The organism is Shewanella waksmanii, from assembly GCF_043643685.1.
In the GTDB taxonomy this organism is placed as follows: domain Bacteria; phylum Pseudomonadota; class Gammaproteobacteria; order Enterobacterales; family Shewanellaceae; genus Shewanella; species Shewanella waksmanii_A.
On record NZ_JBHZSN010000002.1, the window covers coordinates 57,672 to 103,513 of the forward strand.

At 44.4% G+C, this 45,842-nt stretch carries 44 protein-coding genes (1 of these 44 only partly in view); 27 read left to right on the plus strand and 17 right to left on the minus strand.

The window, feature by feature from the left end; all coding sequences use genetic code 11:
• Together ACHUFW_RS03105 and ACHUFW_RS03110 are read right to left on the minus strand one after the other, a co-directional pair.
• On the minus strand, positions 1–580 hold the 5' portion of the coding sequence (locus tag ACHUFW_RS03105; RefSeq protein ID WP_394200543.1) for a 2OG-Fe(II) oxygenase. 113 nt of this gene lie to the left of the window's left edge; the window shows 580 of its 693 coding nt (coding positions 1–580); its start codon is at positions 578–580; the stop codon falls past the left edge of the window.
• 79 nt (positions 581–659) lie between these two features.
• Complete coding sequence (locus ACHUFW_RS03110) at positions 660–1,010, minus strand: putative quinol monooxygenase (RefSeq protein WP_394200544.1); 351 nt, start codon at positions 1,008–1,010, stop codon at positions 660–662.
• Between the two features lie 164 nt (positions 1,011–1,174).
• Here ACHUFW_RS03110 and ACHUFW_RS03115 point away from each other — a divergent pair, with 164 nt between their 5' ends.
• The 10 genes from ACHUFW_RS03115 (at position 1,175) to ACHUFW_RS03160 (ending at position 10,433) form a co-directional block, all read left to right on the plus strand.
• A complete protein-coding gene (locus ACHUFW_RS03115) occupies positions 1,175–1,588 on the plus strand; it encodes a cupin domain-containing protein (RefSeq protein WP_394200545.1) in 414 nt (137 codons plus the stop codon).
• Between the two features lie 654 nt (positions 1,589–2,242).
• Positions 2,243–3,607, plus strand: coding sequence for a Na(+)-translocating NADH-quinone reductase subunit A (locus ACHUFW_RS03120; RefSeq protein ID WP_394200546.1), 1,365 nt, complete (start codon positions 2,243–2,245; stop codon positions 3,605–3,607).
• Entirely contained in the window at positions 3,607–4,821 is a 1,215-nt protein-coding gene (locus tag ACHUFW_RS03125; RefSeq protein WP_394200547.1) for an NADH:ubiquinone reductase (Na(+)-transporting) subunit B, read from the plus strand. Before ACHUFW_RS03120 ends, ACHUFW_RS03125 begins: the two co-directional genes overlap by 1 nt.
• Positions 4,811–5,593, plus strand: a complete 783-nt coding sequence (locus tag ACHUFW_RS03130) for a Na(+)-translocating NADH-quinone reductase subunit C (protein WP_394200548.1) — start codon at positions 4,811–4,813, stop codon at positions 5,591–5,593. The genes ACHUFW_RS03125 and ACHUFW_RS03130 overlap by 11 nt, the downstream gene beginning before the upstream one ends.
• Positions 5,590–6,213, plus strand: a complete 624-nt coding sequence (locus tag ACHUFW_RS03135) for an NADH:ubiquinone reductase (Na(+)-transporting) subunit D (protein WP_394200549.1) — start codon at positions 5,590–5,592, stop codon at positions 6,211–6,213. The genes ACHUFW_RS03130 and ACHUFW_RS03135 overlap by 4 nt, the downstream gene beginning before the upstream one ends.
• Before the next feature lie 5 nt (positions 6,214–6,218).
• Positions 6,219–6,827 carry an NADH:ubiquinone reductase (Na(+)-transporting) subunit E gene (gene nqrE, locus ACHUFW_RS03140; protein ID WP_394200550.1) on the plus strand — a complete coding sequence of 203 codons (609 nt, stop codon included), beginning with the start codon at positions 6,219–6,221 and terminating at the stop codon, positions 6,825–6,827.
• Positions 6,828–6,839: 12 nt separating this feature from the next.
• On the plus strand, positions 6,840–8,057 hold the full coding sequence (gene nqrF, locus ACHUFW_RS03145; protein WP_394200551.1) for an NADH:ubiquinone reductase (Na(+)-transporting) subunit F: 1,218 nt from the start codon (positions 6,840–6,842) through the stop codon (positions 8,055–8,057).
• Between the two features lie 168 nt (positions 8,058–8,225).
• Entirely contained in the window at positions 8,226–8,414 is a 189-nt protein-coding gene (locus ACHUFW_RS03150; protein ID WP_394200552.1) for a hypothetical protein, read from the plus strand.
• Positions 8,415–8,568: 154 nt separating this feature from the next.
• Entirely contained in the window at positions 8,569–9,147 is a 579-nt protein-coding gene (locus ACHUFW_RS03155) for a lipid-binding SYLF domain-containing protein (protein WP_394200553.1), read from the plus strand.
• A gap of 194 nt (positions 9,148–9,341) precedes the next feature.
• Entirely contained in the window at positions 9,342–10,433 is a 1,092-nt protein-coding gene (locus ACHUFW_RS03160; RefSeq protein WP_394200554.1) for an AI-2E family transporter, read from the plus strand.
• Between the two features lie 60 nt (positions 10,434–10,493).
• On the opposite strand, the gene ACHUFW_RS03165 is transcribed toward ACHUFW_RS03160, so the two are convergent.
• Together ACHUFW_RS03165 and ACHUFW_RS03170 are read right to left on the minus strand one after the other, a co-directional pair.
• The gene (locus tag ACHUFW_RS03165; protein ID WP_394200555.1) at positions 10,494–10,964 is read right to left on the minus strand and encodes an OsmC family protein; all 471 of its coding nucleotides are present in this window, start codon (positions 10,962–10,964) and stop codon (positions 10,494–10,496) included.
• Between the two features lie 179 nt (positions 10,965–11,143).
• Entirely contained in the window at positions 11,144–11,593 is a 450-nt protein-coding gene (locus ACHUFW_RS03170) for a hypothetical protein (RefSeq protein WP_394200556.1), read from the minus strand.
• Between the two features lie 332 nt (positions 11,594–11,925).
• On the opposite strand from ACHUFW_RS03170, the gene hpf reads away from it, so the two are divergent.
• The gene (gene hpf / locus ACHUFW_RS03175; protein ID WP_394200557.1) at positions 11,926–12,282 is read left to right on the plus strand and encodes a ribosome hibernation-promoting factor, HPF/YfiA family; all 357 of its coding nucleotides are present in this window, start codon (positions 11,926–11,928) and stop codon (positions 12,280–12,282) included.
• 87 nt (positions 12,283–12,369) lie between these two features.
• Here hpf and ACHUFW_RS03180 read toward each other — a convergent pair whose 3' ends face one another.
• Positions 12,370–13,281 (minus strand): LysR family transcriptional regulator, encoded by a 912-nt coding sequence (locus ACHUFW_RS03180; RefSeq protein WP_394200558.1) that lies wholly within the window; start codon positions 13,279–13,281, stop codon positions 12,370–12,372.
• 108 nt (positions 13,282–13,389) lie between these two features.
• Between ACHUFW_RS03180 and ACHUFW_RS03185 the strand changes: the two genes are divergently transcribed.
• On the plus strand, positions 13,390–13,869 hold the full coding sequence (locus ACHUFW_RS03185) for an OsmC family protein (RefSeq protein WP_394200559.1): 480 nt from the start codon (positions 13,390–13,392) through the stop codon (positions 13,867–13,869).
• 64 nt (positions 13,870–13,933) lie between these two features.
• On the plus strand, positions 13,934–14,242 hold the full coding sequence (locus tag ACHUFW_RS03190; RefSeq protein ID WP_394200560.1) for a DUF1272 domain-containing protein: 309 nt from the start codon (positions 13,934–13,936) through the stop codon (positions 14,240–14,242).
• 38 nt (positions 14,243–14,280) lie between these two features.
• Here the strand turns inward: ACHUFW_RS03190 and ACHUFW_RS03195 are convergent, their stop codons facing one another.
• Both ACHUFW_RS03195 and ACHUFW_RS03200 read right to left on the minus strand, forming a co-directional pair.
• Positions 14,281–16,191, minus strand: coding sequence for a monovalent cation:proton antiporter-2 (CPA2) family protein (locus tag ACHUFW_RS03195; RefSeq protein WP_394200561.1), 1,911 nt, complete (start codon positions 16,189–16,191; stop codon positions 14,281–14,283).
• 10 nt (positions 16,192–16,201) lie between these two features.
• Complete coding sequence (locus tag ACHUFW_RS03200) at positions 16,202–16,831, minus strand: NAD(P)H-dependent oxidoreductase (protein WP_394200562.1); 630 nt, start codon at positions 16,829–16,831, stop codon at positions 16,202–16,204.
• A 183-nt stretch (positions 16,832–17,014) separates the two neighbouring features.
• Between ACHUFW_RS03200 and ACHUFW_RS03205 the strand changes: the two genes are divergently transcribed.
• The 4 genes from ACHUFW_RS03205 (at position 17,015) to ACHUFW_RS03220 (ending at position 19,889) form a co-directional block, all read left to right on the plus strand.
• Positions 17,015–17,950: a LysR family transcriptional regulator gene (locus tag ACHUFW_RS03205; RefSeq protein ID WP_394200563.1), complete on the plus strand. Its 936-nt coding sequence runs from the start codon at positions 17,015–17,017 to the stop codon at positions 17,948–17,950.
• A gap of 238 nt (positions 17,951–18,188) precedes the next feature.
• Positions 18,189–18,725, plus strand: a complete 537-nt coding sequence (locus ACHUFW_RS03210) for a hypothetical protein (protein WP_394200564.1) — start codon at positions 18,189–18,191, stop codon at positions 18,723–18,725.
• Positions 18,726–18,918: 193 nt separating this feature from the next.
• A complete protein-coding gene (locus ACHUFW_RS03215; RefSeq protein ID WP_394200565.1) occupies positions 18,919–19,434 on the plus strand; it encodes a hypothetical protein in 516 nt (171 codons plus the stop codon).
• A complete protein-coding gene (locus tag ACHUFW_RS03220; RefSeq protein WP_394200566.1) occupies positions 19,416–19,889 on the plus strand; it encodes an alpha/beta hydrolase in 474 nt (157 codons plus the stop codon). Before ACHUFW_RS03215 ends, ACHUFW_RS03220 begins: the two co-directional genes overlap by 19 nt.
• Positions 19,890–20,009: 120 nt before the next feature.
• On the opposite strand, the gene ACHUFW_RS03225 is transcribed toward ACHUFW_RS03220, so the two are convergent.
• On the minus strand, positions 20,010–20,342 hold the full coding sequence (locus ACHUFW_RS03225) for a hypothetical protein (RefSeq protein ID WP_394200567.1): 333 nt from the start codon (positions 20,340–20,342) through the stop codon (positions 20,010–20,012).
• 261 nt (positions 20,343–20,603) lie between these two features.
• The gene (locus ACHUFW_RS03230) at positions 20,604–22,838 is read right to left on the minus strand and encodes an acyl-CoA dehydrogenase (RefSeq protein ID WP_394200568.1); all 2,235 of its coding nucleotides are present in this window, start codon (positions 22,836–22,838) and stop codon (positions 20,604–20,606) included.
• Between the two features lie 544 nt (positions 22,839–23,382).
• Between ACHUFW_RS03230 and ACHUFW_RS03235 the strand changes: the two genes are divergently transcribed.
• The gene (locus tag ACHUFW_RS03235) at positions 23,383–25,602 is read left to right on the plus strand and encodes a TonB-dependent hemoglobin/transferrin/lactoferrin family receptor (RefSeq protein WP_394200569.1); all 2,220 of its coding nucleotides are present in this window, start codon (positions 23,383–23,385) and stop codon (positions 25,600–25,602) included.
• A gap of 65 nt (positions 25,603–25,667) precedes the next feature.
• Positions 25,668–27,056 carry a hypothetical protein gene (locus tag ACHUFW_RS03240; RefSeq protein WP_394200570.1) on the plus strand — a complete coding sequence of 463 codons (1,389 nt, stop codon included), beginning with the start codon at positions 25,668–25,670 and terminating at the stop codon, positions 27,054–27,056.
• Between the two features lie 59 nt (positions 27,057–27,115).
• Here ACHUFW_RS03240 and ACHUFW_RS03245 read toward each other — a convergent pair whose 3' ends face one another.
• The 3 genes from ACHUFW_RS03245 to ACHUFW_RS03255 form a co-directional block, all read right to left on the minus strand.
• Positions 27,116–27,688 carry a hypothetical protein gene (locus tag ACHUFW_RS03245; protein ID WP_394200571.1) on the minus strand — a complete coding sequence of 191 codons (573 nt, stop codon included), beginning with the start codon at positions 27,686–27,688 and terminating at the stop codon, positions 27,116–27,118.
• 17 nt (positions 27,689–27,705) lie between these two features.
• Positions 27,706–29,856 (minus strand): LruC domain-containing protein, encoded by a 2,151-nt coding sequence (locus tag ACHUFW_RS03250; RefSeq protein ID WP_394200572.1) that lies wholly within the window; start codon positions 29,854–29,856, stop codon positions 27,706–27,708.
• Positions 29,857–30,054: 198 nt separating this feature from the next.
• Complete coding sequence (locus ACHUFW_RS03255; RefSeq protein WP_394200573.1) at positions 30,055–30,696, minus strand: hypothetical protein; 642 nt, start codon at positions 30,694–30,696, stop codon at positions 30,055–30,057.
• A 260-nt stretch (positions 30,697–30,956) separates the two neighbouring features.
• On the opposite strand from ACHUFW_RS03255, the gene ACHUFW_RS03260 reads away from it, so the two are divergent.
• From ACHUFW_RS03260 to ACHUFW_RS03280, 5 genes are all read left to right on the plus strand, one after another.
• A complete protein-coding gene (locus ACHUFW_RS03260) occupies positions 30,957–31,619 on the plus strand; it encodes a hypothetical protein (protein ID WP_394200574.1) in 663 nt (220 codons plus the stop codon).
• A gap of 48 nt (positions 31,620–31,667) precedes the next feature.
• Positions 31,668–31,952, plus strand: coding sequence for a DUF333 domain-containing protein (locus ACHUFW_RS03265; protein WP_394200575.1), 285 nt, complete (start codon positions 31,668–31,670; stop codon positions 31,950–31,952).
• 225 nt (positions 31,953–32,177) lie between these two features.
• Positions 32,178–33,317, plus strand: a complete 1,140-nt coding sequence (gene bshA / locus ACHUFW_RS03270) for an N-acetyl-alpha-D-glucosaminyl L-malate synthase BshA (protein ID WP_394200576.1) — start codon at positions 32,178–32,180, stop codon at positions 33,315–33,317.
• A 67-nt stretch (positions 33,318–33,384) separates the two neighbouring features.
• Positions 33,385–35,580 (plus strand): cation:dicarboxylate symporter family transporter, encoded by a 2,196-nt coding sequence (locus ACHUFW_RS03275; protein WP_394200577.1) that lies wholly within the window; start codon positions 33,385–33,387, stop codon positions 35,578–35,580.
• Between the two features lie 35 nt (positions 35,581–35,615).
• Positions 35,616–36,461, plus strand: a complete 846-nt coding sequence (locus ACHUFW_RS03280; protein ID WP_394200578.1) for a hypothetical protein — start codon at positions 35,616–35,618, stop codon at positions 36,459–36,461.
• 57 nt (positions 36,462–36,518) lie between these two features.
• Here the strand turns inward: ACHUFW_RS03280 and ACHUFW_RS03285 are convergent, their stop codons facing one another.
• Both ACHUFW_RS03285 and ACHUFW_RS03290 read right to left on the minus strand, forming a co-directional pair.
• Complete coding sequence (locus ACHUFW_RS03285) at positions 36,519–37,538, minus strand: lipid A deacylase LpxR family protein (protein WP_394200579.1); 1,020 nt, start codon at positions 37,536–37,538, stop codon at positions 36,519–36,521.
• Between the two features lie 111 nt (positions 37,539–37,649).
• Entirely contained in the window at positions 37,650–38,144 is a 495-nt protein-coding gene (locus tag ACHUFW_RS03290) for a hypothetical protein (RefSeq protein WP_394200580.1), read from the minus strand.
• 547 nt (positions 38,145–38,691) lie between these two features.
• On the opposite strand from ACHUFW_RS03290, the gene ohr reads away from it, so the two are divergent.
• Positions 38,692–39,120 carry an organic hydroperoxide reductase Ohr gene (gene ohr / locus ACHUFW_RS03295; RefSeq protein ID WP_394200581.1) on the plus strand — a complete coding sequence of 143 codons (429 nt, stop codon included), beginning with the start codon at positions 38,692–38,694 and terminating at the stop codon, positions 39,118–39,120.
• On the plus strand, positions 39,117–39,539 hold the full coding sequence (locus ACHUFW_RS03300) for a DoxX family protein (RefSeq protein ID WP_394200582.1): 423 nt from the start codon (positions 39,117–39,119) through the stop codon (positions 39,537–39,539). Before ohr ends, ACHUFW_RS03300 begins: the two co-directional genes overlap by 4 nt.
• Before the next feature lie 652 nt (positions 39,540–40,191).
• Here ACHUFW_RS03300 and nrdD read toward each other — a convergent pair.
• Together nrdD and nrdG are read right to left on the minus strand one after the other, a co-directional pair.
• Positions 40,192–41,988, minus strand: coding sequence for an anaerobic ribonucleoside-triphosphate reductase (gene nrdD / locus ACHUFW_RS03305; protein WP_394200583.1), 1,797 nt, complete (start codon positions 41,986–41,988; stop codon positions 40,192–40,194).
• A complete protein-coding gene (gene nrdG / locus ACHUFW_RS03310) occupies positions 41,975–42,472 on the minus strand; it encodes an anaerobic ribonucleoside-triphosphate reductase activating protein (protein WP_394200584.1) in 498 nt (165 codons plus the stop codon). Before nrdG ends, nrdD begins: the two co-directional genes overlap by 14 nt.
• A gap of 316 nt (positions 42,473–42,788) precedes the next feature.
• Here nrdG and nrfA point away from each other — a divergent pair, with 316 nt between their 5' ends.
• Positions 42,789–44,177 (plus strand): ammonia-forming cytochrome c nitrite reductase, encoded by a 1,389-nt coding sequence (gene nrfA, locus ACHUFW_RS03315; protein ID WP_394200585.1) that lies wholly within the window; start codon positions 42,789–42,791, stop codon positions 44,175–44,177.
• 444 nt (positions 44,178–44,621) lie between these two features.
• On the opposite strand, the gene ACHUFW_RS03320 is transcribed toward nrfA, so the two are convergent.
• The coding region (locus tag ACHUFW_RS03320; RefSeq protein ID WP_394200586.1) for a chitinase at positions 44,622–45,842 on the minus strand (1,221 nt) is incomplete at its 5' end.

The following is a 45,842-nucleotide window of genomic DNA, read 5'->3' on the forward strand; positions in this document are numbered from 1 at the left end:
CAGGTGTCCATGCATCTCTAGGCGTACCATTTTGCTGATAAAATTGCAGTAAACCACCGCAGTCTGGATGCCAGTTTGGTGTAAAACCCAATACGTAGGCGAACAGACGCTTTTCATCTGGCACCATATCGCGATGGCGAGTAAGAAAGCTTCCACCTACATAGCGTGTCGCTTGCGCCGTTGCGAATTTAATATTGGGTTCGCCGGTCAAGGTGCGGATTTTGTTCAGTAACTCTTCGCTATTTAAATAGTCTAAGGTTTTCTTTAGTAAGTCCGGGCTTGTACTATCGACCTTATGGCGACCGTACAGAAAACCAACGCCCTTAGCAGCTTGCTGATAGACTTGTGACATAAAAGTTTGCCTTTGTTGTGGCGTCATCGCTTTTAGGTCCGCGTCCGACATCTCAGTACCTCGACCATTTGTGGTATAGGCATGGTTAAAGTGTGTCGATAACAGGCTTTGATAAAGGCTATCGGCAAGGCTTTTAGAAAAGAAGTTGTGAATACAGACTCGTTGGTCATGTTGATATTGAAGTTGTTGAGATTGCCAGTCAATTTCTGATGAATGGACTACCTGCATAATTGTTCCTTTAATTGGCGTAGATAAGTCACGAACCATAAAGCATGGTTAAGATTTCCCATGCTTTATGACATCACTTTTACTCGAATACTGGCACGTCGTAGTTGTAGCCTTCATCAGAATAGGCTGTCACGATAGCATCGGCTACTAGGCCATCTTCTGCGACCACTTGGCTATTGAAAAAATGCTGGATCTGTTGGCGACGGCCATGGGCTGCCCAGCTTTCACCATCAGTCCAAATTTCATTGAACACAATCGGGTATTCATTACGGGTTGCGCTTGGGTGGTCTATTTGACGGGTTAGAATGTATTGTAGACAGCCTTGCTCGCGCAGTGAGTCCGGCTCTAAGGCTTTTAATACTTCAAACAACTCAGCTTCTTTTCCAGGTTTTGGCTTAAATTGGGCTAGTACAAACACTCGAGATGACATAATTTACTCAACTTTTTCAACAAAAAAATCAGTGTATACCAATCGCTTGCTGGCGACTAGTTGAACCTAAAACCCGAATCTAATTTGAATGTAATTTTGCTTGTAACTTAGTTAATTTACTGCTGATATATTGCGTTTAAAGGGTGACCAATAAGGAGATGGATGTGCAGAAACCTTATCTTAGCATTGTACTCGCAGCGGCATTATCTATGGTGGATGTCAGTCACGCTGCACAGAGTCGGGATTTGATAAAAAGTACTAAAAGTTGGGATGGTCAACCTTTACCAGCTCAACATATCTTGCAACCAGAAGTGACGATTAAAGAGATTATTATTGCGCCAGGCGAGCGGTTACCTTTGCATATCCACCCAGTGATCAATGCAGGAATCTTGGCCAGCGGTGTACTGACGGTTCATAGTGGTGACAAGGTTAAGCAGATGGTTGCAGGTGATCCATTGATTGAGTTGGTGAACACTGAGCATTATGGCCAAAATAATGGCGATGAACCTGCAAAAATCATCGTGTTTTACATTGCCGAAAAAGGCGCTGATCTGACGGTGTTATCCAAGCATCGTTAGTTTCTTCACCTTATAACCTTTGAGTTAACAATAGCCGTAAACAATAACCTAGGATATTGAGTTATGGGTATTATACTAATCGGCATAAAGATGTGATTGCTCAAGCGAGAGTGTAGCACTTCTGAGACAAGGCAACGAATGAAGGGCATAGTTACTCTACGTTCAAGTTCGTTTACACAGTATCAGAAGCGCTAAACCTCGCCCTTTGGGAGCTTTTTTGGCTGCCTACTTCTTCGTTGAATAACTTCCCAATAGCACCACTATTACTTAAGTTATTCGTCTCGAACTAGTTTGCCTAAAATAGCTCTGAGTAGATCACTTTCTTATGCCGATTGGTATTACCGTGCGGCGTAAGTATTTGCTTAAAGGCGGGCGTCATCTTCTGGTTATATATTTCACTTAATCTGTGTTCTATCAGGTGATGATGCTTTTGGAGATAAAGGAATAAAGCAGGAAAAATCTCCGCTTAGGTTATAGTTATAAAACTACAATGTTAAATGGCGACTCGGCTTTGATGTGAACTGTTCAGCAAAAAATTGCCTTTTTTTGTTATAAAATTACATTTTGCTGTGAGAATGTGACATTTATTGCGGTAATTTAGCCGATTAGCAAGTAACATTACTTATCCAAAACGATTAACGGTTTTTGTTTGTTATGGCAGATAATTCAATTCAACTAAAAATCATCAAGAAAGGACTCGATGTTCCGATCGCTGGTGAACCTGTACAACAAATTAGCCCGTCGCCTCAGCCCTCACAAGTGGCCTTGTTAGGTGAAGAATATGTCGGATTGAAACCTACTATGATGGTTGAAGTCGGCGATAAAGTGGCTAAAGGTCAAGTGTTGTTCGAAGATAAAAAGTCACCTGGCGTGTGCTACACCGCACCTGCAAGTGGCACCATTAGTGCGATTAATCGCGGCGAGCGGCGTGTGCTTCAATCGGTGGTAATTGATTGTGATAATGCTGACAATCAAATTCGTTTTGATACGCCAGAGACCTTAGCTCAGTTAGATAGAGATACCGCACAGGCGTTATTAGTTAAAAGCGGGCTTTGGACTGCTTTAAGAACAAGGCCTTTCTCTCGTGTTCCGCAACTTGATGCCGAAGCGGCGGCTATTTTTGTCACCGCTATGGACACGAATCCGCTAGCGGCCAACCCGCGTATAATTATTGCTGAGCAGCAACAAGCCTTCAGTGATGGTCTAGCAGTGTTAACAAGCTTAACGCCGGGGCCTGTCTACCTTTGTACTGACGAAGGCGAGGCCTTACCCGGGCATGAACACCCAGGTGTAGAGGTGCGTTATTTCGGTGGTGTACATCCTGCAGGGTTAGTTGGGACTCACATTCACTTTACGTTATCGGCCAGTATTGAACGCCCTGTTTGGCATATCGGTTATCAAGACGTTATTGCATTTGGCAAACTTTTCACCACAGGTGAGCTTTATACTGACCGCGTGGTTGCGCTCGCAGGCCCCAGTGTACTTAAGCCACGCTTAGTGCGTACCCAACTTGGGGCGCAGTTAAGCCAGTTGGTTGCAGGTGAAGTCAAAGAGGGTCATCACCGAGTGGTGTCGGGGTCGGTGCTTTCTGGGCACACTGCGTTATCTACCCATGATTATCTTGGCCGGTTTCATCAGCAGGTCTGCGTGCTGGAAGAGGACGCACAACACCGTTTATTGCCATGGATCCACGGTGGTACCAATATTTTTTCGATTACCCGTGCAGTGGTATCACGATTTACTCGCAAAAAACGCTTATTCGATATGACCACTCATACAGGTGGCTCGGCTCGAGCAATGATGGCTTTTGGTCAGCTTGATCGCGTGATGCCGCTAGACATTTTACCGACCTTGTTGGTGAGGGATCTGGTGGTCAAAGACACCGATGAAGCGCAAGCATTAGGTGCCTTAGAGCTTGATGAAGAAGATTTAGCATTATGTACTTTTGTGTGCCCTGGAAAATATGATTTTGGAAAAGAACTTCGGGCTTGCCTCGACATTATTGAGAGGGAAGGCTAATGACTGATAAGCAAAAGAAGCATGATGCTCAAGAAGATTATTATGCACCAGGGCATGCCATAAAAGGCTATCTACGCTCGCTGGTAATTGCGAATGGTAGAGCAACCCAAGGTAAGGTTCATGTTCGCGATGCGATTGATGTTAAGCGAACCATGACCATAGTGGGTTTGTGTTTATTGCCGGCCATTTTATTTGGTGTTTATAACATTGGTTTGCAAGCACAATTGGCTGTAATTGCGGGCTCAAGTGTAACCGAGCTTTGGCAATTGGTTCCTTTTACTTGGCTGTTTGGTGGGCTAACCGAACAAAGTGGCGCGATTGCTAAGTTTGCATTTGGCCTCAGTTTGTATGTACCGATTTACTTCACGGCGCTGGTGGTCAGCCTGTTTTGGGAAATCGTATTTGCAAAAGTACGTCGCCAAGAGCTGCATGAAGGCTTTTTTGTCACTGCATTGCTATTTACCCTCATCATTCCGGTTTCTACACCATTGTGGATTGTGGCGATAGGTATCACTTTTGGTGTGATTGTTGCCAAAGAGATGTTTGGTGGTATGGGCTATAACTTCCTCAACCCAGCATTGGCGGGATATGCGTTTATCTTTTTTGCCTACCCAACTAAGGTCATGGAAACTAGCCAGTTTGTTGCTGTTGACGGTTTTAGTGGAGCAACTGCGTTAGGCCAAGCGGCAGCAGGCAAGTTAGTCTTTACTGACTATAGCTGGTACCAAGCCTTTAGCGATCCAAATTGGCTCAATGCATTTTTTGGTTTCACCGTCGGCACCATTGGTGAAACCAGTACTCTTGCACTATTGATAGGCGGCAGTTTTCTTATCGTAACCCGGTTAGCGGACTGGCGTATTGTCGCCGGTGTGATGGTGGGCATGATAGTCACCGCTGGGCTATTTAACTTCATTGGCTCAGAGAAAAATGCACTGTTTGCAATGCCTTGGACTTGGCATCTAGTGACTGGTGGTTTTGCCATTGCCATGATGTTTATGGCCACCGACCCGGTTACTACCTCCTATACCCGTCAAGGTAAAATCGCTTACGGACTCCTTATTGGTTTCATGACTGTACTCATTCGTGTCATGAACTTGAAAATGCCAGAAGGGATTATGTTAGCCATTTTATTTGCCAATTTATGGTCACCCATTCTTGATTACTTGGTGGCACGCGCCAACATGAAGCGGAGATTGAAACGCAATGGCCTTTAAAAAAGATACGGTCATGGGGACCATGATTTTCACCGTGACTTTGTGCTTATTATGTTCCTTTATGATCACTGGCACCGCAGAGTTATTGAAAGAGCGTAAGCTTGCGAAAAAGCGCGATGAAATTAAGCGATATGTGCTGATGGCATCGAATGTCGAGGTGGCTGATGGGCAAGATTTTCGCACTATTTTTGATCAACGAGTGACGCCTAAACTGATCAACTTGAATACCGGTGAAGCGGAGCAAATGGCAGTTACCGAGATCATGAACTTTGATGAAAAGATGGCGGCAATTAACCCTCAAACATCAGTTAAACCGAAAAAGGACACTGCGAGAATTAAAACCCGTGCTCAAGATGTACGCGTGTTTGAAGTTAAGGATGCACAAGGCAAGGTTGCCAGCATGGTATTGCCGGTTTATGGCAAAGGCTTGTGGTCGATGATTTACGGTTTTGTTGCGGTCGAGAAAGACTTAAATACCATAGAGAACGTGGTGTTCTACGAACATGGTGAAACACCGGGTATTGGTGATTTCTTAAATGATAAAGCCTGGACTGATACTTTTCAGGGTAAGCAACTGTTTGATGATAAAGGCAAGGTGGCTTTCTCTGTGGTGAAAGGTGGCGCTAAAGAAGGTGACGTACATGGTGTCGATGCCGTTAGTGGTGCAACTATGACTGGTCGCGGGGTTCAACGTGCGATTCAATTCTGGTTTGGCGCCGAAGGTTTCCAAGTCTTCTTCGACAAACTTAATGCATCGGAGGCGGGACAATGAGCAAGAATATGGCGTCAACTAAAGAGATTTTAGCTACTCCAATATTTGCCAATAACCCTGTTGCAATGCAGGTTCTAGGGGTTTGTTCAGCGCTAGCTGTGAGTAACTCAATGCAAACAGCATTGGTAATGACATTGGCGGTAACTTTTGTATTGGTATTTTCCAATCTGATTATTTCGACCATAAGGCATTTAATCCCCAATAGTGTGCGGATTATTGCGCAGATGACGGTCATTGCGTCATTGGTGATCATCGTTGATATGGTGCTACAGGATATCGCCTATGAGCTTTCAAGACAGCTGTCTGTCTTTGTTAGTTTGATTATCACTAACTGTATCATCATGGGGCGCGCCGAAGCATTTGCGATGAAGAATCAGCCGCATATTGCCGTGGTTGATGCGCTAGGAAACGCAATGGGTTACGGGGTGATTTTGTTAGGCGTTGCCTTTGTGCGTGAATTGCTAGGCAGCGGTACGCTGTTTGGTCATGAGATTTTGCAGACCATAGAGAATGGCGGATGGTACTTGGCTAATGAAATGTTCAAGTTGCCGCCGAGTGCGTTTTTCCTGATTGGCGTCATGATTTGGGCCATCAATGTCATTCAGCGTAAGCGAGGGTAATGATAATGGAACATTATATTAATCTGTTTGTTCAAGCCGCGCTTATTGACAACATGGCCCTGTCATTTTTTATGGGCATGTGTACCTTTTTGGCGGTATCGAAGAAAGTGTCCACCTCATTTGGTTTAGGTATTGCGGTGATTGTGGTGATGACCTTAGCCGTACCGCTAAATCAAGTGATCTACTCCAGTGTATTGGCGCCAGGGGCATTGGCTTGGGCTGGTTACCCTGAATTGGATTTAAGCTATCTGCAGCTTATTACCTTTATAGGCGTGATTGCGGCGCTGGTACAGATTTTGGAAATGGTATTAGATAAGTACATTCCCAGCCTGTATCAGAGTTTAGGTATCTTCTTGCCACTATTGACGGTGAACTGTGCGATTTTTGCCGGGGTTATCTTTATGGCTAACCGTGATTACACGCTAGCTGAATCTGCGGTATTTGCAGCCGGTTCTGGCTTAGGTTGGGCGATGGCCATTGTCATGCTTGCGGGCTTGAGGGAGCGAATGAAATTTCATGCTATCCCTGAAGGATTGCAAGGTATTGGTATTACGTTCATAACCACTGGCCTGATGGCTTTGGGCTTTATGGCATTTTCTGGCATTGCGATTTAAGAGGTAAATACGATGGAAATGGCAATTGGCATCGGCATGTTTACCTTAGTGGTTAGCTTGCTGGTGATAGTGATTTTAGTTGCAAAAAGTAAATTGGTTGCAACCGGTAATGTTAGAATTGGCATCAATGATGATGAGGAAAAAGCGGTTAGTACTCCGGTCGGAGACAAACTGCTGGGGGCTCTTGCAGGGCAAAATATCTTTATTCCTTCGGCGTGTGGCGGTGGCGGTACCTGTGGTCAATGTCGGGTAACGGTCAAATCTGGTGGTGGTGATATTTTGCCAACAGAACTGGACCACATCACCAAAAAAGAAGCTAAAGCGGGCTGCCGCTTAGCGTGCCAAGTGGCAGTTAAAACTGACATGGAACTGGAAGTTGAAGAGGAGATCTTTGGCGTTAAAAAATGGCAGTGTGAAGTTATCTCAAATAACAATACCGCGACGTTTATTAAAGAGTTGCTGTTGAAACTGCCAGAGGGTGAGGATGTTAAGTTTAAGGCTGGGGGCTATATTCAGATAGAAGCGCCTGCTCACGAAGTTAAGTATAGCGATTTTGATATTCCCGAAATGTATCGTGATGATTGGGAAAAATACCAGTTGTTCGATTTGGTTTCTAGCGTGGACGAAGAGGTGTTGCGGGCTTATTCAATGGCGAACTATCCCGATGAAAAAGGCCGGATCATGCTTAATGTCAGGATTGCTACACCGCCATCTGACAATGTGCCACCTGGAAAAATGTCATCGTATATTTTCAATTTAAAAGCGGGTGATAAGGTTACTATTTCCGGGCCTTTTGGTGAGTTCTTCGTTAAAGATACCGATGCAGAGATGGTATTTATTGGCGGTGGTGCAGGTATGGCACCGATGCGCTCACATATCTTTGATCAGTTAAAGAGCAAACACACCAAGCGCAAAATGAGCTTCTGGTATGGCGCACGCTCAAGTAGAGAGGTCTTTTATCAGCAAGACTTCGATACGCTTGCCGCTGAGAATGATAATTTTGTTTGGCATGTCGCGCTATCAGATCCGTTGCCTGAAGATAATTGGGATGGATATACGGGCTTTATTCATAATGTTCTGTATGAGAACTATTTAAAGCATCATAAAGCACCTGAAGATTGTGAATTTTATATGTGCGGCCCTCCGATAATGAATGCGGCGGTGATCACAATGTTGGAAAGTTTAGGGGTCGAAGAAGAGAATATTTTATTGGACGATTTTGGCGACTAGCTTATTATCTGACTTGCAAAAAACGCAGCCATGGGCTGCGTTTTTTTGTGCCTGATTGTTACCAGGCAAGAGAGGTTGTTGTACTGAGAACTAGCCAGTGGCGTGAAATGGTAAATCAATGCTGAAGTTATTCGATAGACTGCACCTATTGAGTGAATAGGAGAGTCTATGCAGACCATGATTTTGTTGGCGGTGTTTTCTATCACATGGGGCAGTGTAGGTTGGTCTGCATCAGTGATAGTGACTTTGCTACTTGGTGAGGCTTATGCGCTGTTGGCATCGGTAACAATTTTTAGTTGCTGGATAGGTAATGTAGTCAAAATATTAGACTTTTTTGGTCAAAAGCAACGCCTTTAACTGCAAATGCTGAAATTGCTTCTACACTTAATGTGCAGCGTAAGCAGAATGTTAGCGGTTGGCGCAAATTGGTAAGTTTTAACTTTTGTTGGCGATATAATAGCCAACATTGAAATAACGTAAATCGATGTTTTTTTTCTAACGAGGAAATTTAATGAAACTAGCAAAAGTATTGATGAGTGTAATGATCCCAACGATGCTATTTGGTTGTGCTACAGGTGATTCACCTGAGACAAAAAAAGCCCATGCTCGCGAGGAGACTCAAACAGCTTTGCAGGAGATTTATTCGGAACATAAAGGTGCACCCGCTGCAGTAAATAGTGCAGTAGGTTACGTGGTATGTACCGGCAGTAATAGTTATCTATTTGCCTTATCAACCGGCGGTGGAATTTGCGTACTGAATGAAAAAGGTAAGCTTTCTTACTATCGCTTTGCCACTGGTGGCGTTGGGGCAGGTATCGGCTTTAAGAAAGTCGCTTTTGTGCAAGCATTCCAAAATCAGGATGCACTGACCCGCTTTAAAGAATCAGGCTATGAAGGTCAGGCTCAAGCCGAGGCTAGCGCAGAATACGAAGGCAGCGGTGAACAAGCTTCAGCGAATCAGTCTGTTGATGTCTCAGGTGTGAAAACCTATCAAGTTAACCTAATGGGCGCAGCTGCACAGGCTACGGTTCAGGGTTACAAATACTGGGAGACAGACTTCTCAGAAGATTTTATTGAGAACGAAAAGTAGCGATTTTTTGATAGATAAATAGCGCTGATAAAGCGCTATTTTTTTGCGCCTATTTTGCGCCTATTTTGTATGGTGCAAAGTCAAAAAACTAAACAATAACAAGTTATAACAGCTTGATAACCTAGGGCGTATATTATAGCTTGGAGTTATTGATGCTGAACATCAATTAACTTTACTTATTTCAGGAGTGGAATATGGATCCCCGGCCACAAAAAACCTCAACCTTTAGCCATGATGCGATGGATGCCGCGATTAAAATCGGCTTACTGTTTGTGATTCTGATTTGGTGCTTTCAAATCGTACGACCTTTCATTATGCCCATCGTTTGGGGCGGGATTATTGCGATAGCCTTACACCCATTAGTGAATAAAATTTCTGAGAAATTGAATATGGGAGCTGGCCGAGCGAGTGCATTAGTCACGGTGGCAACACTGGCAGCTTTATTGGTGCCAACATTTATGTTTTCAGGGGCATTGTTTTCAGGCACACAAGAATTTATCAGCGAAATACAAGAAGGCACGTTAGTGATTCCGCCACCCAAAGACAGTGTTGCTGAGCTACCGCTGGTGGGTGAGTCTTTGCATCAAATATGGAGTAAAGCCTCATCCAACTTAGAAGGAGTGATAAAGACCTATGCGCCGCAGATTAAGCAATATGGCGGTAAAGCAGCGTCAGCTTTAGGTAGCTTAGGGTTTACCGTATTGCAGTTTGTTATCTCAATTATTATTGCTGGCGTGTTTATGAAAAACAGCCAAGGCGCCGCTGAGGTATTTCATAAAATCGCCAATCGTTTAGCGCCAGGAAGAGGAGAAGGTTTCACTTCTTTAGGCGTAGCCACAGTGCGAAGTGTGGTACAGGGCGTGATAGGTGTTGCCGTGATTCAATCGGTACTGGCCGGCGTCGGCATGGCAATTGTTGGTATCCCAGGCACAGGGGTGTGGATGCTAGCCGTGCTGATCCTTGCCATTATACAGTTACCGCCTATTCTGATTTTAGGTCCGTTAATGGCGTATGTATTCTCGGTTGAGTCGTCAACAGTGGCGGTTATTTTCATGGTGTGGGGGATCTTGGTGAGTGCCAGTGATGCGGTATTAAAGCCTTTATTGATGGGACGTGGTGTCGATATTCCTATGTTGATCATCTTACTGGGCGCGTTAGGCGGCATGATGATGTCTGGGATTGTGGGGCTATTTGTCGGTGCGGTAGTGTTGGCGCTTGGTTACAAACTGTTTATCGCCTGGATTGATACGGTCGCTGATACCGATACCTATGAAGCAACGCAGTAGCTTATTAGCTAATTAGCATTATCTCAAGGGGCGCAAATAGATTTAAGTCAAAACACTGTGTTACTGGCTGATGATATTGACTTTCGCTTTGATGCTATTGGCAATAAAGCAATGCTGGTGGGCCAGTTGATGGGCTTTGTCTAGTTGGGCCTCAGTGGGGGGTGTGCCGTTAAAGGTGATGTTGGGAGTTAAATTAACCTCGCTAACCATCTGTTTGCCATTTTCATTGACAGTTAATATTGCGCTTGCCTGATCTTGGTAGTGTTCTACTAACCAGCGTTTTTTCTCGGCGATAGCTAAAAAGCTCAGCATATGACAGCTACTTACCGCAGCAAGCAGCATCTCTTCAGGATTGGCTTTATCATCATTGCCTAAAAATGACGCTGCACTTGAACACGCGATAGTGATTCCGCTACCTAAAACAATATTATGTTGCCGACTCCACTGCGAAGACGGGACGGTATTGGGGTTACTCGAAATATCAAAAGTATTGGGTGAATTTGTCCAAGTGAGCTTGGCTGAAAACAGCATTGTTTCTCCCCGCAGCGCTATTGCAGACTGATGATAAATAAGTACATTAACGACTAATTTGCTGTAGGTAAATGACCAAAGAGGATTAAGGTTTAACGGTGGGGCATTAGAATGGAAGTTGCGGCATATAGCGTAGTGGGGATCGATAAAGCTTTATGCCGCGAAATTGGGATTAGCGGTTACTCTTCATACCACTGCTGAGCGTTATCACTGGCGGCAGCATAGGCTTGCATAGCGGCAACGTTTTGTTGCTGGGCTTGCTGATTCACCACGGCAGAGCGTGCCTCATCATTGTTGTTCAGATAGTAGGCGGTTGGTGCTGAGATACCGTTGCCGTTACCGGTGGCAACACCAGCCAGATCCGATGCAACTTGGTATTGCATTTGAGCCTTTTTAAAGTCTACATACCCTTCAACTTTATCACCGTTATTGGGCAGAGACGGCAGCGTACCTGGCAAGGTGGCATTGTCTTTACGACTCATGGCCATTGCTTGAGGAGATAAGGTGACAGTGTCTTGCGCATTAAGTGTGGCTTGCGCCTGACTAGCAGGTTTGGCGCCATTATTTGATGCGCTTACGTGCTGCTGATGATTAGCCTGATGAGTGGCATAAGTGTTATTGACCTGCATGTTAACTCTCCCCCAGTTTCTGCAATGGACAAATTGTAGACTAATTTAGCTGAATATACTCTGAACGAGCCCACAATTGTGATTCATGGTCTATCCTTGTTGAGATGCTGGTTGTATAGAAATTGATTAGTTAAACAAAAAATCATGCAAATTCGATTGTCAGCGCGCTTTTTTAGGTGCACAGTAGAGTTAAGCATATTGATACATATGTCATAAATTCACTAAATGCAGGGAGTTATTAGGTAAGAGCTAAAAAAGTGTTTAATAGACCTTGAGAATGCAATTAGGCGTCCCCAGTTCTATTAGTGAAGTAATTTTTAAAAGGAAAACCTATGAAAATAAATCTTTCTGGTCACCACGTTGATATTACCGATTCAATCAAAGAACATGTGAACGAAAAGTTTTCCAAAATCGCCACACATTTCCCGACGTTAATTTCGCTCGACATCATCATTTCTAAAGAACATGGTGAGTTTCAAGTTGAGATCAGTACCAAATATGAAGGAAGCCGAATTTCGGCATCTGGTAGCAACGGCGTGATGTATCCCGCTATTGCATCGGCTGCCAAAAAACTCGATGCAGCACTAAAGCATCGTAAAGGTCAGCTTAAAGCTGATTTACACGAAAAGCCTGTAAGTACCACGCCAGAAATTGCCCACGAAATCGTGCAAGAGATGAAGCTGGTATAAGCTGATATATCCCCCTTGATATAACCAAGGGAAGAAACAAAAAAACCACTTAATCATAAGTGGTTTTTTTGTCGCTAAAACTGCAGTTTAATCGACAAATTGCTGCTTAAGCCATTGATGAAAAATTGCCAACTCTGGTTTTTGCCAATGGGCTGCTGGTGCGACTAAGTAGTATTGAAATCGAGTCTCGATATGGCGCTTACCTATACGTATCAGCCTACCTTGGGTGATTGCATCGCCCAGTAAGTGATGCCAGCCCAATACAATGCCTTGTTGATGCTCTGCTGCAGTAAGCGCCAATGACACATGACTAAACCACAATTGGCTTTGATTGGCAGCCCGGTCTAAATTAAATTGACCAAACCAGTCAGGCCAACTAACCCCACCTGGTGCATCTTCTATACCTGCTCGATAGCCCAGTAATGTGTGATGATGCAGTAATGTCTCGTTGATTTCATGAGCATCGTTAGTGCTTACTGAGGTTAGATCCGGGTGGCATACGGGATAAACTAACTCCTTAGCCAACCATTCACTGTGTAAATTGACATAATCACCACTGCCAAAATGGATATGAGCATCGCAGTGGCTGCTGTTGAAATCGACAATATTATCTTGTGCCATGATCTCAATCTCAATGTCTGGGTGATGAGCGTAAAACTGACTGAGTTTAGGTATTAAAAACCGCTCGCAAAAAGAGGGGATAGCCGCAATAACGAGACGTGTCCTTTGGCTGGCAAATTGACTCTGATGTACCCCATGTTGAATATTTTGGATCCCTAATGAGGCAAATTTTTGCAAGTTTTCACCTGCAGCGGTTAGTCCCACGCCATGGGATTTGCGATGAAATAAACTCACATTCAGTTGTTGTTCTAACAGCTTTATTTGGTGGCTAACTGCGCTAGGGGTAATGTTGAGTAGGCTGGCTGCTCGGCTAAAGCTTTGTTCCTTAGCAACAACGGTAAATGTTTGAATTGCTGCTAGTGAATAATGAGTAGACATGATGTGAGTTTTACTTAATAGCTGGTGAAATAATATTGCTTTATTATTAGTTTGGCTTCAAGGGATAATTAAGCTACAAACTTCGATAAAATAGAGGGTTAATCGAGAATGGCTAACTATGGTGCACTTATTCAATGGCAACTTAGTGATGAGGATGATTTTAAGCAAGGTCGCTACAGCCGTGCTCATCAATGGTGTTTTGATGGCGGCATTCAACTGAACGCAAGCTCGTCACCGCACATTGTGCCTTTGCCTTATTCTGACGAAACGGCAGTGGATCCTGAAGAAGCATTCGTTGCTTCACTCTCAAGTTGCCATATGCTGTTTTTCTTGCACTTTGCCGCAAAAGCGGGTTTCGTTGTGCAGCGTTATCAAGACAATGCCAGCGGCACGATGGCCAAAGATGATGAGGGTAAGCTTGCTATGACTGAAGTGGTGCTTAACCCCAAGGTGACTTTTAACGCTAGTTCGAATGCAGAGCAACCTACTGATGAACAGTTAGCACATTTACATCATTTAGCCCATGAACAATGTTTTATCGCCAATTCAGTGAAGACCAATATTATCACTAATATTATTAAGGGTTAATGTTTAGGCGGCTCGCTATTTAGAGACTGCTGTTTTCTGTGGGTGGACCGATAAGGCTGATGAGATGTTATTGATTAAACCTAATTGCGAGTGTTGTGATGCGCCACTTAAACCTGATGCGATAGATGCGATGATTTGCAGCTATGAATGTACTTTTTGTCGACATTGCGCACTAGATAAATTGAGTAATGTTTGTCCAAATTGTGGTGGCGGTTTTGTACCTAGGCCCATTCGTCCTAAACAGGCTTACCGTCCGGGTGTGAGCTTATCTCATCAACCTGCTAGCGACACGAAAGTGGTGAGTCGCTACAGTACGAGTGAAATGAGCGAGTTTGCTAAAGACATTGCGTCGATAGCGCCTGAGCAGCGTTAATACGTGCAGTGCCCAGCCATGATGGGCACTGCAACCATCTAGTCTTTAAAGTCATCGAGGTAGTTTTTCGGTGGCGGTGTCCAACCACGTTCGACTTTAGCTTGCTCGTCAGTATTTTCGCTTTTCATGGCCTTGGCTATCGCATTTTCTAATTCGATAAACAATTCCCTGAAATGAATACTGTACTTACTGTCTTCGGTATTATTGCGCCATAGATCATACAGTGAATCTTTATAACTGAGTTCAAGTCGACGTAATGTGGCTTTTTTCTGTTCAGCTTTGTAGGGATGCACGCCAAGCGATATCAATGCTTCTTTGCCCAGTTCAAGTGCTGAATGGTAAGTTTCACTGATGATGAAATCTGCGCCAGCATGTTTGAGCTCAAAGTGATGGCCGCGGTCAAAGGCCCGAGCGAATATTTTAACATGGGGGTAGGTGTGCTTGACGTATTTTGTCAGTTCAATGGCGGCCTCGTTGTTATCAATGGCAATGACTAACATCGCGGCGTCGTTGATGCCTGCCGTGTGGAGCAAGTCCGGTTGTGTGGCATCACCATAGAAGCTTTTGACATTAATCTTTTTCAAATTATCAACCTGTGATATCTGACTATCTAGCACCACAGTTTCAATCTTGTTCGCACGTAAAAACCGGTTAACCATCTGACCAAAACGGCCCACACCGGCAATGATGACACTGCCTTTGTGGGTGATCTCATCCGCTTCTCGATCATTTTCCGTTTGTTCAAACTTAGGCAGAATAACCTTATCAAAAAAGATAAATAGTGCCGGAGTTAAGAACATCGACAGCGCGACCACCAGTGAGAGAATTTTGGCAATGTCACCAGGAAGCACATTGTTTTGAATAGTAAAGCTTAACAATACAAAACCAAACTCACCTGCTTGAGCGAGGCTGAGGGTAAATAACCATCGGTCACTATTTTTGATCTTAAAAATTAATGCTAATAGGTATAACACTAAGGCTTTGATAAACATTACCGCTAAGGTGAGGCCAACCACTAGCAACAGGTTATTACCTAAGATGGTGAAGTCGATGCCAGCGCCAACGGTGATGAAAAATAACCCGAGTAACAGGCCTTTAAAAGGTTCAATGTTTGACTCTAGCTCATGCCTAAATTCACTATTGGCCAATACCACTCCGGCTAAAAATGCACCTAGTGCCGGAGATAGACCCACAAGACTCATCAGCGCTGCAATGCCGATAACTAACATCAGCGAGGTGGCAACGAATATCTCACGTAATCCAGAGCTGGCAACATAACGAAATAATGGCCGGCTAAGATAGTGTCCGCCGACGCCCACAAAACCGATGGCTAACAATAATACGCTGCCATATGCCCAGCCCGGTAACCCAGCCACAAGTGACAATTCTTCATGATGTTGGGCTGCTTCACCAACTGCGTGTTGCGCTTGAGCGACCAGTTCGGGAAGCGCGAGCAGAGGCAGTAAGGCCAGCATTGGAATAACGGCAATATCTTGAAAAAGTAGTACCGAAAAAGCGTTGCGGCCTCCTTCTGTTTTGGTGAGGTTTTTCTCGTTAAATGTTTGCAGTACGATGGCGGTAGAGGACAGCGCAAAGATGAGACCTATGGTCAAAGCAACGGTCCAGCCTAAGCCAAAGAATAACCCGCCGGCGGTGATAATTGCTGTGGTGAGCCCGATTTGCAGGCCACCTAAACCGATTAAACGATTGCGCATTTCCCATAACTTTCTGGGTTCAAGCTCAAGTCCAACTAGGAACAACATCATGACCACGCCAAACTCTGCGAAATGTTGTAGGTTGTTGGTTTTGTCGCTGCCGACAATAGGGCCAATCACCACCCCTGCGACTAAATAGCCTAAAACAGAACCTAAGCCAAAGCGTTTAGCGAGTGGTACAGCTACCACTGCAGCGCATAGATAGATGAAGGCGTCGATAAAATAACCCGTCATTTTTAGCTCCTTATTCGCCGCTGAGTTCAGTTTCAGTGCTGAGCAAAGCATGATTTAACAGCGGTAAGCTTGCCGCATGTTCTATATCTAATCGTTGCTCTGCGCAGGCAGTTAATAGCGAGATAAACAGGTCTACATGTTGACTTATACGACCTTCTTCTGCGGCATTGCGGCTGCTAAACAAGGCAAATGGTGGCAAGTATTTCATATGGGTAAGGTTAGCTGTCTGCTCTATGGGGTGCAGTAACTCTCTTAGAGTAAAGTGATTGTAACCATCTTGCTGGTAGGCCGCTTCGGCCCCGCCTGCGGTAGTGACACAAAAGAATATTTTGTCTTTTAGCGCGGTACCGTTGGCTCCATATGCGAAACCATATTCGAGGACTAAATCTTGCCACTGCTTCAATATTGCTGGCGTTGAATACCAAAACAGTGGAAACATAAAAATGATAACGTCGTGTTCAAGTAAACGTTGTTGCTCAGCTTCGATATCAATATCTAAGGTGGGGTACTGACGGTAAAGGTCGATCGCCGTTACATCTTGATGGCGTAAACTTGCATTAAATAAAGGTTTGTTGACTTCGGAACGTTCGACGGAAGGGTGAGCAAACAGGATCAAAATTTTGCTTCGCGAGGCAGGCATGACGTTTCCTTGTTTTCGCTGATACTGGTTTCAATTTAGCACAGTGAACCTTGATGTAAACTTTGTGTTGATGAACAGTACGCTTGTGTGCAATTTATCGTTAATGTCATCGTTAAAACAGACAAAATGAACGGGTGCATGTTAGGTTTTACCCTAAAGGTGCCTGAGTGAAAGGAGCAAAGGGTGAAGACCGACGATATAAAATTATTCATTCAAGTTGTTGATAGTGGAAGCATTGTAAGAGCGGCTGCTCTACTTGATTTACCAAAGTCTAATGTTAGTCGTCGCATCCAAGCTTTAGAGACCCAATTAGGGGCGAGTTTGTTTATCCGCCAACCACGGGCTTTGCAATTAACGCAGCAGGGGCAGTTATTTTACGATAATGCGCAACTGGTGTTGCAGCAACTCGATGACACCATGCAAGCGATTCGTTCGCCAGAGCAACAATTAACGGGTCATCTAAAAGTGCAAATGGTGAATAGTGCTCATGGGCATTTCATCACCGATTTACTGTATCGATTTATGGCACAGCACCCGAAAGTGACTATCGAGCTGCAGAGCAGCCATCAAGGCGATACGTTAATTGAAAGGCACATTGATGTGAGTTTTCATTACGGTGAACAGCTGGCAGATAGCGAGCTAATTGCACGTAAATTAAATACTGCCTGTCTTGGGTTATATGCCAGTCCTGCTTTTATCGCAGAAAATAGGATGCCATCAAGCATCGATCAGCTTGCAGGTTTACCTTATGTTCAAGCAAGAATGCCAGATGGAAATTTACTTAAGTATCCCCTAAGTGAGCAATTTAACCCTGCGAGGCTCAATACCGTTTTGACCTGTAATGATGTGGCTGCATTGGTCAATGCTGCGGTTGCTGGAGTGGGAATTGTTGCTTTACCAGAGCATTTAGGTGAGGCGTTACAACGACAAAATCGCCTGCAGCGCCTTTTTGATGATACAGCTGTTTATCAGTTACATAGTTGGTTGTTGTACCGTGCGACTCGTTACATGCCGAATCTTAAACGCTGTTTTATCGATTATGTGATGGATGAGTTTGAGCAAATGGATCTGCAAGGAACGACCTTAGCGAGTGTGAGCAACATGGTTAGGTTTAGTTGAACTGCTTTACCACGTCTGGGTTACGGCTTATAGCTTGCTAAACATATGGAAAGCTAAACATATGGAAAGCTAAATAGTTCTAATAAACAGAACCTTTTGTTCTGTTGGTTACGGTTTATGTTTGTTTATAGCATCGCTAATATACTTAGCAATCCATTTTGACAACAAAGAGCGATGCAACAACATTCGTTGTCATTGTCGCGAACTGACCATTGAACTAGATCGATAAGGAGCATTTATGACCGTGTTTTGGCGTCTTCCAAAGGCTATAACGACCGTTTTTATGGTTTCTATTATTGTGATGGGCTTTATGTCCCCAAGTTATGCGGCTGAACAGTTTGTATTCCCAGAACAAGGTCAATCAACTGAACAGCAGCAAAGTGATGAGGCAAGCTGTGATGCATGGGCCACGGGTCAAAGTGGTTATGATCCAAGCCAGCCTGTGACTGCCAGTGCTAACAATACTGATGTATCCGCTCAGGGGAGTGAGCGAGGCTCTGGAATGCGTGGCGCTATGGCTGGTGCGGCTGCAGGTGCCGCGATTGCAGAGCTAGGTGATGATGACCGCAGTGACGCAGCACAAAATGGTGCTTGGATCGGCGCTGTTGCTGCAAGAAGGCAAAGCCGTCGTGCTAATCAGCAACAAATTGAGCAGCAAGCAGCGGCTCAGCAACAAGCGCAAGCACAAGCGGTAGCAGCCAATGAACAGGGCAACGATGACTTTTTACGCGCAAGAGCGGCGTGTTTAGGAGCCAAAGGCTATAGCGTTAAATAGGCAAGGAGTTGGGTTGGCGTTAACAATCAGCTTGGTAGTCAAAAGACTGATTCTATCGCGACTTCAGCCTCTGAGGTTGGTGTTCCAGTGTGGCTTGGCTACTTTGTATTGGGGTGGGTATCAATGGTCGCGATTGTAAGTGGTTGCTCATCTTTTATTGCAATGGATAAAATGAATAAAAAGGAACCCAGCTATGCTGTTTATTACCAGTCGTACACCAAAGCAATCTGCTAAATCCAAGCTAAATAGAAGTATCAGTTTTGACAGTCAAAATACCGCAGTTGCCCAATACTTGTATTTCTGTGAGCGTCATGGCGAAAGCCAGTATACCGAGATTAAAAGCCCTGAATTGTTTGCAAGGCTCAAAGCCTTACCTGAAAACACCCAGCTATTGTTTTATATCCATGGTTTTAATAACAACATGGAAAGCGATATTTTCCCTAATGCCGAGAAGTTACAACAATTAATGGACAATGAGCGTCCAGGTTTAGTGCATGTTGTGCCGCTTATCTGGCCTTGTGATGATGACCATGCCTTAGCATTTGCAGATGATTATTGGGATGACCAAGATGCTGCTGATGCCAGTGGGCCGGCATTTTCCCGTTTATTAGGCAAGTTTGATGAGTGGCGCAGGCAAGAAGCACAGCAAGTGATACCGTGCCTAAAGAGAATCAATGTGTTGCTCATTCCATGGGCAACCGCGTTTTAAAAAACGCCCTACAGCATTGGGCGCAAAAGCACAGTGCTGGCAATATGCCGCAATTGTTCCGCAATACCTTTATGATCGCAGCAGATGTACGCAATGAAGTGTTAGAGCAAGATCAACCTGGACGTTATATTGTTGATAGTAGCCGCAATATTTTGGTGTATTTTGCCAATGACGATCTTTCAATGCCCGCTTCCAAACTGGCCAATATTCGTAACAAGACGTTATCTCGTCGTTTAGGGATGACCGGCCCTGAAAAGCTTTCCCGGCTGCCTAAAAAAGTATATGAAATTGACTGTGATGATTTTAATAACCGTTTAGATTTGAAAGGCCACAGTTATTTTCTCACTAATAAAAGTGGCACTGTGGTGAGTCCGATTATTAAACATATGGCCGATGCCATTGATGGAGGCAGGGTGAAGCCTAATGTGCCGAGTCTTGAATTGAAGCTGGATTGACCTTGAGTCGACGCTGAACTGATGTCTAGTACTGATTAAATTTGAATTGGGATACATCACCTTAAGCCTTGCTGTAGGCTCGGCTTAAGGTGGGTTGACTAGCGGTTTTCGCTTTGAGCGTTATTCTACTTTAACAGGCGTTAGGCCTTGCTCGCGAGCGTCGATGGCTTTTTCGAGATCAAAGCCGCTACCACGCCATGTTTTGGCTTCGTCGGCATTGAATGACTGGCCTTTCCACGCGGTGGCGTCTTCAAGGCTAAATCCGGCTTTTGTCCAAGTTTGTGATAGCTCAGGTGTGAAGCCTCCTCCACGCCAAGCTTGTGCTTTAGCGGCATCGAAACCAATTTCTTTCCAATCAACGATTTCTCGTTCAGACATCCCTTTCCATGTTGCGGGTGATGATGCACATGCAGCAAGTAATAGGGCAACAAGTGCTACGCTGGTCTTTTTCATACAAGCATCCTTATTTGATATCAATTCAAGCGTTATGTTTAAGGTAGCGCAGTTTAATGAATGATTGACTACAGTCGTCTAGCGGACACTCCCCATTCAGAACTAAGGTTTTTAACTGCCTTTATTGAAGATAGTTGCTGAACCATAAACCGACAAGTTATTGCTATGATTATAGTTAATGAAGGCTCATCTACTGGTTTTGCTGAAATACAGGCATAAAAAAGGCAACCTATTGGTTGCCTTTTCGGGTAGGGAGAGATGCTATGCAATCTTCAAGTCAGCTTGAGCCACAATTGGGTTCATATCAAAATCGAACTCATCGACACGAATCGCACGCAGACGCTTATTGTTGTAATCCAATAATTGGCTAAATTCGTTTTGGGTGATGATGTTGGCAGCCTTTGCATTTTCTAAGGTCACAGCGAAATGTGCTCCACCCTTAAACTGCTTGCTGCGAAGCGCTTTCTTAACTTTAGCCAATAAAGGTAGGCAAGCGATTTTCGCCTCATATGCCTGTTGATTAATATCATTACCATCACCAGCTACTGGCTGGACTAAATGGGTAAGATGACGTTTAAACTGGGTATCAAGCTGTGCTTGCTCCGCCAGCTCACGAATTAGGTCATCGTTGATTTTTGGCATTTTGTGAGAAAAGCTCATTGTCAGGGTACGCATTAATTTACACGTCGCTGAAGAAGGGAAGTTATCTAAAAATGCCATTAGTGCATTTTCAGCCTGAGTAAGCGACCATCGAGTTGCATAGTGGAAGTAGGGCGCAGCTTCTGCACGCTCTGCATCACTGAGTTTAGATTCATAATAGCGAATCGATGCCATCGCTGCGTACAGGTAGCTCATCACATCGCCTAGGCGAGCAGATAACATTTCTGCTTGCTTAAGTTTGCCGCCTAATACTAACAGTGAAAAGTCGGCGCAAACCGCTAACTTGGCTGCGAGTTTATGGACATTCTTTTCATAAGCGCTGACTTCGGCAAGCTTAGAATTTGACGAAGCAGTAAATGGTAATACGCCAAGGCGCAGCGCACGCAAGCTATTGCTAACGCTGTAGCCGACAGTTTTTCGTAAAATACCATTGAAGACTTTATCGGCATTGTCATGGTTGCTATGAATCGCTTCAACCATGTTTTGTAGGTAAGGGTGACAACGCATCACGCCTTGACCAAAAATCATTAAGTTTCGGGTCAGAATATTTGCCCCTTCCACAGTAATGGCGATAGGCTGTGCGACGTAACCAGAAGCTAAGGTATTTTGTGGACCGCGTTGAATCGCTTTACCTGCCTGAATGTCCATGGCTGAATTCAAAATATCTCGACCAAGCTCAGTCATATGATACTTAGCAATTGCGGTGACAACAGAAGGTTTTAAACCGATCCCAAGGCCTTCAGTGGTTAATACTCGCATGGATTCTTGCAGGTAAGTTTTACCGGCGATATCCGCAAGCTTTTCTTGAATCCCTTCAAATTTACCAATGGATAAACCAAACTGCTCACGCACTGCTGCGTATTCAGTTGATGACTTGAACGAGCATTGGCTCACTGATACCCCTAAAGCTGGCAAAGAGATGCCTCGACCTGCACCTAGACAAGCCACTAGCATTGCCCAGCCGCGACCAATGTTTTTCTGTCCCCCAATGATGAAATCCATGGGGATGAAAACATTGTTACCTCGAGTGGTACCGTTATAAAAATTAACGCCCATAGGGTCGTGGCGGTTACCTAGCTCTACACCAGGATGAGAGCGCGGAATGAGGGCGCAGGTAATGCCGAGGTCATGCTGACTGCCGAGTAAACCATTTGGATCTTGTACTTTAAACGCCAAACCCAGTACGGTGGCAATCGGCGCAAGCGTGATATAGCGTTTATCCCAAGTGATCGACAAGCCTAATACTTGCTCTCCTTGATACTCTCCCATGGTCACAGTGCCAATATCAGGAATGCCACCTGCATCTGAACCTGCTTCTGGGCTGGTCAAAGCGAAGCAAGGGATGTCGGTTCCTTCTGCAAGGCGAGGCAACCAGAATTGTTGCTGGTCGCTGGTGCCGTAGTGCATCAGTAGCTCACCGGGGCCCAATGAATTTGGCACCATCACAGTGACGGCCACCGCTGAGCTTTTAGCTGCAATGGTAGCCACAATGGTGGAGTTGGCATAAGGGCTAAACTCGAGTCCGCCAAATGACTTAGGGATAATCAGTGAGAAAAACTTGTGGGCTTTTAAAAAATTTAAAATGTCGTCTGGCAGATGTTTGCTGCTTTGAATTGCAAAATCGTCAATCATTTCAAGCAAGGTTTTCACTGGGCCAGCCAAGAACTCAGCCTCTTCAGTGGTTAGTTTTGCATTGGGAATGGCTCTGAGTGCGTCAAAGTCAGGAATACCTTGGTAAATCGAGCCTTCAAGCCACACATCACCGGCATCCAGTGCTTCTTGTTCGGTGGTAGAAATGCTAGGCATTATCTTTTTAAGCTGTGTTCTTATACTCATTTTATTCTCATCCGACCAGAAATAATAATCACATTACGTCATAAAATGAGAACTAGATCAATAACACTAAACAGCCTTTTTAAACACGTGTTTGAATTTTTATGGTTTGAGTGAATAATAACGCTAGACATTTCATTGGCTTACACGTGTACGCTAAATGCAAAAATTTTTTTAAAATATTTTAGCGACAGCAGTTTAAGTCTGCTTTTGTCTAGTTTGCTGGACAGTTAAGCCTATAGGCTGGGGGTGAAAAATGATTAATTGGTTAGGCAACCGTTCAGCTTAATTTTGTTAAAAGCACTGGTGGAAAGTGGTGATACAACCTGTTGCAAATGTTATGGCGATGCGTGATTAAGGTGTTGCTAATGTGGTGCTTAATTCTGTTATTTACACGCCGTAAACATAAGGTGGAAATCCTGTGTAAATTTACTCATTAAGGGTTAAATAATGGGATCGCGATCGCTTCGTTAATTTTTGTTCATGGTAGACTCCTGCGCCTCCAAAGATGAGATTAATTCCTATTAAGGTTTAATTAAGGATTGCGATGATGAAGCAGCTTTCTATCACAGCTATTAGCGCTGCTATAGCAGCCGCATTAGCGCCACAAGCTATTGCTGAAGAAGTAAAAACGACAGATTCAAATTTTCATGAAGTCATAGTTGTGTCGGGCTCTCGTATGGAGCAGACACTTGATCAGGTTGCTGGCTCTGTTGTTGTGATCGATGAAGAAGCGATTGCTCGTAACATGACAACCGACTTCTCTACCTTGTTTAGAACCGAAGCCGCCGTTGATGTAAAGGGCGGAGCGGGTAAACCCAGCTCAGTGACTATTCGTGGTATCGGTGGTAACCGCGTAATGATGGTTAAAGATGGTGTACGGGTAAATAACCAATATGCTTCACCATTAGGGCCTGGTGCGGAAGGTACTGGACGTGGTTTAACTGAAATTGAAGGGTTAAAGCAGGTTGAGGTGCTTAAAGCGGCGGCATCAACGATGTATGGGTCTGATGCATTGGGTGGGGTATTGGTCATGACCTCAAAAGATGCCGATGACTATCTTCGCGGTAGTGACTACTACTTCTCTGCCAATGCTGGTTATACCGGCATGAATGATGAGTACAGTGGTGGATTTACCAGTGCATTTGCCGCAGGTAATTTTGATAACCTAGTGAGTTATCAGCGTCGCTATGGTGAAGAGCAACAAAACTATTATGATAGCTTGCCGCTGAGTGACCTAATCACAGATAGCTTCCTTGTTAAAAGTAAATATCATTTCAACGATGACACCAATTTACAGTTAACGGTTGATTACTTAAATCAACAGTTAGACCGTTGGGAAGACAGCAAAGATAACACTCAATCAGTTGATTACGATCGTCAAACACAAGTGCTTAATACCTCTTTGCGTCTGCGTTCATCGAAAGACCGTGGTATCCATGATAATGTCGATTTCGTACTTTACTACGGTAAAACTGATCAAAATGAGCAGCGTGATTACTACAATGGTAGCCAAGGTTATGAGCGTGATATCTATGAGCACCGTGATTACCAGTTTGATGAGTATCGTATTGGTTTTGCCAGTACCTTTAGCAAATCACTATCATTGACTGGCCATGACCACAACATTGTATATGGTCTAGACGTCGAGCAGTCAGAGATGAGCCGTCCACGGGATTATCAAGTGCTGGATAGCGGTGGTAATTGGATTCCGTCTGATACCGACACTTTCTCATTTGCAGACACCAAAAGCTTACGAGTTGGCGCTTATTTCCAGGATGACATGACGTTTTATGATGGCAAACTGAATGCCATTTTAGGTTTGCGTTATGACTACTTCAAAAACACGCCAGACCAACAGCAAGCTGAAGATGCTGGACGTGATCCAGAAGATTTTGCCGAGATGAGCGATGGATTTTGGTCGCCAAAACTGGGATTGGTTTATCACGTAACCGACAATGTTAACGTGTATGCCCAATATGCCTATGGCTACAAAATGCCCACGCCAGATCAAAAGTGGGGAGAGTTAGAGGTTAAAGATGGCAAAATGCCGTTCCCGGTAAAGATCCTAGCAAATTATGATCTTGAGTCAGAGTCAAGCCATACCATAGAAGTGGGTGTACGTGGTCATCATGGCGATACTCAGTATGAGTTCACGACTTTCTATACTCAGGCAAATGATTATATTGATTGGGAATTTGTTGGATGTGGTGGCCCGCTTGGCTGTCTAGCTCCTTCTTCTCTAGAGTACCGATATATCAATTATGACAAAGTCACGCTATATGGTGCGGAAGCGTCATTTAGCCAATGGCTGAATGATGATATTCAGCTTTGGGGTAATATTGCATACACCCATGGTGAAGATGAAAACGGTGATTATCTCAACAGTGTGAGTCCACTAAAGGGCAATGTTGGTGTCAATTACTACGCCTACTTAGCTAATAAAGAGATGGATTTTGGGTTAACTGTGCGCTTTGCTGATAGTATGGACAGAACCACTGATCTTAATATTTTCCCTATTGGTGATGCCTTTAATGAGGTATATAACACCGCCGGTTATGCCGTGTTTGACTTAACTGCGAGCGTTATTTTATCTGATAACTGGACAGTACGTGCCGGCGTTTACAACTTGTTTGATACTGAATATGTCGAGTATGCGGACGTTGCTGGCCAATCAAAATATCTGATGTCTAATCTTGGTGTGACAGAAGAGACTTATACCCAACCAGGGCGTTACTTCAACCTCAAAGTTAACTACCAGTTCTAACTTCTCACCTGTTATTGAGCACCCGATGAAATCTAGTTTCATCGGGGCATTAGTAAGGAATTTCGATGAAAAAAACAAGTTTAGCTATCGCACTGTCATTGTTTATTCTGGGGTGTGATTCAAATAACCCCAACGACGGTACACCTAAACCACCTGAAGATAACTGGCCGCCAGCGGAGGAGTTGGTACATGCTTTGTATATCAGCAGTCAAAAGAGCCCTAACTGTGGTATCGCAGGTGTAGAGTACAGTATTTATGATGCTGGTGGAGCCGTACTGCAAAGTGGTGAGTCAAATGCTAATGGCGCTATCTTATTAGAAGAATTGCCAGAAGACAGCCGCTATTTGAGCTACTTTTATCGTAGCCAAAATCCAGAGTTTAAAACTTGGAGTACGGCAACTTATGAAATCAGCTTAATTGCACAAGCCAGTAAAGTATTACTCCATAGCATTGATGATGGCGACATCGCGCAATGTGCTGCAATTCAAGATTCAGTAAAATCGCTGAGCTTTGTTAATCAAAGCGGTGGCCAGCAGCTACAATATGCCGCCAATGGTGTGTTGAGCCAAGATACACTGCAGCTTAACCTTGCCGAAGAGTCTCCGCTACTTGTGACTAGTCACGATGAAGACGGGCAACTGTTGTTCTCTGAGCTATTTGATACCCGTGACTTTAATGCCAACGATGAAGTCACTGTGACAGCATCGACTGCAAGTGAGTTGTTGTCGCTTCAGTCACCGATGGCTATAGATGGCGCGGTATTCCAATACAGTAATTACCCGTTATCTGCTGACTTAAGCACAGCAGTGCAAGATGCCACAGCTTGGGTTCCTGCTCTTGAAGATGAAGCAGCACTTATAGTGCGTCAATCAACTGAAGATGGCTTGCAAATGTGGTCGCAACGTCGTCAAGCACAAGAGTTGCAAGTGCAATTTGATGACATAAGCCACTATCAGATTGATGTGGAGTTTCCATCTCATCAAGACCAGGGGGATAATCTTGCCACTCAGGTGAGCTTTTCATTGCAGGGGCCATCAGAGTCGATGAACTTTGTAGGTCATTATGCAGATCGTATTTATACCGGTGGCGGTCCATTCTGTAGCGAGGACCCAAGCTATTGCCGATACATTTATCGTAATGTGTATACCGCTAGTGATAACAGCTCGATGTTTATCGCACCTTTACCAGAGGACATTCGTTTCCACTGGATGGGTGGTGGTATTACTAGCCAAGCATTGATAGTTGCAGAGCGAGACGATGTCGAAATGTTACAAGCGCTTGCTGCCGGAGAAGCGTCTGAAGGGTTTGCTCGAGGTTATGGCGCAGCAGATTTAGATAGACGTTTACAGGTTTCTCCTTTGATTCCAATGCCGGTATCAGCGCAAACTCGAGATGAGTTTGAATTGCGTTACCTAAGCCCATTTAATACCGTGGCCAATGCCAAAGTGATGTAAGCCGGTATAGTGGTATGGTGATGAAAAAGGCGATGCATTGGCATCGCCTTTTTTGTTGGCTAGTTGTTGATGGTTAAACTCGGCACTGTATCTGCTTGGTATTGCCAAGATTGATACAGTGGGGCAGAACCGTCGTATTTCCAGATAACGGCAAGTAGTTCAGTTTGATGGTTCGCCACCTTAATGCTATTGGCGAGCTTGCCATCTGTTAACGCTCCGCGAAATAGGCAAGAGTTATAGTTCACTTTGTACCCGCTGCCTTGAGGTTGAAATTGGTCACAAAGCGAGAAGTAGGCACGTTCGGTACTGCCCAAATCAATATCTATCGCCAACTCAAAAACCGATTGCAGCATGTTATCAGGGTCCACCGCTAAGTCATCTAATGAACTAGGGTCTGGCTCAGGATCCGGTGTCGTTGCCGGAGGTGGTGTCGTTGCCGGAGGTGGTGTCGTAGTCGCTGGTGGCGGTGTGGTTGCCGGTGGTGTTGATGGCGAAGCTGCACTTGGTGAGCTACCACCATCATCTCCGCCCCCTCCACCACATGCTGACAATACAATCACACTGATAGCGGCTAGGCCTACTTGAAGGCTTTTTAACATCATGTTCATTGACGTGTTTGTTAAGGTATTCATAGTCTTCTCCTTGGCTGCTATTGATTGCCGAATACAAGTTGATTATTTGGGTTTAAGTACCAGTTAGGCTTCGTTTGGCCGCTAGAGTCGGCGGCAAAGTCAACGAAGTCTGTGTAAGCATTATCTAAACGCTGTTCTTCTATTGGGTGCTGCCAATCTACCGGTACTTCTAACGCCCAGGCCATACCAGATTCCGTTTGGAAATAGCGGCCTAAACTCGCATCAGCTGCATCATCCCGAGCACCGATGTAAGCAGGCTCAAAGGTGTCTGTAGGCGCCATATTTTTAAGGTGGACTTCCCATTTTCGTCCGGGGTTTTTACCGTCGGTATAATACTTAGCGATATTGCCATGATCGGTATTTGGTGTGGCAAAAATAAACGGATCGTACGGAAAACTTGGCATCGCACTGGTTGAAATTGGTGTATTAAAGGGGACTTGCATCTCCCAGGTGGTGCGATAAGCGGTGTCGCAACCCACTTCAGTACGCAAATATTGGCAGCCTTGTTCCAGTGTTACGTGATCAGACAAATCTTGGGTAAATATCATTACCGCATTGGTTTGCCCTTCTTCAAGCGGGTTGCCTGATTGTTTAACGTCATCAACATATAAAGTCACCAGTGACTCTTTAACTTTACTACGCGCAACACCCGGTAACTGCAGACCAAAACCATTGTGATAGGCTGCGCCCATAGCCGCCAATTGTGCTTTAATCGTGATGCGACGAACTTGATTGTCTTTGATGTATTCAGCAAACTGCAGCTGCACGACAACGTCATTCATATCAAAGTCACCTTGATCTGGATAGAGATCTTCATAGGCAATTGAGGTATAAGTAGATGAAGACGGGTAGTAGTTAACCGTGACGCCCGTTTCGGTCAGGCTAATTTGATAGTCCTCGACCTCACCATCACTGACACCACCTGTTGGGGCAATGTCTTGCTGGGTACTTAATCTAAATCGCGCCCAAGTGTCACCGGTTAATGCCCATGTAGGGACTTCAACATAGATAGTATTGCTGCCGTTATCCACCGCTTCAGCAAATATAGCTTGCTCTGATGCTTCAAACTCACCATTGATGTTCCAATCAAACCAGGCATTTAAGTATCCATCACTGCCAGTTACATCGACTAGAATGATCGCGGTTTCTCCCAGCTCAAAACCGGTAGGCATGCTAATACCATCGTCATCGTTGCTGCCATCGCTGCTGTCATCACTCAAAGGTGAGGCATAAGCATCGGCTTCATTGTCGACTAGGCTACCGAGGTGAAATCCGGCAACAATAGAGTGTCTGGCGCCGTTGCTGTCCATTAACGTTCCATAGCTGTCAGGTGCATCACCAAAGTCGACGTTCTCTCCAACGGGGACTTCGGCTAGTGCACAGCGAGCGCCGTCATTACTTGATGATGAAGGGCCGTAAGCGAACAACTCACCGCTGGGATTAGCATCATTAACATTGACACGGTAAATATTACCGTCGCTGTTATTACTAACGTATAGGTTGCCATCAGGGTCAAAGAATTGTGCGCCGAAGACGAAGTTCGAGCCGCTGCTGGTGAGAACATCAGCCAGCGTGGTTGCGGTACCTGTTTGTGGGTCAATACGTATCAGGCGACCGACACTACCATTGGTGAGCGCGTACATATAACTGTCGGTTGGGTGAAAGGCAAAATCGGTAATGTTATAAGTGGCTTTTGATTTACTACCGGGCACGATATTCATGCTGTAGTTGTTACTGTCATCCAGTGCGATTTTGAACAAGCCTTTATTTTTGCGGTAACCATACCAAGCGTTCTCTAATACAGAGACGTCACCCACGAAAAAATTCCCCGCACTGGCGGCATCGCTGTCTTTGCTGATGCTAAGCGGCATGATTTGATAATCGTCACCGACTTTTCCGAGTGTGCTGCTTTGATAGTCCCACCCATAGATGTAATTGTCATGATAACTAAAGCCAACGCCGTTATAGGCAGCTGTGCGGCCCATATCTGGCGAGAGAATATTATAACTCCCGGTAGCAAGGTCAACACCGTAGGTTTTAGTGGTGCTCGATGGTGTTTGTATAATAAAAGCTTGAGTTGGGCAGGCTTGAAATCCACCTGCTAAGGCGCTTTGGCTCAATACTATTAAGCCTACCCCCAATGTTAACTGTGTTGTGGACTTTGGCATGATGTATCCCTCATATTAGCTAGGTAGGATAAGCTATGCATGAGTGGTGCCAGTTTTTAAGTTATTGTATTTATTTGTTATTTGTATTTTTGAACTGCATTTTATCGCATAATGCAAAGCGCATCGCAGCCCATAAATGCAGAATGAAAGTGGCGGCCCGCTATATTTTTATTTGCCAGTAACGAGCCAGCGCATTTCTTACTTAATGTAGTTTTGCCAGCAGCTTAACTCTCGCGGATCACCATGGGTTTTTAGCCAACGAATAAAACTCTGCGGGCAGCGTGTGTTTAGGTTCAATTGACACCAAGCATCTAATGCGGCTTGAGTCACGTAACCTTCTTCAAAGGCGAGATAGGCTTTATCGGCATGACGCCAAAAGCTGTGATCGATTCGGCCACGCTCAGCGAGAAAAGGATGCTCTGTTTTGGGAGTAAATTGTTTGTTCACTTGGTTTGCAAGCTCACTTAATATTCTGCCAATGACGTCTGCACCAATCTCTGGGATCGATAACTCATCTATTTGGTTAATGTTGTCACCGACAATGAGTTTAACGCGATCGATAAGAAAATCGTTGTTCATTTCAATCGCCAACTCATAAGCAAAAATATCCAACCTGGCAAAGATACGATCGCGATATTCTTCCTTGCTAAATTGCTTATCTTTAATGGCTTTATTATATGCCTTTACGTTTGGGTGCTTGCTGAATAGTTCTTTCTGCAATTGTGGATACTGAGCTAATCGCTCTTTAGGCAACATGGTGAGCAAGTCGGTGAGTTCGTCGGTATTAACCATTAAGCAGCCAAGCTCTGTCTTGGCATTTTGCGATAGTTTAATTGTCACGTTGATTCCTTAATCGCGTTAAAAATCATTAAGCGGAATATGTGCCGCGAAGCAACATCTCAATGTCGTTCATTTTGCCAGTATGACCATTAGTAGTCATTACTAATTCTATTAATGGTGTCTAGTAAATCTCATCTTCCTATTATCTCACCATCAAATGGAGCTGAGTATTTGGGCTTCCAAGCGCTGTTTATTGCCAAAGCCAAAGCGCGGCGATAGTAGCTCCTGACTGTTTTTATTACTTGTGTGAGAGAGAAGATATGAAAAAGATTGTTTTAGCAAGCGCGTTGGTTGGTTTAGTTGCAGTATCAAATGGCGCTGCCGCGTCAGAATTTACTATTAACCCTATGTTAGGTGTATCGCACAATAAGGCCTTTAAACCCAATGTTGCGGCAGGTGTCGAGCTCGGATATAAGGATGTGTTGTTTGGTTATACCTACACTGGTGATAAGAAGGACTCAACCCAATCTGAAGTTTTTGATTTTGATGGCAGTGCTGCTCAAGTGACAGCGGGCAGCAATGAGCAGTTTAAAGCACATTCTGTGTATTTAGGTTATCAATTTGCTGTTGGTACTGGTCATTTAGCTGTTAAAGTCGGTGTCGATTATTCCAAATACCGTAACTCTTTAGGGATTCACGCATCTACGTTACCTAATTCTAATGAGTTTCATAAAGCCGGAGTGAGCTTGAATGGCTCAAGCGGTTATGAGCTAAGCCCTATGGTCGGTGTGGGTTATTATCTCGATAATGGCCTTAACTTTAACCTGCACTATACCTTCCAAAGTGGCGACCGTGATATGACGGTTAGTGGTTCAGGCTATATCGATGATAAGAAAGGTAGCACAGCAGGAAAACGCGTTAAAAGTGCATTCGATAATAAAGACCTAGGTACAGTGATGTTCACTGTTGGCTATCGTTTCTAATTGCTTGCTTAGTTAAAGCGCCGTAGCTGGCGCTTAATTGGGAAGAGTATGAAATCAGACAAATTAACTTGGCCACTTTCTGTATTGTTGCTGATTTTTATGGGTATTTGGTCAGCGATCATTTTAGTGTGTTATACATCACCGCTTCATGCTGAAACCACGGCGGAGGCGTTATTGTCACAGTCGAATCCAGCGGCTGACTATTGCTTGTCGCAAAACGGTAAGCTGCGAAAGGTGGAAACTGAAGATGAGTGGATCGATGTGTGTGAGCTAATGGATGAGCAGCTTATTGAGCACTGGTTATTCTATTATCGTCGGCAACATAGCTTTTAATTTTAAGGGTAAGGAAACTTGCCCTTTTTTACTTTTTGGAACCATTATGAACTATTCCCCAAAATGGCGCGCCCTTCAAATGAAGTTATTTACATAACATCCTGCCACCAGTAGCTTCCGCTAGCTATCAATAGCATTAAAGTAAGATATTTTTGTTGAAATCAAAATTTAATGTTACGTTCCAATAATGTAGCTTTAACTTTTTGCTAACATTGTAGGTGGGATATGCGCATAGGGATTGTTTGCCACCCCAGTATTGGTGGGTCGGGCTTAGTGGCCACTCAGTTAGGTCTTGGTATCGCAAAGCTTGGACATGAAGTTCATTTTATTTCTAGAACTCGTCCGTTTAAGCTGCTGGAAGACTTAGATAATGTCTTTTTTCATAGTGTTGAGGCGATTCATTATCCTTTGTTTACTGATCCGTTATATACCTTTGCGCTTACCGCAAAAATTGTTGAAGTTGCTGAGCAGTATCAGCTCGATGTCGTGCATGCACATTACTCGATCCCACACTCATTATGTGCCTACTTAGCAGGCGAGATCAGTCAACGTAAATTTCCGACTATCACCACCATCCATGGTACCGATGTCACTGTCATAGGGCAGGATAAACCCCTATACCCCCTTAATCAATTTAGTATCAACAAGAGTGACAAAGTCACTACGGTATCTGCGTTTCAACGTGATTACATTCGACAAAATTTTGATATCGATAACCCAATTGAAGTGATCCATAACTTTATCGACTTGTCGGTATTTTCTCCAGATAACGCCAGTAAAGATGTCAGGCGTACATTGGCTCATGATGATGAGAAAATTATCATGCATGTTTCAAATTTCCGCGCCATTAAAAACACCCAAGCAGTGGTTCACTCGTTCAATATCGTGCAGCAGCAACTAGATGTGCGTTTGGTTTTACTGGGCTCTGGGCCAGATATTGATGGTTTGAAGGTCGAGTGTCAGCGACTAGGCATTTTGGATAAAGTCAGCTTTTTAGGTGATGTCACCCATGTTGAATCTTATCTGGCTAATGCCGATTGTGTTATCCAGCCAAGTTATAAAGAGTCGTTCAGTCTAGTTGTGCTCGAAGCAATGGCTAGTGCCGTACCTACAGTAACCAGTAATGTTGATGGTATCCCAGAGGTAATGCAAGACGGAGAAACTGGCCTGATGGCAGATCCGGATGATATTGCTGGGTTGGCTGAACATACGGTGACGATTTTATCGGATGCCGACCTACAACAAAAAATGGGGCGAGCAGGCAGGTTACGCGCCGCGGAGCTGTTTAATCCAGAAGACAAAATTGCCCAATACTTAACAACTTACCGCGAAGCGATAGCACAATTTCAAGCAAGTCATTCGTAGTAGAGTCAGCGAAGTTGACCGCTGCGATACAGAGTTAATAAGCCATAAAATATGATAGGACATCATTATGACAACCAAAGCCAATACCGGGGAACCCGTCGTTAGCGAGCCTAAGAAGAAAAAGCTCAGTATGTCGACCATAGTGTTACTGTCATTTGCAGCGGGCATACTCAGCGGTTTGTTTTTTGGTGAGCGATTGGCTTGGATGTCAGTGATTGGTGATGCGTTTATCAAATTACTGCAAATGACCATTATTCCTTACATTATTGTTTCTTTGATCTCGAGTCTTGGAAATCTCACCTACGACCAAGCTAGGTCGTTGGGGGTCAAAGTGGGTAAGTTGATGCTGGTGATCTGGCTGTTTGGCTTGGTGGCTATGTATGCGATTAAGTATACGTTTCCCGACTGGGTTGCTGGTGAGTTTTTCAGTTTGACCGCGCTGGAAGATCCTAAATCGGTCAATATTCTTGATCTGTATATTCCGTCTAATCCATTTTTCTCATTATCCAATAGTTATATTCCAGCCATTGTGCTGTTTTGTGTTGCCACCGGTATCGCGCTGATCTCGATTGATGATAAAGAGTCATTGCTTAAACCAATGCAATTGCTCGGCGCCTCATTTAATAAAGTGACCCAATACATAGTGACCATGATGCCTATCGGTATTTTTGCTATGACCGCGGCAACGGCTGGCACCATGGACTTTGATGAATTTCAAAAATTGCAGGTTTATTTTGCTGCCCATGTGGTGATGACCGGGTTACTCAGTTATTGGGTGTTACCGGCAATGATTGCGGTAATCACGCCGTTTTCTTATCGAGATATTTCCGGCATTGCTAAAGATGCACTGATCACCGCATTTGCCGCCGGCAATATTTTTATTGTGTTGCCTTTATTGATTGAGCGAACCAAGGATTTATTTCATAAGTACCAGCTTGGTAATAAAGACACTGACGATTATGCCAATATTATTGTTCCTGTGGTCTTTAGCTTCCCTAACTTAGGTAAGCTGCTAACGATTGTTTTTGTGTTGTTTGCCGCTTGGTTTTCAGGCCAAGAACTCGATTTTATTACCTATTTCCCCATGGCGGTAAATGGGTTAATTAGCCTATTCGGTAGCGTGTATTTAACTATCCCCATGTTGCTGGACTCACTGGAGTTGTCCTCAGATCTGTTCCAGCTTTATATGGTATCGAGTCTATTTACCAGCCGCTTTACCTCTTTACTAGCAGCAATGAATATCTTTATTTTAGCGGTTGGCGGTACGGCTATGTTGGCGGGTATTGCCAAAGTCAGCATGAAGCGCCTGATTGTTTATAGTGCATTGACTCCTGTGGTGTTTGGTAGCTGCTTATTAGTTACCTCTGTAGCACTCGATAAGATAGTGAATACCGAATATAAAATGGATGAGGTTGTCGCACACATGAGTGCAGCGACTAAGTTGCCTGAGGCCAGTATCGATTTAGATGCGAGTCCAATTGCAGTTGGGCAACCACGCTCTGTAAAAGAGATTGTTGCCAGTGGCGAGCTAAGGGTAGGTTATAACCCTATTCAGGTGCCGTTCTCCTATTTTAATGCAAAAGATGAGTTGGTTGGTTTTGATATTGAAATGATGAAAAAGCTGGTGCTGGAGCTGGGGGTAGAGGTTAAATTTATTCCCTACAGCCCAAATACCGCAGTTGAGTCGCTCAATACCGCGCAGTTTGATTTGGCGGTTTCAGGTATACAGATGACCACCAAACGCTTGCAGTTTGTCAGCTTTACCGATCCGGTGCTTTCATTGCACTATACCTTTGTGGTCAAAGATCATCGTGCGGACGATTTCTCAACTCCTGAGAAAATCAGTAAGTTGAATTTACGCGTTGCCTCGGTCGGCGATTACTCCATTATTCCAATGTTGAAACTCAAATATCCCCATTGGCAGTTCGATAGTATCGCCTCTGATAAGGTGTTTTTTGATGATGACGGCAAAACGTGGGATGGATTATTACTCAGCTTAGAAGCGGGTAAAACCTGGACTATTCTTTACCCCAGTTATACCACGCTATACAACCGTGACGAGATCCGCTCTTTCCCTGCATCGTATGTTGTCGCGCTAGACAACCAGTCATTGCAAAGCTTTATGAATAGCTGGCTTGAATTGCAAAAGTCTAGCGGTTATGTCGATAGACTATATAACTATTGGATTTTAGGGGAAAATGCCAAACCTAAACAACCTAGATGGTCGGTGATTAAGGATGTGTTACATTGGGTTGAAGATTAGGGCATTGCGACTTTGTGATGATAGTGAGGGATAGGTTGTACACGTTTAGTAGAGTGTTTCCATATGTGTTGGCGGCAGTGGTGGTTTTATGCGGGCTAACTAGGCCTGTATATGGTCAAGTTGATTATGAAATAGGTCCTGAGTCCTACATAGATGAGAGTGATGAATGGCATTATTTATTGCTATTTCCAATGATTTGGGCGCCGAGTATTCAAGGCGAGATAGAAGCCGATACAGAACGTGTCGATATTGAAGTGCCGTTTGAGAATATTCTTGATAATTTGACCTTTGGTGTTATCGGTGAGCTGTATGCGCAAAAAGGGCGCTGGCTTTACAGCTTACGCCTTAATTACCTCCATGTCAGAACCGAAAGGCGTCCCGAGGGGCTTAAAGGCCCTATCACTGGGGGTATTATCGCGCCAGAACATCTTATCGAAACAGATATGCACATGGCGGTAAATGATCTTTTGGTGGGCTATGAGATCTATCCTGGTTTAAGGCTATTAACTGGTGTCAGGCATGTGTTTAATCAAGTCGATCTAAACGTAAGGCCTGCGGTTGATGAGGGCTTGATTCAAATAGAGGCCAACATTCCACTTTCAAAATCGCATCAGTTTGATTGGCTGGCGGGAATATCATACCGCTATTGGCTTACCGACAATTGGGGGCTGGGCGTTTCGGCTGACACTAAGATAGTCGGTGACAATGATCGTAACTATGGCTTTAATGCGGTGGGTCTATATCGTTTTGGCCATTTGCACAATGTCTGGTTTGGCTACCGATATTTACAAATAGGCAATGACACTGAGCAAGATGGACTATCCACAACCATGGATTTTATTCAGCAAGGGCCAATGTTAGGTTGGGCATTTAGCTTCTAGCTTAACGAGTTGTAGTGGCAATGACAGTGGCACTTTTAGTGACAATGAAAGCGATGCTTATAATGACCAAGTGATACCTAGTGAGCCATAGCCGTGCCAGTCTTTAGGATCAGATTGATACTCTTTGGTATAGGTTGCAAAACGCCAAGTTAGCGCCCATTTTGGGTGTGCCCAAACAATGCCAACATCGAATCCGGCTTGCTGCTTTTCTGGTTTAACTTGGTTATCGTAGGGAAGGTCGCCGTCAATAGTGAGATCGTTGAACCGGTAACCAATAAAGCCACGGGTATATGCAAACCAGGTATTGGGTTGGCTTTGTGAGGTGATATTGCCAACATGGCCCGAATGTTGGCTTAACTGACCAAAATTACTCGCCAGCTCGTTTCCCCAACGTAAACTCAAGCCGATATCAGTTTGGCTGCGAACATTGCCCGCTTGAGCGTGACCAAACCCAGCTAATTCCCATTGTGTTTCAGCCGTTGCCGTTTGGCGTAGCAAGAGTTTATCTATCTCATAAGCGACCTGTATCGTCAGCTGATTTTCTATTTGATGGTCCCAACCATTAGGAGCGCTAGAACCAGTAACTTTATGAATAAAGCTTTGTAGTTGTTCATTACCCGATGCCGGGCCTATCACGCCAATCGCTAACCAATTTTTTTGAGCTAATGTGTCACTGTAAGTTGCAGTATATCCTTCAACAGCTAAGGTTCCGGCGTAGGGGCGGTCATAGGGTTGTGGGGTGGTTAATTCAATTTCTGCGGGAGTCCACATTTGCTGCGCAATACTCACGCCCCAATTTTGATGGGTATAGGCTTGATCAAAGCCAATTAGGCTCTGCCATTGAAACCAGCTAGGTGCCTGTGCCAACGATGGTTGTAAATCGGCTGACCACCCAAGGAAAATACCGCTGGTATAGTTACCGTCGTCGCCATAGATAATGTCGTTATCTAGTTGCAAATGCCATTGACTAGCTTGGGTACTGGAGCTTAACAATAACAAGCCAAGCCCTGCCCATCGCTGGTAGCAACGTAAGGGGCGGCATAGGGCATTGAGCTGGCGATGTATAAGGTATTGCATCCAGTGGTACCTAATCATGGGTGGATGATAGCTTAAGCATATCGTCCACCATGATAGTGGCAAAGTGATTTACTGTGACGTTTTGTAGCAGGAGTTAGTGGTTAATCTGCATTAGTCGATAATTGACTGAACTGCTTCATCAAAACCGTTCAGTGAATAACTTTGATCATAGAATTGTAGTGATTTTGCATCTTGCATCATAGCGATAAGTTGTTCACTTTGCTTAGTTTCGACAAGAGCAAATGAGTAGCCAGATTCACAACCTATTTTAGCGGGTAGCGAGATTGTCTTTGAAGCTTGCTGACTAAAATCTAGGTTGACATTGATGTTGGCATCAATGGGCTTAAACAAAGCATCTTGTCGATTGCAATACAACTGATCGTTGACATTAGTAAACAGAACGGCTGCTTCATCGCCCATGGAAACTAAGCGCATTTGTTGGTAACCGAGTTTAGCAATAATTGCTGCTTGCTCGCGTTTGCCATCTTCCACTTGTGTCCAAGTATCTCGATTAAGCTCTTTTGCATCAGCAACGTTAGTCGTTACGCCCACAGTGGCGATAGCGGCTGCACCTAACAAAGTCGAAATGATGATAACTTGCTTCATATAGGTTGTCCTCATTTTGATGATCTGCTGTTTAAGTCAAACCAGTGTAGAAATTTTGTGCTTAACTGAAGCTGAATGTGATGTTTTTATCATCAAATATGATTTTTAAGTTGTGCGCAATCTAATTTGTGATTATGCTTGTAGTAAATAGATTGTGCACAACTTAAGTGGGTCGCTAAGTTTGAATGAGAGTTTTGTTTGAATAGACGGCTTTATACCAATCGGCATAAGAAAGTGATCTACTCAGAGCTATTTTTGGCAAACTAATTCGAGACGAATAACTTAAGTAATAGTGGTTCTATTGGGAAGTTATTCAACGAAGAAGTAGGCAGCCAAAAAAGCGCCCAAAGGGCGAGTTTTAGCACTTCTGATCCTGTGTAAACGAACTTGAACGAGAGTAACGCAGGAGCAGTTACCGAGGAGCATTTCATGACCTTGTCTCAGAAGCGCTAAACTCTCGCTGAGCGATCACATCTTTATGCCGATTGGTTTTATATACGTGAATGTGCTTAAAAGATTTCATGACATAACAATCAAGGATTTAAACATGACGGTAATTTATCAAACACAAGCGACGGCATCTGCTGGTCGAAATGGCAACGTAAAAACTGATGATGGCTTACTCGATGTCGCGTTGAGTTACCCTAAAGCTATGGGAGGAACGGGGTTAGCCACCAACCCTGAACAGTTGTTTGCCGCGGGTTATAGCGCCTGTTTTTCTAATGCAATTATTTATGTGGCCCACGAAGCAAAAATCTCGCTAAAGCAAGCACCTGTCACTGCCAAAGTTGGTATTGGACCGCGCGAAGACGGTGGTTTTGCCTTGACTGTTGATTTATCAGTTGAGCTAGAGTTACCGACAGAGCAGGCGCACCAGTTAGTGGCCGTTGCCCATCAGGTGTGCCCTTATTCCAATGCGGTGCGCGGCAACATAGACGTTGGCATTACTGTCAATGGAGCAGGCCTAGTATCATGATACAGAAGACCAGCGTGATGCAACAGTTAAGCGCGAAGCGAGAGGCAAAATATTTGCTAGCAATGGGGCGGGTGATGCTGGGGTTATACTTTTTATTGCCTGGCATCATGAAATTCATCAGTTGGGATACCCATGTTGCTTTAATGGCTAAACATCAAATGGTGGCTATTGAGCCGTTACTGGCCATTGCAGCTGTAGTGCAAATTGTTGCTGGGCTGCTATTAATCGCTAATCGTTATGTCGCCATTGTCGCTTTGGGTTTAGCCTTGATGGTGCTAGTGATTAACGTATGTTTACACGACTTTTGGAACTTAAGTGGGTTAGAAGCTGCCCATGAGATGCAAAACTTCGTTAAAAATCTTGGCATTTTTGCCGGCTTGCTGGTGCTTGGTGGTCACTATCGAAGCCAAGCGCGTTAGTACAGCTAGTGACAGTGAGCATCTAGACGTGACAGCATAAGGTTTTCGCTAGATAGACTTTATTCTCATATAGGCCGTTTAGGTGTAAAAACGGGCTATACTGAATCTTGAAAAGCGTTTTTGCGGTTGTGCTCGAATGTAATGGTTGAGCGTTATCGTGAGAGTAGCAACTACGTTAGTTATGGGCTTATAGCGTAGCCAACGGGGGAGATTGCATAACCCTTAGAGCATATGTATGCACTTTCAATCTAGCATGAGCTAGAGCATTGGAGCTCTCGACGGTGCATAGGCTGGTCGGTGAATGGTTTTAGCTGCTGATGAGCTAGTGAACTTATGCGAGTGAGACTTAATCATTGGAATTAGGTCCGTCGCCCTCGACGCGCTTTTCACTTATTGCAAAGACCCGCTTTGTTAAGCGGGTCTTTTTTGTCGAAGACAACCTAAAAGCCTGCCGAATTGGCTAGCGCACAGCCAAAAGCTATAGTACTTCGCCAGCAGCCTTAAGCAATAGCCAAATAGCTAAGCAATAAGCTAATTAACACCCATGCGTTACAAAGCATTAGCATCAGCCATTAAGTGTCAGTTGCCGATAACCACTACAGCGTGGGGCTAATCACCGCTCACATTCAGCGCCGATATTGGCTCTAGTCGTTTACCTCACGCTTTCCCTTGAGCTGTTTCGGTGGTAGTGGCGCAGACTGTGCTCTTTTTGCCTTGCCTCGCTAAAGGCGGTGACCCGTTTCAAATAGCCAATGACCCGTGTGCCGTGGTCTATGTCGCGACTGCCGCAGCTGGTGCAGTGATCTAAGGTACGTTTATCTATCGTCTCGCACTGATTACAGATGGTGATTTTCACATTGACGCAAAAGTAGTTGCAGCCGGTCTTAGCGGCAACATTAAATAGCTTGAGGTAAGCCTCGGCGCTGAGGGCTTCGTCCAAATTCAGGTGCAGCGCCGAGCCGCCGTCGAGGTACTGATTGATTTCTTTGCCATGCAACACAAACTTATCCAGATGGTTGGTCTGCTCATCTTCCACCAGATAAAAGTAGGAGTTATAGCAGTCACGGTTAACCTGATAGCCCGCCTTACGATCCCACATGGCGTTTTTCACCCCTAGGTTTTCTGCTGGCACAAACTCGGTATTAAACATGTAGCCGCTTTGTGCCTTGGCATGCTGGTTAGCATCAAAAATAACCTTAAGTTGCTCACTAACAAACTGCTTATACTGTGGGTTATTGCCCACCGTAAGCCCTTTAAATTCAGCCGCTTCTGCCATGCCATTAATACCTATGGTGAGAAACTGTTTATCTAGCGAGATAAAGCCCGCATCGTACACTGATAGCGCTCCCTGCTGCAGGTATTGTTGCATTAAGCTGCGGTAGGCAATTTGGTATTTTTGGATCTTCTCTATTTCGTTATTCAGGCAGCGGTCATCTTGTACCAAGCGGTTCATATTCAGTGTGATCACATTAATTGAACCGGTGGCCACGCCGCCAGCTCCCAGCGAGTAAGAGAAGGTGTTATCAGCAATTTCATTACGTAAACGGCAGCATGAGGCTAACGAATCTGCACTATCAGATAGGTAGATAAAAAACGCGTTTCCATCAGCTTTTTGCTGTGCCAGCTTACGGGCAAAGTCAGTGTCTTTACATTGGCCATCTTGGGTCAACATGGCGGCGGTGACCACTGGGAAGGTCAGTACCGATTTTTCTCGCTCACGGTTCAGCCAAGTTAAAAAGTAGTGTTGTAAGCGGTCGACACTACGCCAGTCAGGGCGGCTAAAATCGGGGAAAACAAATTCACCAAACATGGCGTCAAAGTAGTGCTGATCAAATACCGAAATGTTCCAAAACACACTCTGATAGCCACGGGCAGCGGCCGGTTGATTGATGGCATAGACCACATGCTGCAGGTGGTTGGCTATCTCAAACTCATGCTTGTCGAGATAGTCATCACCAAACTCCCGGCGGGCAAAGTAGTCAAAATAGGTGAGAAACTCTACCGTGGCCACTGCGCCGGCAAACTGCGCCGAGATGGCGAAGATCAGGTTAATGAACGAGCCACAAAAAGAGGAAAGGTGCTTGGGCGCTTTAGACTCGCCGCCAAGTTTGGTTAAACCATCGAGCAGAAACGGATACATACTGATGGAAGTGCAGTAGGGCTTAAGGCTAGTTTCATCGTGAACATAGATTTCGTGGGCTTCAATTTGGCGCAGATACTCATCAGCCAAGGCATCATCATATAGCGCGCGAATTCTATCCTGCACTAAGGCACGGTTTATCTGCACAAAGCAGTCCTTGAGTAGCTCCGCCTCTAGGGTGGCGATGTTCTTATGGCTGACATTGGCGTTAGCATCTAGCTTGGAAGCGTCGGCGGCGTTTTTGGCCTGAAAATAGTGTTGAATAAACGCTTTTTTATTGTCGATCTGCTCTGGATTAAGCCGCAACATTGTCTGCTCCTGCAATTGAAGTATGGCTAGGTGAGGTGATAAAGAGATGGTTTAATTTTTCAAGGGTGTGCATATCGCGAAACACCTGATTGCTGCGCGGGCTGTCTAAGCCGCCCAGCTCGGGCACCCAACGGCCGGTTTTAAGAAAATCCAGCTGTGAACTGATTGCCATATCCACATGCTGCTCGCCTGAATAGAGACAGGTCTTAAGACCGTAAGATTTAGCAATATGTAGTTTTTCAATCAGCGTCTTGGGCTGCCACTCGCCACCAAAAAACAGTACGCAGCTGATGAGGCCTTGGTAGCGTTCAATCCAGTGAGTAAAGCGCTGGTTGCTGAGCGGTTCGCCCTGCTTTGGGTCCCACAGCTCAGTGCTGTGACAACCTTTACAACCAACACGGCAGCCTGTAATGCTAAAGCAGAGGCTGATCTCTTGTGGCACCTCTTGAAATACTATGGTGGGGTGTAAACAGTTGAAGTCCATTTTTACCCATATGTAGGTCTATAATTGTTTTATGGCACAATATATAGTCTTTTACTAAGTATTTGACTTGATCTGGATCAAGCATTGTTCGCTAAAAAGGAAAGTGAACCACAAGATATAGTGGTCTTGATTGGTTGATGGCCACTAAATGTAATGGCTGACATTTTATAAAACGGATTGTTAGGTTGATATATGGCTAATCATTAACGGTTACTTAAGTAAATTCTTCTTACTTTTTAAGTCAATTTATTCAAATTAATTTACAACGAAAGCTCATCTAAAATGCCTAAAAAATTCAAATGATAAGGGCGATAAGATGAACCGAAATACAATCAAGCTCAGCGCAGTGGGATTAGTGATTAGCGTGATTTGTGGCAGTGTATTAGCGACAGAGCAACTTGATCCTCGTAGCGAGCAATATCAAAAGAAATTTCCCAAACAGTATCAAAGCTGGAAGCAAACGATTGAGCAAGATAGCAAAGTTGATGAGGTAAAAGAGAACCCTAACCTCGTGGTGTTATGGGCAGGCTATGCCTTCTCTAGAGACTATGATACGCCCCGTGGCCATCAATATGCGATCACCGACTTGAGAGATACTCTAAGGGTTGGTAGTCCAGACGCTGATCATAAAGATCTGCAGCCTATGGCGTGCTGGTCCTGTAAAGGCCCTGATGTGCCAAGGATGATAGCCGAGCAGGGCGAAGATGGCTTCTTCAGTGGTAAATGGAGTAAAGCTGGATCAGACATCGTCAATACTATCGGCTGCCAAGATTGCCATGAGCCCGGCTCGGCAAAACTAAGAGTATCTAGACCGTTTGCACAACGGGCGATGGATAAAATTGGTAAACAGTGGGATGGAGCTAGCCGCAAAGACAAACAAGCGATGGTATGTGGTCAGTGCCATGTGGAATATTATTTTGAAGGTGAAGATAAGAAAGCCGCTTTTCCTTGGGACAAGGGCGTCGATGCTGATAGCGTTGAGCGCTACTTTGACTCGATTGAATTTGTGGATTGGACGCACCAAATATCCAAAACCCCCATGCTTAAAGCGCAGCACCCGGACTATGAAACTTGGAGCTTAGGTATTCATGGACAAAATGATGTGACCTGCATTAGCTGCCACATGCCCAAGATCACTAACGCAGAAGGGCGCAAATTTACTGATCATAAAGTCGGCAATCCATTTGATCGTTATGATCAAGTTTGTGCCAACTGCCATGAACAAACCAAAGAGCAGATGCAAGATGTGTTAGAACAGCGTAAAGCGATGATCGCCGAGCTTAAAGACAGAGTAGAGACGCAGCTAGTTCATGCCCACTATGAGGCTGGCGCTGCGATTGAAGCCGGTGCTACTGCAGATGAAATGAAACCGATTCAAACTGATATTCGCCATGCGCAGTGGCGTTGGGATCATGCAACAGCGTCCCATGGTATCGCCATGCATAACCCTGAAGAAGCTCTGCGAGTGCTGGGTACCGCAATTGATAAATCAGCAGATGCTCGCGTTAAGCTAGCCCGTTTACTGTCAGCGAAAGGGGTTAAACAACCTGTTGCGATTCCTGATATTTCAACAAAGGAAAAAGCGCAAAAAGCCATTGGCTTGAACATGGAAAAGCTAGAAGCTGAAAAAGCACATTTCAAAGAAACGGTATTGCCTAAGTGGGATGAGCAAGCCAAGGAAAGAGAAGCAAAATATGATAAATAATCACAGCTAATGGGGTAACCCTAAGTTGTAAAAGTTAAACGAATAAGTCCTATATAGCGACACATCTCTATGCTCAAACCTCACCTGTCGAGCACCGCTATATAGGCATTTTTTCTTCAAATATTAAGTCCCTCATCCATTTAGTTGGTATTTTCTAATTTCAAATACAGGTTAAATCACCCACATATTAGCCATATAAAAAAGGCCCCAACACTTTCGTGTTAGGGCCTTTTCTGAATTGGTGGAGGCGGCGGGTTTACTCGTATCATCCTGATACTCGCCCCTTCGGGGCTGTCGCAAGCGACGTTTAAGCTTGTTTCCGCCCCTACGTCCCAAAAGCCCAGATTTGCTCCATGGCTTTACTTGACCATTACAGAGCAAGAAGACTTTAAATTTTCATACTTAAGTAGAGGAATTATTACTTCTACCTTTAAAACGTTATTGCTAATCAACAACTTTCACATTAGGGAAATAATGCTTAACGCATAATTCGTAATCACCTTTTTTTAGTGCAGAAAATCGAGTCTGATAATTCTTAAGTTGGCATGCATAACTTTTATTATCAGGAGTGTTTTCGCTCCAAGACCAATCTTGTTCCCAAGAGAGGGGCAGTGCACCAGCACCACCCTCGTCAAACTGCTTCATACCTGCGCAACCTAGTTTTTCATTAGCAGCAATGGGAACTGCTAAATAATTAGCAAACTCAGTGTAGTACTCAATACGGTTTAGTGACTGTGCTATTTCCGTACTACCTCCACATTCAACACCACCATTTATTATTTGTGTTGTAACACCGAAACCTGGTGTTAAGCCATTAGTTAAATCTCTTTCATTTGGAACCCATGTGCCGTCTACAACATGAAGCATACTAGGTTTAGGTGGTTGTGGGTATGTGTAAAAAAACACAGCACTGGCTAGGTTCAGCCACGTGTCAGCGACCATTTCTGGCTGATCTAATAAAGTCCGTACAGTACCAAACATAGCGTCTGAGAATGGACCGTAGTTATAGTTATAGCTTAGTTGCTTGGAGCCTCGCCCAAAGTAACTTTTATATTCTCCATTCTCAAAAGTCCCGCAAGGCCATGTTTCTCCTTGCCATGTATCGGGATTACACTCACCATTATATCCTCCCCGCATGTTTTCATTCCAGCCCATCTCTCGGATATGAACTAGCCCCTGTCGCCATTCTGGCACATCCCAGTGAGCAGTATGTCCGCCAGTTTCTTGTGTAAAATGAGCAAACATGGTTGCTAGTGCTTTACGACAAATTGCATCAGCATCTCTTTTGTCACTGTAATTGCCACAAAATGCAGGGAATTTAGCAGTAGCTTTTAAAAAGTTTAGATAAGTGTACTCAGGTGAGCGTCTAGGGAATAAATAGTTCCAGTCATCACTATTGATGATTGACTCAATGCGCTTAACGTTATCTGGATTAGAAGCTAAATGAGGGCGTATCGCCTCAACCTTTTCATTTTCAAGTGTTTTGATTGAACTTTTAACCTTTAGCATTAGTTCAGATGACGTTAGTTCTAGCTCTTTTTTTTCTATATCAGCTCTAGATATTTGATACGTCTCCTCTGGGTCAGTCGGGTCAGTCGGGTCAGTCGGGTCAGTCGGGTCAGTCGGGTCAGTCGGGTCAGTCGGGTCAGTCGGGTCAGTCGGGTC

Coding starts and splice junctions, on each gene's coding strand:
- ACHUFW_RS03110 (WP_394200544.1), bottom strand. CDS start 1,010: ATGTCATCTCGAGTGTTTGTACTAGCCCAATTTAAGCCAAAACCTGGA.
- ACHUFW_RS03120 (WP_394200546.1), top strand. CDS start 2,243: ATGGCAGATAATTCAATTCAACTAAAAATCATCAAGAAAGGACTCGAT.
- ACHUFW_RS03125 (WP_394200547.1), top strand. CDS start 3,607: ATGACTGATAAGCAAAAGAAGCATGATGCTCAAGAAGATTATTATGCA.
- ACHUFW_RS03130 (WP_394200548.1), top strand. CDS start 4,811: ATGGCCTTTAAAAAAGATACGGTCATGGGGACCATGATTTTCACCGTG.
- ACHUFW_RS03135 (WP_394200549.1), top strand. CDS start 5,590: ATGAGCAAGAATATGGCGTCAACTAAAGAGATTTTAGCTACTCCAATA.
- nqrE (WP_394200550.1), top strand. CDS start 6,219: ATGGAACATTATATTAATCTGTTTGTTCAAGCCGCGCTTATTGACAAC.
- nqrF (WP_394200551.1), top strand. CDS start 6,840: ATGGAAATGGCAATTGGCATCGGCATGTTTACCTTAGTGGTTAGCTTG.
- ACHUFW_RS03150 (WP_394200552.1), top strand. CDS start 8,226: ATGCAGACCATGATTTTGTTGGCGGTGTTTTCTATCACATGGGGCAGT.
- ACHUFW_RS03155 (WP_394200553.1), top strand. CDS start 8,569: ATGAAACTAGCAAAAGTATTGATGAGTGTAATGATCCCAACGATGCTA.
- ACHUFW_RS03160 (WP_394200554.1), top strand. CDS start 9,342: ATGGATCCCCGGCCACAAAAAACCTCAACCTTTAGCCATGATGCGATG.
- ACHUFW_RS03165 (WP_394200555.1), bottom strand. CDS start 10,964: ATGCTGTTTTCAGCCAAGCTCACTTGGACAAATTCACCCAATACTTTT.
- ACHUFW_RS03170 (WP_394200556.1), bottom strand. CDS start 11,593: ATGCAGGTCAATAACACTTATGCCACTCATCAGGCTAATCATCAGCAG.
- hpf (WP_394200557.1), top strand. CDS start 11,926: ATGAAAATAAATCTTTCTGGTCACCACGTTGATATTACCGATTCAATC.
- ACHUFW_RS03180 (WP_394200558.1), bottom strand. CDS start 13,281: ATGTCTACTCATTATTCACTAGCAGCAATTCAAACATTTACCGTTGTT.
- ACHUFW_RS03185 (WP_394200559.1), top strand. CDS start 13,390: ATGGCTAACTATGGTGCACTTATTCAATGGCAACTTAGTGATGAGGAT.
- ACHUFW_RS03190 (WP_394200560.1), top strand. CDS start 13,934: ATGTTATTGATTAAACCTAATTGCGAGTGTTGTGATGCGCCACTTAAA.
- ACHUFW_RS03195 (WP_394200561.1), bottom strand. CDS start 16,191: ATGACGGGTTATTTTATCGACGCCTTCATCTATCTATGCGCTGCAGTG.
- ACHUFW_RS03200 (WP_394200562.1), bottom strand. CDS start 16,831: ATGCCTGCCTCGCGAAGCAAAATTTTGATCCTGTTTGCTCACCCTTCC.
- ACHUFW_RS03210 (WP_394200564.1), top strand. CDS start 18,189: ATGACCGTGTTTTGGCGTCTTCCAAAGGCTATAACGACCGTTTTTATG.
- ACHUFW_RS03215 (WP_394200565.1), top strand. CDS start 18,919: ATGCTGTTTATTACCAGTCGTACACCAAAGCAATCTGCTAAATCCAAG.
- ACHUFW_RS03220 (WP_394200566.1), top strand. CDS start 19,416: ATGGGCAACCGCGTTTTAAAAAACGCCCTACAGCATTGGGCGCAAAAG.
- ACHUFW_RS03225 (WP_394200567.1), bottom strand. CDS start 20,342: ATGAAAAAGACCAGCGTAGCACTTGTTGCCCTATTACTTGCTGCATGT.
- ACHUFW_RS03230 (WP_394200568.1), bottom strand. CDS start 22,838: ATGAGTATAAGAACACAGCTTAAAAAGATAATGCCTAGCATTTCTACC.
- ACHUFW_RS03235 (WP_394200569.1), top strand. CDS start 23,383: ATGATGAAGCAGCTTTCTATCACAGCTATTAGCGCTGCTATAGCAGCC.
- ACHUFW_RS03240 (WP_394200570.1), top strand. CDS start 25,668: ATGAAAAAAACAAGTTTAGCTATCGCACTGTCATTGTTTATTCTGGGG.
- ACHUFW_RS03245 (WP_394200571.1), bottom strand. CDS start 27,688: ATGAATACCTTAACAAACACGTCAATGAACATGATGTTAAAAAGCCTT.
- ACHUFW_RS03250 (WP_394200572.1), bottom strand. CDS start 29,856: ATGCCAAAGTCCACAACACAGTTAACATTGGGGGTAGGCTTAATAGTA.
- ACHUFW_RS03260 (WP_394200574.1), top strand. CDS start 30,957: ATGAAAAAGATTGTTTTAGCAAGCGCGTTGGTTGGTTTAGTTGCAGTA.
- ACHUFW_RS03265 (WP_394200575.1), top strand. CDS start 31,668: ATGAAATCAGACAAATTAACTTGGCCACTTTCTGTATTGTTGCTGATT.
- bshA (WP_394200576.1), top strand. CDS start 32,178: ATGCGCATAGGGATTGTTTGCCACCCCAGTATTGGTGGGTCGGGCTTA.
- ACHUFW_RS03275 (WP_394200577.1), top strand. CDS start 33,385: ATGACAACCAAAGCCAATACCGGGGAACCCGTCGTTAGCGAGCCTAAG.
- ACHUFW_RS03285 (WP_394200579.1), bottom strand. CDS start 37,538: ATGCAATACCTTATACATCGCCAGCTCAATGCCCTATGCCGCCCCTTA.
- ACHUFW_RS03290 (WP_394200580.1), bottom strand. CDS start 38,144: ATGAAGCAAGTTATCATCATTTCGACTTTGTTAGGTGCAGCCGCTATC.
- ohr (WP_394200581.1), top strand. CDS start 38,692: ATGACGGTAATTTATCAAACACAAGCGACGGCATCTGCTGGTCGAAAT.
- ACHUFW_RS03300 (WP_394200582.1), top strand. CDS start 39,117: ATGATACAGAAGACCAGCGTGATGCAACAGTTAAGCGCGAAGCGAGAG.
- nrdD (WP_394200583.1), bottom strand. CDS start 41,988: ATGTTGCGGCTTAATCCAGAGCAGATCGACAATAAAAAAGCGTTTATT.
- nrdG (WP_394200584.1), bottom strand. CDS start 42,472: ATGGACTTCAACTGTTTACACCCCACCATAGTATTTCAAGAGGTGCCA.
- nrfA (WP_394200585.1), top strand. CDS start 42,789: ATGAACCGAAATACAATCAAGCTCAGCGCAGTGGGATTAGTGATTAGC.